This is a genomic window from Pseudomonas sp. NPDC090592, assembly GCF_044769185.1.
Taxonomy (GTDB): Bacteria; Pseudomonadota; Gammaproteobacteria; order Pseudomonadales; family Pseudomonadaceae; genus Aquipseudomonas.
In genome coordinates, this window is sequence record NZ_JBIVXJ010000011.1 from 1 (window position 1) to 57309 (window position 57309).

Annotated in this window: 50 protein-coding genes (1 of these 50 only partly in view); 6 read left to right on the forward strand and 44 right to left on the reverse strand. The window is 61.7% G+C overall.

The window, feature by feature from the left end; translation table 11 throughout:
- Positions 1–109: 109 nt before the first annotated feature.
- The 41 genes from fliJ to ACIQUI_RS12035 all read right to left on the reverse strand — a co-directional run bounded on the left by fliJ (position 110) and on the right by ACIQUI_RS12035 (position 48680).
- A complete protein-coding gene (gene fliJ, locus ACIQUI_RS11835; RefSeq protein WP_403198478.1) occupies positions 110–562 on the reverse strand; it encodes a flagellar export protein FliJ in 453 nt (150 codons plus the stop codon).
- 6 nt (positions 563–568) lie between these two features.
- Complete coding sequence (fliI, locus tag ACIQUI_RS11840; protein ID WP_391132686.1) at positions 569–1924, reverse strand: flagellar protein export ATPase FliI; 1356 nt, start codon at positions 1922–1924, stop codon at positions 569–571.
- Positions 1914–2693: a flagellar assembly protein FliH gene (fliH, locus tag ACIQUI_RS11845; protein WP_403198480.1), complete on the reverse strand. Its 780-nt coding sequence runs from the start codon at positions 2691–2693 to the stop codon at positions 1914–1916. Before fliH ends, fliI begins: the two co-directional genes overlap by 11 nt.
- Before the next feature lie 108 nt (positions 2694–2801).
- Positions 2802–3821: a flagellar motor switch protein FliG gene (gene fliG / locus ACIQUI_RS11850; RefSeq protein WP_391132690.1), complete on the reverse strand. Its 1020-nt coding sequence runs from the start codon at positions 3819–3821 to the stop codon at positions 2802–2804.
- A complete protein-coding gene (gene fliF, locus ACIQUI_RS11855) occupies positions 3814–5592 on the reverse strand; it encodes a flagellar basal-body MS-ring/collar protein FliF (RefSeq protein WP_391132692.1) in 1779 nt (592 codons plus the stop codon). The genes fliG and fliF overlap by 8 nt, the downstream gene beginning before the upstream one ends.
- 15 nt (positions 5593–5607) lie before the next feature.
- Positions 5608–5940 carry a flagellar hook-basal body complex protein FliE gene (gene fliE / locus ACIQUI_RS11860; protein WP_003254438.1) on the reverse strand — a complete coding sequence of 111 codons (333 nt, stop codon included), beginning with the start codon at positions 5938–5940 and terminating at the stop codon, positions 5608–5610.
- Between the two features lie 246 nt (positions 5941–6186).
- The gene (locus ACIQUI_RS11865) at positions 6187–7539 is read right to left on the reverse strand and encodes a sigma-54-dependent transcriptional regulator (RefSeq protein ID WP_403198484.1); all 1353 of its coding nucleotides are present in this window, start codon (positions 7537–7539) and stop codon (positions 6187–6189) included.
- Positions 7539–8756, reverse strand: coding sequence for a sensor histidine kinase (locus ACIQUI_RS11870; protein ID WP_403198487.1), 1218 nt, complete (start codon positions 8754–8756; stop codon positions 7539–7541). The genes ACIQUI_RS11865 and ACIQUI_RS11870 overlap by 1 nt, the downstream gene beginning before the upstream one ends.
- A gap of 212 nt (positions 8757–8968) precedes the next feature.
- Positions 8969–13831 (reverse strand): glycosyltransferase, encoded by a 4863-nt coding sequence (locus ACIQUI_RS11875; protein ID WP_403198489.1) that lies wholly within the window; start codon positions 13829–13831, stop codon positions 8969–8971.
- A 78-nt stretch (positions 13832–13909) separates the two neighbouring features.
- Complete coding sequence (locus tag ACIQUI_RS11880; protein WP_403198492.1) at positions 13910–15316, reverse strand: glycosyltransferase; 1407 nt, start codon at positions 15314–15316, stop codon at positions 13910–13912.
- The gene (locus tag ACIQUI_RS11885) at positions 15316–16260 is read right to left on the reverse strand and encodes an FkbM family methyltransferase (RefSeq protein WP_403198495.1); all 945 of its coding nucleotides are present in this window, start codon (positions 16258–16260) and stop codon (positions 15316–15318) included. Before ACIQUI_RS11885 ends, ACIQUI_RS11880 begins: the two co-directional genes overlap by 1 nt.
- A gap of 119 nt (positions 16261–16379) precedes the next feature.
- On the reverse strand, positions 16380–17714 hold the full coding sequence (locus ACIQUI_RS11890; protein WP_403198498.1) for a polysaccharide pyruvyl transferase family protein: 1335 nt from the start codon (positions 17712–17714) through the stop codon (positions 16380–16382).
- On the reverse strand, positions 17711–18754 hold the full coding sequence (locus tag ACIQUI_RS11895; protein ID WP_403198500.1) for an NAD-dependent epimerase/dehydratase family protein: 1044 nt from the start codon (positions 18752–18754) through the stop codon (positions 17711–17713). The genes ACIQUI_RS11890 and ACIQUI_RS11895 overlap by 4 nt, the downstream gene beginning before the upstream one ends.
- Complete coding sequence (locus tag ACIQUI_RS11900; protein WP_403198503.1) at positions 18741–19667, reverse strand: class I SAM-dependent methyltransferase; 927 nt, start codon at positions 19665–19667, stop codon at positions 18741–18743. Before ACIQUI_RS11900 ends, ACIQUI_RS11895 begins: the two co-directional genes overlap by 14 nt.
- Positions 19668–19771: 104 nt before the next feature.
- Positions 19772–20407: an HAD family hydrolase gene (locus ACIQUI_RS11905; protein ID WP_403198506.1), complete on the reverse strand. Its 636-nt coding sequence runs from the start codon at positions 20405–20407 to the stop codon at positions 19772–19774.
- Positions 20407–22236: a thiamine pyrophosphate-binding protein gene (locus tag ACIQUI_RS11910; RefSeq protein ID WP_403198508.1), complete on the reverse strand. Its 1830-nt coding sequence runs from the start codon at positions 22234–22236 to the stop codon at positions 20407–20409. Before ACIQUI_RS11910 ends, ACIQUI_RS11905 begins: the two co-directional genes overlap by 1 nt.
- 1 nt (position 22237) lies before the next feature.
- Positions 22238–23767 (reverse strand): N-acetylneuraminate synthase family protein, encoded by a 1530-nt coding sequence (locus tag ACIQUI_RS11915; RefSeq protein ID WP_403198511.1) that lies wholly within the window; start codon positions 23765–23767, stop codon positions 22238–22240.
- On the reverse strand, positions 23767–25092 hold the full coding sequence (gene rfbH, locus ACIQUI_RS11920; RefSeq protein ID WP_403198514.1) for a lipopolysaccharide biosynthesis protein RfbH: 1326 nt from the start codon (positions 25090–25092) through the stop codon (positions 23767–23769). The genes ACIQUI_RS11915 and rfbH overlap by 1 nt, the downstream gene beginning before the upstream one ends.
- The gene (rfbG, locus tag ACIQUI_RS11925; protein WP_403198827.1) at positions 25085–26152 is read right to left on the reverse strand and encodes a CDP-glucose 4,6-dehydratase; all 1068 of its coding nucleotides are present in this window, start codon (positions 26150–26152) and stop codon (positions 25085–25087) included. Before rfbG ends, rfbH begins: the two co-directional genes overlap by 8 nt.
- Positions 26143–26913, reverse strand: coding sequence for a glucose-1-phosphate cytidylyltransferase (gene rfbF, locus ACIQUI_RS11930; RefSeq protein ID WP_403198516.1), 771 nt, complete (start codon positions 26911–26913; stop codon positions 26143–26145). Before rfbF ends, rfbG begins: the two co-directional genes overlap by 10 nt.
- Before the next feature lie 251 nt (positions 26914–27164).
- Positions 27165–28640: a transcriptional regulator FleQ gene (fleQ, locus tag ACIQUI_RS11935; protein WP_403198519.1), complete on the reverse strand. Its 1476-nt coding sequence runs from the start codon at positions 28638–28640 to the stop codon at positions 27165–27167.
- Positions 28641–28808: 168 nt separating this feature from the next.
- Positions 28809–29108 carry a flagellar protein FliT gene (locus ACIQUI_RS11940; RefSeq protein WP_403198522.1) on the reverse strand — a complete coding sequence of 100 codons (300 nt, stop codon included), beginning with the start codon at positions 29106–29108 and terminating at the stop codon, positions 28809–28811.
- 10 nt (positions 29109–29118) lie between these two features.
- Positions 29119–29520: a flagellar export chaperone FliS gene (gene fliS / locus ACIQUI_RS11945; protein ID WP_104834216.1), complete on the reverse strand. Its 402-nt coding sequence runs from the start codon at positions 29518–29520 to the stop codon at positions 29119–29121.
- 125 nt (positions 29521–29645) lie between these two features.
- Positions 29646–31034 carry a flagellar filament capping protein FliD gene (gene fliD / locus ACIQUI_RS11950; protein ID WP_403198524.1) on the reverse strand — a complete coding sequence of 463 codons (1389 nt, stop codon included), beginning with the start codon at positions 31032–31034 and terminating at the stop codon, positions 29646–29648.
- Positions 31035–31117: 83 nt separating this feature from the next.
- A complete protein-coding gene (locus ACIQUI_RS11955) occupies positions 31118–31468 on the reverse strand; it encodes a flagellar protein FlaG (RefSeq protein WP_403198526.1) in 351 nt (116 codons plus the stop codon).
- 76 nt (positions 31469–31544) lie between these two features.
- Positions 31545–32987: a flagellin gene (locus tag ACIQUI_RS11960; protein ID WP_403198528.1), complete on the reverse strand. Its 1443-nt coding sequence runs from the start codon at positions 32985–32987 to the stop codon at positions 31545–31547.
- 390 nt (positions 32988–33377) lie between these two features.
- Positions 33378–34307, reverse strand: coding sequence for a ketoacyl-ACP synthase III (locus tag ACIQUI_RS11965; protein WP_403198530.1), 930 nt, complete (start codon positions 34305–34307; stop codon positions 33378–33380).
- Between the two features lie 376 nt (positions 34308–34683).
- Positions 34684–36246: a flagellar hook-associated protein 3 gene (locus ACIQUI_RS11970; RefSeq protein ID WP_403198532.1), complete on the reverse strand. Its 1563-nt coding sequence runs from the start codon at positions 36244–36246 to the stop codon at positions 34684–34686.
- A gap of 13 nt (positions 36247–36259) precedes the next feature.
- Positions 36260–38302: a flagellar hook-associated protein FlgK gene (gene flgK / locus ACIQUI_RS11975; RefSeq protein ID WP_403198534.1), complete on the reverse strand. Its 2043-nt coding sequence runs from the start codon at positions 38300–38302 to the stop codon at positions 36260–36262.
- 12 nt (positions 38303–38314) lie between these two features.
- Entirely contained in the window at positions 38315–39469 is a 1155-nt protein-coding gene (flgJ, locus tag ACIQUI_RS11980; RefSeq protein WP_403198537.1) for a flagellar assembly peptidoglycan hydrolase FlgJ, read from the reverse strand.
- A gap of 11 nt (positions 39470–39480) precedes the next feature.
- Positions 39481–40590 carry a flagellar basal body P-ring protein FlgI gene (locus ACIQUI_RS11985; RefSeq protein WP_403198830.1) on the reverse strand — a complete coding sequence of 370 codons (1110 nt, stop codon included), beginning with the start codon at positions 40588–40590 and terminating at the stop codon, positions 39481–39483.
- 12 nt (positions 40591–40602) lie between these two features.
- On the reverse strand, positions 40603–41298 hold the full coding sequence (gene flgH, locus ACIQUI_RS11990; RefSeq protein WP_172223942.1) for a flagellar basal body L-ring protein FlgH: 696 nt from the start codon (positions 41296–41298) through the stop codon (positions 40603–40605).
- A 36-nt stretch (positions 41299–41334) separates the two neighbouring features.
- Positions 41335–42120: a flagellar basal-body rod protein FlgG gene (gene flgG / locus ACIQUI_RS11995; RefSeq protein ID WP_012273525.1), complete on the reverse strand. Its 786-nt coding sequence runs from the start codon at positions 42118–42120 to the stop codon at positions 41335–41337.
- Positions 42121–42167: 47 nt separating this feature from the next.
- A complete protein-coding gene (locus tag ACIQUI_RS12000; protein WP_403198539.1) occupies positions 42168–42908 on the reverse strand; it encodes a flagellar basal body rod protein FlgF in 741 nt (246 codons plus the stop codon).
- 160 nt (positions 42909–43068) lie between these two features.
- The gene (locus tag ACIQUI_RS12005) at positions 43069–43245 is read right to left on the reverse strand and encodes a hypothetical protein (protein ID WP_403198542.1); all 177 of its coding nucleotides are present in this window, start codon (positions 43243–43245) and stop codon (positions 43069–43071) included.
- 168 nt (positions 43246–43413) lie between these two features.
- Positions 43414–44736 carry a flagellar hook protein FlgE gene (gene flgE, locus ACIQUI_RS12010; RefSeq protein ID WP_403198545.1) on the reverse strand — a complete coding sequence of 441 codons (1323 nt, stop codon included), beginning with the start codon at positions 44734–44736 and terminating at the stop codon, positions 43414–43416.
- Positions 44737–44764: 28 nt separating this feature from the next.
- A complete protein-coding gene (gene flgD / locus ACIQUI_RS12015; RefSeq protein WP_403198547.1) occupies positions 44765–45466 on the reverse strand; it encodes a flagellar hook assembly protein FlgD in 702 nt (233 codons plus the stop codon).
- A 12-nt stretch (positions 45467–45478) separates the two neighbouring features.
- Positions 45479–45922 carry a flagellar basal body rod protein FlgC gene (gene flgC / locus ACIQUI_RS12020; RefSeq protein ID WP_391132756.1) on the reverse strand — a complete coding sequence of 148 codons (444 nt, stop codon included), beginning with the start codon at positions 45920–45922 and terminating at the stop codon, positions 45479–45481.
- A gap of 2 nt (positions 45923–45924) precedes the next feature.
- Positions 45925–46335 carry a flagellar basal body rod protein FlgB gene (gene flgB / locus ACIQUI_RS12025; RefSeq protein ID WP_391132759.1) on the reverse strand — a complete coding sequence of 137 codons (411 nt, stop codon included), beginning with the start codon at positions 46333–46335 and terminating at the stop codon, positions 45925–45927.
- A 538-nt stretch (positions 46336–46873) separates the two neighbouring features.
- Positions 46874–47701 carry a protein-glutamate O-methyltransferase CheR gene (cheR, locus tag ACIQUI_RS12030; protein ID WP_403198549.1) on the reverse strand — a complete coding sequence of 276 codons (828 nt, stop codon included), beginning with the start codon at positions 47699–47701 and terminating at the stop codon, positions 46874–46876.
- 49 nt (positions 47702–47750) lie between these two features.
- Positions 47751–48680 carry a chemotaxis protein CheV gene (locus tag ACIQUI_RS12035; RefSeq protein ID WP_010955104.1) on the reverse strand — a complete coding sequence of 310 codons (930 nt, stop codon included), beginning with the start codon at positions 48678–48680 and terminating at the stop codon, positions 47751–47753.
- Positions 48681–48757: 77 nt separating this feature from the next.
- Here ACIQUI_RS12035 and flgA point away from each other — a divergent pair, with 77 nt between their 5' ends.
- From flgA to ACIQUI_RS12055, 4 genes are all read left to right on the forward strand, one after another.
- Positions 48758–49510, forward strand: a complete 753-nt coding sequence (flgA, locus tag ACIQUI_RS12040) for a flagellar basal body P-ring formation chaperone FlgA (RefSeq protein WP_403198551.1) — start codon at positions 48758–48760, stop codon at positions 49508–49510.
- Between the two features lie 162 nt (positions 49511–49672).
- Positions 49673–49987 carry a flagellar biosynthesis anti-sigma factor FlgM gene (flgM, locus tag ACIQUI_RS12045; RefSeq protein ID WP_403198553.1) on the forward strand — a complete coding sequence of 105 codons (315 nt, stop codon included), beginning with the start codon at positions 49673–49675 and terminating at the stop codon, positions 49985–49987.
- A 49-nt stretch (positions 49988–50036) separates the two neighbouring features.
- Positions 50037–50504, forward strand: a complete 468-nt coding sequence (locus tag ACIQUI_RS12050; protein ID WP_403198556.1) for a flagella synthesis protein FlgN — start codon at positions 50037–50039, stop codon at positions 50502–50504.
- Between the two features lie 80 nt (positions 50505–50584).
- Positions 50585–51328, forward strand: coding sequence for a flagellar brake protein (locus ACIQUI_RS12055; protein WP_403198559.1), 744 nt, complete (start codon positions 50585–50587; stop codon positions 51326–51328).
- A 168-nt stretch (positions 51329–51496) separates the two neighbouring features.
- Here ACIQUI_RS12055 and ACIQUI_RS12060 read toward each other — a convergent pair whose 3' ends face one another.
- From ACIQUI_RS12060 to bkdR, 3 genes are all read right to left on the reverse strand, one after another.
- Positions 51497–52837, reverse strand: coding sequence for an MFS transporter (locus ACIQUI_RS12060; RefSeq protein WP_403198562.1), 1341 nt, complete (start codon positions 52835–52837; stop codon positions 51497–51499).
- Positions 52838–52962: 125 nt separating this feature from the next.
- Entirely contained in the window at positions 52963–54204 is a 1242-nt protein-coding gene (locus tag ACIQUI_RS12065) for a glutamine synthetase family protein (protein WP_403198832.1), read from the reverse strand.
- A 274-nt stretch (positions 54205–54478) separates the two neighbouring features.
- Positions 54479–54964 carry a Bkd operon transcriptional regulator BkdR gene (gene bkdR / locus ACIQUI_RS12070; protein WP_012273540.1) on the reverse strand — a complete coding sequence of 162 codons (486 nt, stop codon included), beginning with the start codon at positions 54962–54964 and terminating at the stop codon, positions 54479–54481.
- 198 nt (positions 54965–55162) lie between these two features.
- On the opposite strand from bkdR, the gene ACIQUI_RS12075 reads away from it, so the two are divergent.
- On the forward strand, positions 55163–56395 hold the full coding sequence (locus ACIQUI_RS12075; protein ID WP_110743639.1) for a 3-methyl-2-oxobutanoate dehydrogenase (2-methylpropanoyl-transferring) subunit alpha: 1233 nt from the start codon (positions 55163–55165) through the stop codon (positions 56393–56395).
- Position 56396: 1 nt separating this feature from the next.
- Positions 56397–57309, forward strand: the 5' portion of a protein-coding gene (locus ACIQUI_RS12080) for an alpha-ketoacid dehydrogenase subunit beta (protein WP_403198565.1). The gene runs 146 nt beyond the window's last position; the window shows 913 of its 1059 coding nt (coding positions 1–913); its start codon is at positions 56397–56399; its stop codon lies off the right edge, out of view.

Genomic DNA, 57309 nt, shown 5'->3' on the forward strand with positions numbered 1-57309 from the left:
TCCCACAGACATGGCCACGTTGCAACAAATGTGGGAGCGGGCTTGCCCCGCGAAGCGCCGCGCGGGCGGCGCTCGATCTCATAGGCGCTGCAAGGCTCAAGGCAAATAGCTAAAAACCATTTGACCGCGGCAGCCGCTGCGACAATTCATCCAGCAACCGCTGCTCACGCTTGTCTTCGGCGCGCCGGGCTTCGTCCATGTAGCGCTGCACCAGCTTGCGCAACCCCTCCACCCGGGCATAGGCCTGCTGCCATACGCCACGGGCATTGTTCAGGTTGTTCTGGTGCCAGACCAGGCTCTGGCGCTGCTGGGTCATGGCCGTTTCCAGCTGCCCGAGAAAGCGCTGGTAGTTGACCAGCCAGCTGCCATTCACGCCCTGCCCGCCACGATTGATCCATTGCAGCTGGTAATCCTCGCGAAAGCGCTCAAGCTCGGCCAGCTTGGCCTGGGACATGGCCACTTGCTGCTGGAAGTGCCCAAGGCGCTGCGCTGCCTTGCGCTCGGCCTCTTCGGCCATGTCCACCACTGGCGCCAGACGAGCGGCGCGGCCGGGTTGCGCCATGGCCTATCAGCCAGCCGGGGGCGTGAAGATCGCCCCTAGCTGTTCGCGGCTCTGGGCCATGCCCTCGTTGTCCTGCAAGCCCTGGCGCAAAAACGCTACCAGCTTCGCCTGCAAGGCAATGGCCAGGTCTGTTTCCGGGTCGCCGCCGGCCACGTAGGCGCCCACGCTGATCAGGTCACGGCTTTGCGACAGGCGCGACCACAACTGCTTGAACTTTTGCGCCTGGCGCAAATGATCAGCATCGACCACCTGGGGCATCACCCGGCTGATCGAGGCTTCGATGTCGATGGCCGGGTAATGACCTTCCTCGGCCAACCGGCGCGACAGCACGAAGTGGCCGTCGAGCACACCCCGCGCCGAGTCGGCAATGGGGTCCTGCTGGTCGTCGCCTTCGGACAGCACGGTGTAAAACGCCGTAATCGAACCACCGCCCGGCTCACCATTGCCCGCCCGCTCCACCAGCTTGGGCAGCTTGGCGAACACCGACGGCGGGTAACCCCGGGTAGCGGGCGGTTCGCCAATGGCCAAGGCAATTTCCCGCTGAGCCTGGGCGAAACGGGTTAGCGAATCCATCAGCAGCAGCACGTTCTTGCCTTTGTCGCGGAAGTACTCGGCAATGCGCGTGCAATACATGGCGGCGCGCAGGCGCATGAGTGGCGCATCGTCGGCAGGCGAAGCCACCACCACCGAGCGTTTCAGGCCCTCCTCACCGAGGATATGCTCGATGAACTCCTTCACCTCCCGGCCCCGCTCGCCGATCAGGCCAACCACGATGATTTCCGCTTCGGTGAAGCGGGTCATCATTCCAAGCAACACCGACTTACCCACGCCGGTACCGGCGAACAGGCCCAGGCGCTGACCGCGACCGACCGTGAGCAGCCCGTTGATACTGCGGATACCCACATCCAGCGGCTTGCTGATGGGGTCGCGGTTGAGCGGGTTGATGACCGGGCCGTCCATCGGCACCCAGTCCTCGGCTTTCATACCGCCCTTGCCATCCAGCGCACGGCCGGCACCGTCCAGCACCCGGCCGAGCATGCTCATGCCCATGGGCAGGCGGCCACCGTCATCCAGCGGCACCACGCGGGCGCCAGGGGCGATGCCGACGATGCTGCCGACCGGCATCAGGAACACCTTTGGCCCGGCAAAGCCCATGACTTCGGCCTCGACCTGTACCGGGTGGTAGCTGTCGTCGTTGATGACCAGGCAACGGCTGCCCACTGCTGCGCGCAGGCCTTCGGCCTCCAGGGTGAGGCCGACCATGCGTAGCAGGCGGCCTTCGACCACGGGCTGGGCCGGCAGCTCGATGGCCTCGGCGTAACTGCCCAGGCGCTTGCCGAAGCTGGTGCGCTCAAGGTGCATCAGGGGCTTCCACCGGCTTGTCCAGGTCGACCGCCACATCCGGCGCTGCCGGGTGCAGCGCGTGGTCATGCAGCTGGTCGAACAGTTGCGCGACAGCCTTTTCAATGCGCGTTTCCATGGTGGCATCGATGCGGCTGTGAAGCGTCTCGATACGGCAGCCACCGGGCAGCAGCGCGCTGTCTTCAAGCAGCCGCCAGCTTTCCTCATGGCGTTCACGCAACGCCTTGGCCAGTTCGAAGTCCTGCGGATTGAGGTGAATACGGATATTGTCCGCGCCCATGGGCAGCAGCTTGAGGGCCTCGCGCAGCACCTGGGTTATCTGGCTGGAATCATTACGCAATTCGCGACCGATGACCTGGCGGGTCATGTGCGCCACCAGGTGCACGAGGGTTTTCTCGATCTGCGTGTCTTGCTCGGCGATCGGTTCCATGAGGTGGCCCATCAGCTGCTCGAGGCTGCCAAGCTTGGCTTTCAGGGCCTCTTCAGCCTCCTGGCGAACCTTGAGCTGGGTGCTGTGAAAGCCCTCGCGCTCACCGGTGGCAAAGCCTTCGTTGTAGGCTTCCTGGCGGATGGCTTCGAGCTCCTCCAGGGTCAGCGGCTGGACTTCTTCCAGCGGCACTTCCTCGACTTCTTCAACGACCTCTGGCTCCGGTTCTGGCTCGGGTTCAGGCTCCGGTTCCGGATCGAAGCTGGGCAGCGCCCACACATCCACGCCCTCGAGGTCGCGGGCGCGGATCAGGTCGCTGGGGTGGTGTTCTTTGCTGGACATTGGCATGCCTGTTTGTGAGAGCCTCTAGCTTCAAGCTACAAGCCTCAAGAACAGGCAGGCTGCATGAAGGCTGCTTTTTCTTGAGGCTTGTAGCTTAAAGCTTGCCGCTTAAATCATTTCCTCGGCACCCTTGCCACCGAGCACGATCTCGCCGGCTTCGGCCATGCGGCGGGCGATGGTGAGGATTTCCTTCTGCGCCGTTTCCACGTCGCTGACCCGCACCGGCCCCTTGGCCTCCAGGTCGTCGCGCAGCAGCTCCGAGGCACGCTTGGACATGTTCTTGAAGATCTTGTCCTTGACCCGCTCGTCGGCGCCCTTGAGCGACACCACCAGCACGTCGGACGACACTTCGCGCAGCAGCGCCTGGATGCCGCGGTCGTCGACGTCGGCCAGGTTGTTGAAGACGAACATCAGGTCTTCGATCTGCTCCGACAGGTCGCTGTCGACTTCGCGAATCGCGTCCATCAGCGCACCTTCCACGGAGCTGTCGAGGAAGTTCATGATGTCGGCAGCACGCTTGATGCCACCCAGGGTGGTGCGCGCCGCGTTGGAGTTGCCCGAGAACTGCTTCTCGAGAATCTGGTTCAGCTCCTTCAACGCTGCCGGCTGTACGGTGTTCAGCGAGGATACGCGCAGGACGATGTCCAGGCGCACCTTGTGGTCGAAGTTGCTCAGCACTTCGCCGGCCTGATCCGGGTCGAGGTAGGCCACCACGATGGCCTGGATCTGCGGGTGCTCGTAGCGGATTACGTCGGCGACGGCACGCGGCTCCATCCATTTCAGGCTGTCCAGGCCGCTGGTGTTGCCACCCAGCAGGATGCGGTCGACCAGGCCGTTGGCCTTGTCCTCGCCCAGCGCCTGGTTGAGCATCTTGCGGATGTAGGCATCGGAGCCCACGCCCAGGCTGGTCTGGTCGCCAACGATGTCGACGAACTCGCTCATAACCTGCACGACCTGGTCACGGTGCACATTGCCCATCTGCGCCATGGCCACGCCCACCCGCTGCACTTCCTTGGGGCCCATGTGCCGCAGCACCTGGGCCGCATCGGTCTCGCCCAGCGAAAGCAGCAGGATCGCCGCCTTGTCGACGCGGCTCAGCTTGGCGGTAACGGCTCGGTTATCACTCATCGGCGTTGATCCAGTCTTTGACGACCTGGGCTACACGGCCCGGGTCTTCGGCCACCAGGCCTTTGATTGCGTTGAGCTGTGCCTCGTAACCCTCGCTCGGGCTAGGCAGCAGAATGCTTGTCGGGCCACCCAGGCTGACGCGGTCGTTGGCCAGTTCGCCATCCAACCCCACCATGCCGCCCAGCTCCATGTCGCTATCCGAGGCAGCCTGCTTGCCGCCCCCTGTGATGTTGTTGAGCACCGGCCGCAACACGCCGAACACCAGCACCAGGATGAACACCACGCCCAGCACCTGCTTGACGATGTCCCAGAACCACGGTTGTTGGTAGAACGCGATTTCGGCAACTTCCTCGCCACGGTCAGCGGCGAACGGCACGTTCATTACCGTCACGCTGTCGCCACGGCTGGCATCGAAGCCGACCGCGTCCTGCACCAGGCGGGTAAAGCGTGCCAGGTCCTCGGCACCCCATGGCGCGCGGGTGGTGTCGCCGGTGGCCGGGTCGACCTTGACCTGGTCGTCCACTACCACCGCCACCGACAGGCGGGTCATGCGCCCCTGCTGCTGACGGGTGTGGCTGATGGAGCGGTCCAGCTCGAAGTTCTTGGTACTCTGCTGGCGCTTGTCCGACGGGTACGGCGCAAGCATCGGCTGACCGGTGGCCGGGTCCATGATTTGCTGGCCGTTGGCGTCCACCAGTGGCTGACCAGGCTGGATGGCGGCAGCCGGAGTGGCCGCGCCACCGGTGGTTTGCGGGGCCGAGGCAGCACCGGGCGGCTGGTTGCTCAGCGCGCCGGGCACGCCTTGCGGGCCTTGGCTGCTGGCACGCTGCTCGTCCACCGACTGCTCGCTGCGCAGCGCGGGCTGGTCGGGGTTGAACTGCTCGGCGGTCGATTCGACGGCGCTGAAGTCCAGGTCGGCAGACACTTCGGCCTTGTAGCGGTCATTGCCCAGCACCGGCTGCAGGATGTTGCGCACGCGCTGGGTAAGCATGCTTTCCACGCGGCGGCTGTAGTCGTACTGCTTGCCGGCTTCGGTCAGGGCAGAGTCCTGTAGCTGCTCGGACAGCAAGTTGCCCTTCTGGTCGACCACGGTGACCTGCGACTTGTCCAGCTCCGGCACGCTGGTGGCAACCAGGTTGACGATGGCCATGACCTGCCCGGCTTCCAGGGCGCGGCCCGGGTACAACTCGACCAGTACCGAGGCACTGGGCTTGCGTTCGTCACGCACGAACACCGAGCTTTTCGGAATCGCCAGGTGCACGCGGGCAGCCTTGACGTTGTTCAGGCTGGAAACGGTACGCGCCAGCTCGCCTTCCAGGCTGCGGCGGTAGCGGGTGGCTTCCATGAACTGGCTGGTGCCAAGGCCCTGCTCCTTGTCGAGCAGTTCAAAACCGACATTGCCGTCGCTGGGTGCTACGCCGGCGGCTGCCAGTTTCAGGCGCGCACGGGAGAGGTCGTCGGCCTTGACCAGCAGAGCGCCTGAGTTGGGCTCCACGTTATAGGGGATATCGGCAGCGGCCAGGGTATCCATGACCTGCTTGGTGTCCATGCCCGACAGGCTGCCGTACAGCGGACGGTAATCGGGTTGTTGCGACCACAGCACCACAGCAAAGCCGATCGCCACGCTGGCCGCCAGGCCAACCATGAGGCCAACCTGACGCAGCATGGGCATCTGCGCGATGTTTTCCAGAAACGCCATGCCCGGCACCGGCGATTTGGACGCAGGCTTGCCGCTTTTGGCAGGGGCGTTTTCGACGACTGCTTCAGCCATGGTTTACGTCCGTCCTCAAACCGGCATCTGCATGATGTCCTGGTACGCCTGGACCAGCTTGTTGCGCACCTGGGTCATGGCCTGCATCGAAACGCTGGCCTTTTGCGAAGCGATCATCACGTCGGTAAGGTCGACGCCGCTCTTGCCGATCTCGAAGGCGTTGGCCAGCTGGGTCGAGGCCTGCTGGGTCTCATGCACCTTGCCGATGGCCTGGCCGAGCATGTCGGCAAAGGTACTCTGGCCGGGTGCCAGCTCGGGGGCAGCCGTGACCTTCGGCAGCGACATGGCATCGGCCTGCATGGCCCGCATGTCCAGCATCAGACGATTGAATTCAACACCTTGGCTCATGACCTTTCTCTCTCCTGCGGCCGCATTTTTTTGACACTCATGCGGCGGATAGCCTACGTAAAGCAACAAAGGTGCCAGCCTTGGCAACTAAAGCGTGTGCCATCACACGGCCCCTGTGGGAGCGGGCATGTCGAGGCGTCGAACCGCCGCGAACACCGGCGCAGCCGGTGCTGGACACCGCGCTGGGTTCTTCGCGGGCACGCCCGCTCCCACAGGGAACCGCGCTGCAGCGGAGTGGTTTGTTCCTCAGCCGAACAGGCTGGCCTCGACGTCAAACCCGGCATCGCGCATCTGCGCCAGTTTGTAACGCAAGGTGCGCGGGCTGATGCCGAGGCGTTCGGCCGCTTCTTTGCGGCGGCCACGCTCGGTGCGCAGGGTGTCGATGATCATCTGGTACTCATGCCGGCGCATGTCATCGCCCAGCCCACCGGCCTCGGCAGGCACTTCAAGTGATGGCTCAATGCCAGCTGACAATGGAATGACGCCGGCCAGACAGAAATCCGCCGCCTCGATCACCCCACCCTGCTGCAGGATCAGCGCCCGCTGCAACGCGTTGTCCAGTTCACGCACGTTGCCAGGCCAGGCATAGGCCTGCAGGCAAGCGCGCGCCTGTGGCGATAGCTGCACCGGGGCGTGCTTCATCTTGGCCACATGGCGCGCCAGCAGGCGCTCGGCCAGTTGCAGGATGTCACCCGGGCGCTCGCGCAGCGGCCGCCACGCCAGGGGGAATACCGAAAGGCGGTAATAAAGGTCTTCACGGAAGCGCCCGGCCGCCACTTCACCCGCCAGGTCACGGTTGGTGGTAGCCAGCACGCGGATATCAAGGCTGATCGGCTTGCGCCCACCTACCCGCTCCACCTCGCGCTCCTGCAACACACGCAGCAGCTTGGCCTGCAAGGCCAACGGCATTTCCGAGATTTCGTCGAGCAGCAAGGTGCCGCCCTGCGCCTGTTCGAATTTGCCGGCCTGGGCGGCGATGGCGCCGGTAAAGGCGCCCTTTTCATGGCCGAACAGGGTGGCCTCAAGCATGTTGTCGGGAATGGCCGCGCAGTTGATGGCCACAAAGGGCTGCGCCGCCCGCGGCGATTGCTGGTGGATGTAGCGCGCCAGCACTTCCTTGCCAGTACCGGACTCACCAGAGATCAACACCGTCGATTCACTGCGCGCCACCCGCGCAGCCAGCTCCAGCAACTGCCGGCTGGCAGGCTCGCAGGCCACGGGCCCTTCATCGTCAGCCACTCGCCCGGCAGCATGCCGCTCGACCAGGCTGAGCAACGCCTTGGGCTCGAACGGCTTGACCAGGTAGTCGACAGCGCCTTGACGCATGGCCTCGACGGCCCGCTCGACGGCGGCGTGCGCAGTCATCAGCAACACCGGCAACTGAGGTTGCTGGCGACGCAGTTGCGCCAACAGTTGGTGGCCGTCCATGCCAGGCATGTTCACGTCACTCACCACCAGGCTGAACGCCTCGTCCAGCACAGCTTCCAGTGCCTCCTCGGCGCTGCCCACCGCCTGGTAGGCGAAGCCGCCGATTTCCAGGGTGTCGCCCAGCGCCTGGCGCAATACGCGGTCGTCCTCGACCAGCAGCACCTTGACCATTACGCGCCCTCCGCCAATAGCCCGTCGATCAACGGTAATTCCACCCGCACACAGGTACCGCGGCCCAGCTTCGAGCGCAGGCTGATCGCGCCCTGGTGCGCACGCACCACCGCCTGGACTACCGCCAGCCCCAGGCCGGTACCGGTCGCCTTGGTGGTGAGGAATGGCTCGCCCAGGCGAGCGAGCAAATCTGCGCCAATGCCACTGCCAGCGTCGCTTACGCACAGGTGCAGGGTGCGCTCGCGGCGGAACAGGTGCACCTTGAGCCGCGCCGGGCCATCGCTGGCCTGCAGGGCGTTTTCGATCAGGTTGAGCATTGCACCTACCAATGTGTCGCGGTTGCACAGCAGCTCACCCAGGTGGCTGTCGCACTGCCAGCGTACGGCGTGCCCCTGCACATGCGACTGGGCCGCCTGTTGCAAGGCCTGGAACAATGCCTTTGGGGTAACCCGGTCATTGAGCGGCAACTCGCCACGGGCAAACACCAGCATGTCGCGCACCTGGTGCTCCAGCTCGTGCAGGCGCTCCTTCAAGGTACCGGCAAAACGCTGGCGGGTTTCCACGCTCAGGTCTTGTTCGCTGTCGGCCAGGTGGCTGGCGTAGAGCATGGCGGCCGACAGCGGCGTGCGGATCTGATGGGCCAGCGAGGCGACCATGCGCCCCAGCGACGACAGCCGCTCGTGGCGGGCCAGCTGGTCTTGCAGGCGACGGGTTTCAGTCAGGTCGTTGAGCAGCACCAATTGGCCGGGCTCGGCGTCCAGCGATCGGGTCGCGATGGACAGGCGGCGGCCATCGCGCAGCGAGACCTCATGGCCATCGTCCTTGCGCGGGGCGAAACTGCGGGCGATTACCTGCCGCCAGAGCTGGCCGATCAGCGGCTCACCGAGCAATTCGCAGGCAGCCGGGTTGGCTTCACGCACCAGCCCCTGGCCATCGATCACGATCACCCCGCCAGGCAGCAGGTCCAGCAGGTTTTGCAGGCGGTTGGCCAGGCGTTCCTTTTCACTGAGTTCGTCGATGCGCTGGGCACTGACCACGGCCAGCTCGCCCTTGAGCTCACTGACCCGGGCCTCAAGCAGGCTGTAGGACTGGCTCAGCTGGCTGGACACCTGATTGAACAGGGCGAAGGCGTGCTCGATACCCTGGTGGCTGTCCTGCGCGACCGGGGTTTGCCCCTGCTGATCGGGGGCTCGGGATACGTGGGCGGCCTGGGGCATCGTGCTCTCTCGCGTGGCTGACCGTCATAAAAACGGTGTGTTGCCAGCGGTAAAGCAATAGCCGTGCCGGAGATGGGGGTTTGGGTTGCCCGTGCCGGCCTCTTCGCGGGCTTGCCCGCTCCCACAAGTACAGCGCAGGCCCTGAGCTTTGCGCAGTCTCTGTGGGAGCGGGCAAGCCCGCGAAGAGGCCGGCACAGGCCTACGGCCATGTATCAGTCCGGCAGCCAGGCCTTGCGCCAGTTAGCCAGGTTGTCGCCTTCCAGCATCCAGCCACCGAGCACCGCATTGCGCAGTGCATCGCCCGACTTTGCCGTGGCATCCAGGTCGGACAGGTGCATGCGAATGGCCTCTACCCAGCTACGGAACCGGTTCTTCACCAGCGTAACCGGCAAGTCGTTGTAGCCCTGGTAGCACCGTACGTCGCTGGCGATCACAGGGAAACCACAGGCACCGTACTCCAGCAGGCGCAGGTTGCTCTTGCACTCGTTGAACAGGTTCTGCTCGACGGGCGCCAGGGCCAGGTCCAGGTTCATCCGGGCCAACATCGCCGGATACTGCTCGAACGAAACACCCTCGTGGAACTCATGCACATAAGGCCGCAGCTTGTCCGGGCACATGCCGAAGAACACCCACTCCACCTCGTTGGCCAATTCCTTGACTACGTCGGCAATCACCTCCAGGTCGCCGGTATGGCTTGCGCCACCCGCCCAGCCGACACGCGGCTTGCGCGACTGCCGGCGCAACGCCTTGAGGTCTTTCCAATAGCGGGTGTCGAGCGTGTTGGGCACCACCCGGATATCGCCATGCAGGCCAGCGAAGGCCTCGGCCAGCGGTTGCGTGGAGACCACGAAGCGGTCCACATACGTCAGGCCACGGCGGATGGAACGCAGAATGTCCTTGGGCATGTGCGCACGGTGCACGCTCTTGAGCGGCAGGTTGGGCAGGTAGTCGTCCAGCTCATAGACCTTGAAGGCCCGCGAGAATGCGTGCATGCGGCGCATGTGTTCAAGCTGCTCGTCGCCAACCTGGCGCTGCAGGATGATGCTGTCTGGCTGGTAACGCTCCAGCTCCGCAGGCGCAAGGTAATTCCACGCCAGCGCCCCCTCGGCCAAGCCCTCGCGGTTGAGCGCATCCAGCGGCTGCATGACCCTGTAGTTGCCACACCCACCACTGTCCGCCACGTGGGCGAGCACAGTCGGCAGCGGCTTCCACGACGACAACGGTCGCCAGCTCAGGCCGGAAGGCGCCAGCCCCAGGCCATTGCTGGAGGACAGCGAGAAATTAGGGTTGTGCAGCGGGTCGCGTGCCAGTGCAGGCAGCCAGCGGTCATACAAGGCATCCTCTTCATCGGTGCTGGCCGGTGTGGCGGCATCCTCGCTGAGCAACAACTGCACACGCGGCGTCCACACGTTCAGGTAGCCGCCACGGTGCAGACGCAGGCACAGGTCGACATCCGCCCAACGCTGCAACTCGGGTGTCTCGTCGAAGCCACCTGCTTCCAGGAACAGGGCCTTGTTCACCAGCATGCACTTGCCGCTTACTGCGACATAGTTCTGGTCAACCTGCAGACGCTGCAAGTAGCCAGAGGCATCCATCGGCTGACCGGCAAAGGCTTCACCAACAGGGCCATTGAGGCCAAGTACGAAACCGGCATGGCTGATGGTAGCGTCCCCCGATACCAGTTTGGCCCCCACCACGCCGACTTCCTGACGCATGCCGTGGTTCAACAGCTGCTGCAACCAGTCGCCCTCGAGTACGGCAGCGCCTTCGTCCAGCCACAGCAGGAAATCACCACGGGCCTGACCGACGGCCTGATTGCGCATTTGCACAGGCGTCATGCCCGCCGGGAAACGCAAGCAACGAAGGGTATCGGTGCCAAGTTGGGCTACGCCGTCGAGCCAGTTCTTCACTGCCGGCCCAGCATCGTCCCGCGCCAGCAGCAGCACTTCATGGTTTCGATGGGTGGTCTTCTGCAGAAGGGTTTCCATGCAACGCAGCACCCGCTCCGTGCTGTTACCCTGCAGCAGGATGAGGATACTCACCGAGGCATCGCCGCTGGTGCCGTAATCAAGGTCATAACGCCCGGGCATACGCGACTCGACGCTGGCTTGGGCAAAACCACGTGCGTGCAGGTGGCGCTGAATGGCCCTGCGCTCGTCAGGGCAGTCACGCAGTGCAGGGGCCTCGCAGATCAGCAAAGGCTCGCTGATATGACCCAGCCCCTCGAAACCGCCAGACTCGATCAGGCGCAGGATGTAATCCAGCTCGAAAGCCTGCCCCGCCTCTGGGCGGAAGCCGTCCATCTCCAGCCACACCTGGCGGTTGAACAGCCAGTGGCGAGACAGGCTCGCCGGCAAGCTGAGCAGCAGGTCCAGGTTCAGGTCAGGGCGCAGCGCAGCCCCCATTTCCGCGCCTTCAGCGCGCAAGCCTTCATCACCATATACGGCCCGGCAGCCAGGCGCCGCCAACAGATCGAGCGCGGTAATCAGCAGGCCGCTCGCCGTGAACTCAGCCCCCGCCTCTACCAGCATGAACCAGTCGAACCCACCGTCCTGCACCACCTGGTTGAGCTGGCTGCCCAGGTTGGCATCGGTCAAGCGCAGGACATGCAGTTTGTCCTGAGCCAAAGTCGTAGGCGCATCCCCTGGCGTCAGCACAACGACTTTCAATGCGCTATACAGGCAGTGATTGCTGGCCAGGCTGCGCAGCGATGCATTCAGTGCATCCGTGCGCCCTTCGGCATCCACCACGATGACCCCGATCACAGGCCCGCCCTGGTGCGCTTGCAGACGCTGCTCGATCAGGCGAGCCTGCATGGCGCCCGGAACGCGTTCGGCTAGCCAGTTCTGCACGGTCAACGCCTTGGGTTTCCCACCCAGATGCTCCAGCATTTGCTGGCGCCCGTGCCTGACTTCTTCACTGCCAAGGTCGGAGTGCCGCGCATACAGTTCGCGATAAAGCGCAGGGTAATCCTTGAGTGCCTGCTCGGAGCGTCGTGCAGGGGCACTGTCATCGCGACGCATGCGGACCTGCACCGTTTCACACTGGATATGGTGAAAGGCACTGCGCGCACTCAAGCGCATGAGCACGTCCCAATCCTCCAGGCCCGCCAACGCTTCGTCGAAGTCGCCCACGGCCAATGCCAGCGCACGCGGGCAGGCAAAGGTGTTGATCGGGATGTAGTTGTTAACCAGCAAGCGCTCCCTTGAGTAGGCCTCGTGGGGGTAGCGTTGCTCACGTGCGACTTCGGTGCGCTTGCCTGCCGTGATCGTTTCCTGGATGAACACTGCGTCCGTGTACACCACGCTGTCAGGGTGGGTATCCAGCGCCTTGGCCAGTACCTCGAGGTGGTCAGGCAGATACAGGTCGTCATCGTCCAGGAAAACGACATACCGACCACGAGCCAGGCGCAACGCTGCATTACGCGCTGCGGCTGGGCCGCCATTACGGCCTTGGCGGATATACGTGACCGGGAAATCGCACTCGGCCAGCAGCGACTCGACCGGGTCGCCATTGTCATTGACCAGGATGACCTCGAAGTCCTTGAAGGATTGCTGGGCAATGCTGCGCAGTGCGTCGCGAAGCAGATCGGGGCGGTTGTAGGTGGTCAGGACAATAGAGAACAACGCCTGCTCTTGCTGGCGCGCCTGCAACTCCAGCCGCTCGCACAGCTGGCGCGCCCGGGCACCCAGCTCGGATGCCTGCTCGTCAGGGTACAACTCCAAGCGCCGCTTGAGGTGCGCCGCGACCTCGCGCTCACTCCCGTGCAGGTGATGCTGTGCATCACGCCCAAACACCCCTTCAAGAATGGCAACGTGCCCCATCAACGGCTCGCTGGAGGCGTAGAACTGACTCGAGTACTGCGCACCGTGCCAGCGATAGCTGACCCCGGGTGCATCGACATAGGCGAAATCTGGATTACTCTCGGCCATCTGCACGACCATTTCCCAATCACCGGCACCGTAGCTGTTGCCAGGAGTCCATACCCGACAGAAAACCTCACGCCGGTAGATCACAGCCGAAGGAGTCATGTAGCTGTCGTAAATCAGCAGGTCGGCGACTTCATTGCGCCCACCGAGATAATCGCCATTGCGGTACCCCGGATGCCGAGGCTGGTTCAGTGCCTGCCCGGCACCATCGACCCAGCGAATGCTGGTATAGCCAACCGCCACTTGGGGGTGGCTTTCCAGCGTAGGCAGCAGGCTCGACAGGTGGCCTGGGTTGAAATAGTCGTCTGCAGACAGGAACGTGAAATAGCGCCCCTGTGCCACGCGCAGGCCATTACGCCAGTTGTAGCCTGGGCCATAATTGTAGCGATTGCGTATGTAACGCACCCGCGGGTTGCCGGCGAATGCCGCCATCACCTGGGTGGTATCATCCGTGGATGCGTTGTCCAGCACCAGTATCTCGAGATTGTCCACGCCCTGGTCGAGCACCGACTGCACGCACTGGACGAGATAGCGCCCGTAGTTGTAGGTGGGGATGACGACGCTCAGCAGCGGCTCGATGCGGCGTACGGCGGCTACATCATCGGCGATGGCGCAGGTTACCTGGTACAGCCAGTAGTCTGCCGAACAATGGTAATTGCGCGAGTGGTCACGGTCTTCCGCTTCCCGAGCGATTGGCCACACCTGCGACTCGACACCATCGACATCAGCAAGACTCAAGCTGCCAATATAGGTCCGCGAATGCGAAGTACGCCCGGACCATGCCTGGACCAACACCTTGCTGAAAGACGCATCTTCCTGCAGCGCGTCCGACTGCCCGGCGTTACGCAGCAGCAGGTACCGTTGCGCCTGCGCTGGCACCTGGAACGGCGGCTGCGCCTGGCGAGGGTGAGCGATCAGCAGAACAGCATCGGTTTCCTCCTCGGCACTGGTAGCGCGCTCGAACAACATTCCGTTGCTGGCGCCATAGACCGCCAGGGGTTGCAGCGGCAATTGTCCCTGCAGTGCTTGCCAATCAGCGTCAGACAGCAGGAATGCCTGCTGATCGCCCAGGCAATAGCCGGCAACCCGTACCCGCCAGGGTTGCCCGATGCAACGCCCACCTGCGATCAAAGCCCAATTCGTCATGCTGTCACTCCCCAAAATTGTTGCTCGCTTGCTGCAGGCGAGACCGCGCCTGTCGGCACGCAGCCGGTATGCCCTGAATCACGCGGATTCGGCCAGTTCTTTCCAGGACACGATGCGCGCCTGCGTCCTGAGGTGCTGGCGAATGATCGCTTCGATGTAATGTTCATGGTCGCCCTCGGAACTGATGATCACGACATCGTCCGGCCCGACCTGTTCGCTCATCCAGGCCAGGGGCTGAATGGGTACGCCAAGCATTTGCTTGCCCTGGCGGTTGAGGTTGGAATCGATGCAGGCAACGACCTGGCTGTTGCTCTTCTCGGCTTCAAGAATCAGCAGTGCAGCGATGAAGGCGCTGCCAAAGATGATGATCCGGCGCGCCTCCAGGCTGGCCAGAATGCTCGATGTTGGATGCTCGATGGCGCTGCGCGTCCAGCCCAGGAGTTTGTGGGAAGCGCTGGCGTGCCCGGCGGCCGACAGCGTGTGCAACTGGCATGCGGGTTCCGCCAACGACAGGTACTGAGCAAGCAGAAACACAGGCAAACCCACCAGAAAGGCGTCAGGGGCTTGCTCCATGTTGCGCTGCAGGCTGGCAGCCGCTTTGCCAACCTTGTTCAGAACGCCTTTGCTGATTGCCCTGCCCGCCTGGGTGGTAATCGCCTCCTGAATCTCGAAACGTGCCGTGCAGGCATCGAAATGCAGCGCCTCTATCTGCAAACCGGGAGTGCGCTTGGCAATGCGCTTGAGACCTTGATAGAGCGCGACACCTGGTCTCGACAGGCTTGCCACATGAGAGAACTGCTTGGTGTGTATCCGACGGCGTAGCAAGGGCTGCTCTAGGTAGCCGATAGCATGCCGGCGATTGATGCGCGCCGGCAGCAGCACGTCCTCGATACCCGCCGCGTCCAGCGTTTTTTTGCGGGCAGCAGTAGTGCCCAGGCATCGGTGCACCGAATAGGATTTAGGCAGTGCGGACCGTTCCAGCATCAGGCCACTGGGCATCGGCCACAGCCGTTCCTTGAGGAAGCTGCCGATGTATTCCCCGGGAGCGAAGATTCGCTCCTGGCCCATCACCGCGCTGCTGTCGATCAGTGCATGACCATCCTGGTCAATATCGCTGACGCGCGTCCACACCATCCTCACGTCAGGGTGGGAGTCCATGAAAAGCATCTGCCGCTCCAGCATGTCACGCTCCATGACGTCATCGTCATGTGTCACGATGACCCGATGCCCCAGAGCCAGGTGGTAGGCCGAAAGGCAGTTGAATTCCACCGTAGAAACTTTGCGGGAATTCCTGACATAACGGATTCGCGGGTCCTGCAAGCTCAGGATGAACTGAGCAGTGCCGTCACTGCTGTTATTGTCGAGAACCAGCAACTCGAAGTCCTCATAGCTCTGCCCGAGCACGGCAGCTATGGATTGCTCCAGATAGTGCAGTCGATTGTAAGTGAGCAGGGCAACGGTCAGCGGCGGAATGGCTGGTTTCATTATAATGCGCGCACCAAATCAGGGATATCACGGTGCTTCTGCCCGTGTAAAAAGACAAAATTGGTTTCCAGGGTTTGCTCATCAATGCCCGGGCATGGACGTAGCCCATGGTTACTCAGGGTGTAGGGCTGATAACCAAGACTGCCAAGCCGCTGTACCACCTCGTTGGGGTGGTAGCCAAACTGCTTGGCCCACTTCCTCAACAACTCGATAAGAATGATTGGTTTGTGTTGAGCGAGCATCGCCTCGCCCCCCTCGACAACCATCAATTCGGCACCCTCTACATCGCATTTGATGACATGAGGTGCCAGTTTATGCTGCGCGCAGAAGCTATCCAACGTGGTGGCCGGGCAGGATATTTTCTGCAGACTGTCCCGGCTGCCCGGTTGCCCGGCCAGCACCTGCGAAGTAGCTCCCGAACTGCTGGGCGTATAGAGAAACTCTAGAGTCGACTCCTTATTGGAGAACGCCAGTCGATGTGCATCAATGTTGACTAACCCATTGTGAACGATATTGCGCTCGAGGATCTCGTAGGTATAGGGAATCGGTTCGAAGGCATAAATCCTTGCCGAGGGGCAGTGCCGAGCGAGCGCCAGGGCATACCAACCGCAATTGGCTCCGATGTCCAGCATGACCCCGTTTTCCTGAGTAACTGCCTTCAGGAACCCGGTTTCCAATCTCTCATACGCACGGAAGTTCATCAGCGTATAGGGTACCAAATGCTGATCCTGGGGATCCAGGAACAGCTCAATCTGCTGGGAGCGAGAGCGGACGAAGATACCCTCCGGAAGAATGCGCAAAGATTCCACGTCTGTACCACCGATGAATTCGGGGTAGTCAAACAAGCTGACATGCCTTGCATGTATGGCTTCGATGTAATCCTGCTTGGCAGTATTACCCGCTTCAAATTCGGCACGGATATTGTTAAGCATGTTGATCGGCATTCACTGGCTCCGATTGCGATACCGAAGGTCCCGCTTGCCAGCCCTTGGCTGGATTGGGTGACTGCGGGCCTTCTGCAAAACATGAATATAGGTGGTAGACACACCCTCGACTGGGCCGCTTATTGACCGATACGGGAAAGATACCACTGTTGTGATATATCACTCACTTGGCCGAGTCTTATAAAGCTCTCATCCGAAACGCCAGCACAAATATCGATTTGCTGCTCTAGGTTTGCGATTTCTTCGGTCAAATAATGCGGCACCTGCTCCTCACTCCTGACGTCATCGTCAGGCACTGGACTCCAACTATCGAGAATTGCATCATCAGCGCCAATATTCCCATTCAACCCATGTGCGCGCAGCGTGCTAACAAAGCCGGAGTACGCATCTTGATAGCGCGAAAATGCTGCAGAGTAGTCACAACGCGACAAAAAAAAGTCGATATCCAACGACGCCGGAAGCTCATGCTCGGCAACAAATGGAAGCGAAAAAAACTCACACATCTCCCGAACCCTAGAATCATGTGCAATGAACATGGCCGGTTTTCCAGCATGCACCGCAGGCGTCAGGCCATGCATTCTGGCACCAAAGACAAAGTCCATGGTGCCTAAGAAATCTTTCCACAGAGTATAGTTGGTAAAGTAACGAACTCGTTTTTTCTTCAGCAACTCTACCACGGGCGCCAAGTCTTTATAGAAACGTCGAGCTGCATAGATATCACCACCCTTTAGCTTCCCGGGATAATAGAGCACCTGCGCAAGCAAGCCAAAGACCTGCTCAACATAATAATAGTTATTTTTATCCGCCAGACGAAGAAAATCGTCAATTCTGCTGTGAAGATTCCCCTGATAATTAGAGTAACATACCGCAACCTTTTCAGGCTTAATCGGCACATCCAGCAAAGATGGCCGAAGTGAGGGGCCATTCAGATAGAGCGAAGGGCACCCTAAAGGAATGGCATTCTTCACCCCCAAATTATTTAGCACTTCCGCTGAATAATAACCCCGCGTGCCCACCACCGGGGACCTATCAGCTACAACTTCCAGATAGCGAACGACCTCTGCAGATAGTGACCGATGGAAATCGGACGTATAATCAAAGTCCGTAGCCTGAATGGATTCACCCAAACTGAAAAATGGAATCTTGAGCTTCTCAATAAACCGAGTTACGTACTCATACGGATAACCATCTCGGTCATACGGCGGAGGTGCAATCCTGCACGGAATGAAAAAAACAACTCTGGAGTATTTTTCATTGACTTCTTCAGCAGTCATCCGAAAATTCCAGATCTCAAAATTACGCCCTGCGGTCAGCATTGCGCCCGCATGAGCGTAAACGATGTCGCCAATATTAATAAATTGAGAATGGTATTGGTAATTAGCCCCTGTTTTCTTGATCCCTCCAGGTGGAGGAAGGTAGCCAATCAGTGTCGGGCGGGAATCAGCAGCGATCATACATAAGCCTGCAGTAGTCTGGACAAGCCTACATCCAGACTGGTTAGTGGTGTCCATCCTAAGGCGCATATCTTGTCGATATTGAAATGCCCGGAGTCTCTTGCCGCAGGTGCCGGGCCACTGCGCGCCTGGCGCCTGACCTCAAGCCGCCCGGCCTTGCCGGCTGCGCCAATCATTTTCTCGGCCAGTTGCAGGATGCTGGTTTCCTGCGTTGCACCGACGTTATAGGCATGGCCCGCCTCCCCGCGCAGCAGGATGTGGAACAGCCCGAGCACGGTATCGGAGACATAGCAGAACGGGCGCGAGGCGCTGCCGTCGGAATCGAGCTGGATATCCCGGTCGTGAAGGATATCGGCAAGCAGATCGCAGATCGCCCGGCCATCGTCCAGGCGCATGCCTGGCCCGTAGCAATGGGAAATCCGCGCGATCCTGGCATCCACGCCGTACTGGCTGTGGTAGGCCCGGCACAAGGTCTCGGCCAGACGCTTGCTCTCGCTGTAGCAGGCCCGCGGAGCTAACGGGTCTTCGCGGCCAAAATCACCTTCGGCAATCGCCTCGGTCTGCCAGGGGTTGTCGCCGTACACCGCCCCGCTACTGAGAAACAGGACCCGTGCCTGCTTCTCCCGGGCCAGTTCCAGCAATGCCCGGGTGCCGTCGGTGTTGGCGCGAATCGTGTCTACCGGGCGTAGCAGGTAGTCCTTGGGGCTGGCAGGGCTGGCGGCATGGATGATGAAGTCCAGCGACGTAGCCAGGCGACAAGGCTCTGCGACATCCTGGATCACCGGCGTAAGTTCGCCAGGGATATCCAGCCAAGGCATGCGCTGGCGCAGTTTCTCCAAGTCGCGGGCAAGCACATGAAGATGGAGTTTTGCCTGTGGTTGGCTGCGATTGAGCCAGGCCAGCGCTTCAACCACATGCCCACCGATAAAACCCGAGGCGCCCGTGACCAGAATATGGCGCCCGTACAAGGCTTCCCATGGCAGCGGGGCGGCGAACATTTCGCTCAAATCCCCTGTAAGTACCGCGTCAGGCGTCTTCATAGATGCTGTCCAGACCAATGATGCGCTGCGGCTCAATGCCAAGGTCGAGCAGGTGCTGACGGATGTCTGCAGCGAAGCGGATGGAGCAGATGACAATGGGCAATTCGGCATGCGTTTGCGCATCGTAGCCTGCGACCACATGGCTGCCGAAGCGCTGGCCCCATTTGGCTTGTGATGAATCCAGCAAGCCACGGATATCCAGCGCCCCCGCCAGCGGTGCCAGGTAATTGAGGTAGTCGCCGCCGATTCCGTACACCAGGAAAGGACCGCCGGTTCTTTCCCTAAAGCGCTGCAACAGAAGCTGCTCACGCTGCTCGACTGTCGGCTGCAGGCGGGCAACCAGCCGCAGCGAGTCCGAATAGACCGGCGATTCGTAATGCCCAACGGACAGCTCGTCACAGGCAAAGCCGCAACGCGCCAACAGCAGGTTCAGCGATGCCGGAGTGAACTGGTGCAGGTGCTCGGCGTTGCGATCACTGGCCAGCAACGGGTGCCCGGCCTGGTTCGGAACCTCGATCAGTACACGCCCGTCGGCACTCAGCAGCCGTGCCCAGGCCGCAAGCTCCTGTTCTGGCCGGGCAATGTGCTCCAGGACATGGAAGGATACGATCAACTGGTACGGCGCGGCCTCTACCTGGCCGGCCGGCGTATGGAACACCTGGTCGAGCTTGTGCCTCGCCAGCGCGCCGTCCTGCGACAGTTCCACGCCATCATAGGTGACCGCAAAGCGCGCCTTGATCTCGCGCCCAAGCTCACCTTCCGCACAGCCGACCTCGAGCACGCGCTCCTGGCCGGTCTTCAACAAACCGGCCAGCGCGGCCACGCGCTCGCGGATCTTGCGCTTGAACCAAGGTGTGCTCAGGTCGTTACGTGCGACCAGCGTCTCGTAATAGCCCGCCTTTTCCAGCGGCATACGCCAACGATGCCCGCACAGTCGGCAAGCCGTGTACTGCGGGCTGGGCAGCAATTCCTCGACAGATCCGCAGCACGGACATGCGCCGGCAAGTGTGACTGGATTCATGCGCGCACCAGGCGTTCCAGCCATTGCTGCGGCGCAAGCAACGGCTGCTCATGGCTGGCGAACTGGCCATAACCCCATGCCACCGGCCAGAACTCGACCCCATTGGCCGCCGCAGCGCGGCCATCTGCTGCGGTGTCACCGATGTAGATCGCCGCTTGGGCGGCAATACCGCCATCCTCCAGCAAGGCCGCGATCATGCCGGCCTTGTCGGTGTAGCGCTCAGGGTACGAGTCACTGGCATACACGGCGCTGAACAGCGCTTGCCAGCCCAAGGCGGCGATGATCCGCTGGGTCGGCAGCAGGCGTTTGTTGGTGGCGATGGCCAGGCTGAAGCCCTGCTCGCGCAGCTGTTCCAGGGCCTGCTGGCAACCCGCATAGGCGGGTGTTTCCAGGCAGGCTTCGGAGTCGTACACGTCCTTGAAGGTGGCAACCAGGGCATCCAGCAACGCGCCATCGTCGCTGCCGCTAAGGGTCGCCAGCGTTTGCCGCAAGGGCGGCCCGATCAGGCTGGCGACTATCGGGGTCCTGGCCTGCAGGCCGTGAACCTCAAGCGCACGGGAAAAGCACGAAAGAATGACCGGTGCAGAGTCAACCAGGGTGCCGTCGAAGTCGAACAGGATGTGTTGTTTCATCACTTGACCTGCTGCCGAACCTGGCGCGATACCGGGGCAATAGTGCCAGCCATTTCTTCCTCCAGCACTGCCAGCGGCAGCAAAGGGCTCATGTCTTCCAGCGGCATGGAAGTCATCGAGCCATCCGCCTGCGGAATCGCCGCGACCTTGGGGCTCAGTGCCTCATCCTTCATCAACAGGACTTCCACGATCATCGGCCGCGGCATGCGCATGGCCTCGGCCAGACCTTGCTCCAGTTCGCTGGCATCACTGATGCGCATGAATGGCAAATGGTAGGCCCGGGCCAGTTCTTCCAGGTCCGGCATCCACAAGCCAGCCTCTGGGCCGGTACCGACGTAACGGCTTTCGAAGTAGTTGCGCTGGGTATTGCGGATCGAGGCATAGCCGCCGTTGTTCATCACCACCAGGCAGATCGGCAGGTTGAAACCGCGCAACGTGGCCAGCTCCTGGATGTTCAGTTGCAGGCTGCCATCGCTCTCCACCGCTACCATCGGCTTGCTGCCGTTGGCGAAGCAGGCACCAATCGCAGCCGGCAGGCCATAACCCATCGCACCCAGGCCAGAGGTGAGGAACACCCGCTGGCCAGGGCGGTTACGGAACACGGTATAGAACACTTCGACCGCCAGCCCGGAGCTGCCAGTGCTGACCAGGGTGTTTTCCGGCACAGCGTTGGAAAGCGCATCAGCAAACTGGAAATGGCTGATCGGCCCGCTGGCCGGGAAAGGCTTGCCGTCATTGACGCCATAGCGTGCTTTCCAGTCGCGGCAACGCGCCAGCCATTGCGGACGGTTGAACGAGGAACCCTGCAGCGACGACGCCAGGGTGTCGATGAAGCTGGCGGCATCGCTGGTAACCGCGACATCGATGTCCATGTCGAGCTTGGCAATCTCGTTGGCATCCACATCCACCACGATCTTGCGTGCGTGGCGCGCAAAGTCGCGTGGTGCATAGGCGGTGATGATGTTGTCGAGGCGGCAGCCGATTGTGATCAGCAGGTCGGCATTCTGTACCGCGAAGTTCGGTGCGCGCAGCGCCACCACGCCTGGGCGGCCCACATACAGCGGGTGCTCATGGGGCAGCAAGTCCATGGCATTCCAGGTCGTGACCAACGGCACGCCCATGCTTTCGATCAAGTCACGGAATGCGGTTGCTGCGCCGCTCAGGCGAACACCATGGCCGGCAAGGATCAGCGGCCGCTGGGCACCGTCAAGCAAGCTGCGGACTTGCTCCAGCATGGTCGGTTCCAGCGCGGCAACGGGTGCCGCCTCCCCGTCCCAGCCTACCAGGCTGGCGGCATCGATCGGCGCGCCCTGCACGTCCAGCGGTACATCGATCCATACCGGGCCGGCACGCCCGTCACGCGCCACGAAGACCGCGCGCTCCAGTTCACGGCGAATATCTTCCGGCTGCTGGACAGTGATCGCGTACTTGGTGATCGGCTCGACCACGCTGACGATGTCCACTTCCTGCACGCCCTTCTGCCGCAGTGGCGCGCCACGCAGCAGGTCGGCACGCTTGACCTGGCCGGAAATGACCAGCAACGGCACCGATTCGATCCACGCACCGGCAACGGCGGTGACCGCATTGGTCGCCCCCGGCCCGGTAGTGACCATCGCCACGCCGATATTCTCGTTGATCCGGCAGTAGGCTTCGGCGGCAATCGCGGCAGCCTGCTCGTGATGGCAGGCCACTACATCCAGGCCAGGGTGCTTGCCAACGGCGTCGTTGAGGTGCATGGCACCTCCGCCCGGCAACAGGAAGACGTGCTCCACCCCCAGATCGGCGATGAAGTCAGCAATGTAGTCAGCAACACGATAGGGGCTAGGCACGTCAGTCCATCCAATAGCTCAAGAGGGTTTTACGGTCGCGATTGGCATTGATCGCTTCGTCGGTATAGAACGAGTCATTGCTGAAATGCGTGGAAGACAGCTCTTCGATAATGGCCCCGCCCTCGCTGTGGAAGGCATGTCGAACGCCTGGCTCGACGGTGACCACATCCCCCGGGCAGCAGACACGCTTGACCCCGTCCAGTTGCAGCGTCAGCTCGCCCTGCAGGACGTGGAAGGTTTCTTCCTTGCGCTGGTGATATTGCTCTGGGTGCTGTTGGCCCGGCAGCAACATCAGCAGCTTCTTGCAATAGCCGCGGTTGACCACCGTGAGCATGGTCAGACCGATTTCGTCGAAATGCTCCAGGCCATAGTGGTGGGATATCTCCAGATCGACACGCCCCGGCACCACTACATGGCTGCTGGCAAGTTGTACGCGTACACGCTGGACAATCTCCCAGACCTTGTCACGTACATCCCGCCGCGTGCTGTTCTGCGTGGTCAATGCGCCATTTTCGGGAATATCCACCTGGGCAGTGAACGTGGCGTATTTCGACCAGTCGTTGGCCGTGACCTGCCCGTCTTGTGGCGGAAAGGCAAAATACACGTCGTCTGCCTGCACCACCTCTCCCGCAGCAATGGCCCTGCGCATGAATACACCCCGACGCAGGGAGCGCAAGCTGGCGACTTCGCTTTCGTTCACCGGCAGGCGCTGCTCGCCTTCACCACACAGCAGCAAGGCATACTGCGCAGCTTCCAGCCAGCGCCGAACCTGCTCGGGGCTTGCCGAATAGGCGTTGAGCGGGAACTGCTCGGTGGGTAGGCCGACATGCTTTTCGAAGATGCGCGCGCCCTTGGCCAGCGCGATCTTGACGATGTCGGTGTTGTCCGGGTTTTCATGCGTGGAAAAGCCCACGCGCACGCCCGGATAGCGCCGAAGCAGGAAGTCCACCTGTGACAGATGCATGTTGGCGTCGGCGGTCGGGTACTCCCCCACGCAATGCAGAATGGCGAAGTTCTTTTCCCTGTGGCCAAGGAAGCTGACCAGGCGATCGAGCTCTTCCAGGGTCGAACCGGCCGTGGAGACGATCAGCGGGTGACGGGTCTGTACCACGCGCTCCAGCAGCGGCCAGTCGCTCATCGAGCAACTGGCGATCTTGATTGCATCCAGTTGCTGCTCCTCGATCACCCCCACCGACGCCTCATCGAACGGCGTTGACAGGCAGAGGAAACCGTTGGCGCGGATTTCTGCCACCAAGGTGTCGAACTGCTCACGGGACAGGCGCGTCTCGCTGAAGCGCTTGATGTACTTTACATCGTCACGGCCACGCATCGACGGGTGAATGAACGTGTCCAGGTCGCGGTATTGCAGCTTGAAGGCAAAGCGGAACGGGAAGTCCTTGCACACCTCGGCAAAGGCGCGAATCAGCGCCACGCCATGCGCCACATCGCCCATGTGGTTGTTGGCCATTTCCAGGATGAACAGCGGTTTGTCGAACAACGCACCGGCGCTGGCGGTAGGAGCTGTGTTCATCAGTGGGATCCTCGGTTGAGCCAGGCTTCGATGTGACTGGCCGCGTGTTCCAGATGGTCATCGCTCAGGCCCGGCCACAGGCCGATCCAGAACGTGTCGTTCATGATCTTGTCGGTGACCGGCAGCTCGCCGGAAACCCGGTAGTTCAGCCCCTGCATGTAGGGCTGGCGGGTCAGGTTACCGGCGAACAGCAAGCGTGTACCCACGCCTTGTTGATCCAGGTAGCGCAAAAGCTCCAGGCGCTTCCCGCCGCTGCCGTCGCGCAGGGTGATCGGGTAGCCGAACCAGGAAGGGTCACTGTCGCGGGTGGCCTGCGGCAGGATCAGTTGGTCCGTACAACCGGCCAGGCGCTCGCTGAGCCAGGTGAAGTTGCGTTTGCGCGCGGCAACAAAGCCATCCACCCGGTCCATCTGCGCCAATGCGCAGGCAGCCTGCATGTCGGTGATCTTCAGGTTGTAGCCCAGGTGCGAGTAGGTGTACTTATGGTCGTAGCCTTGCGGCAGGTCACCCATTTGCCAGCAGAAGCGCTTGCTGCACGTGTTGTCCTCGCCTGGCGCGCAGTAGCAATCGCGGCCCCAATCGCGGTACGACTCGATGATGCGCTTGAGCAACGGCGACTCGGTAAACACCGCCCCGCCCTCGCCCATGGTGATGTGGTGCGCCGGGTAGAAGCTGAGGGTACCGATGTCGCCGAAGGTGCCGACCATGCGCCCTTGGTAGGTGGAGCCCAGGGCATCGCAGCAGTCTTCGATCAGCCACAGGCCGTACTTGTCGCACAGGGCGCGGACCACGCTCAGATCGAAAGGGTTGCCCAGCGTGTGGGCGAGCATGATGGCCTTGGTTTTCGGCCCGATGGCCGCTTCGATCAGCGCCGGGTCGATGTTGTAGGTGCCCAGTTCGATGTCGACGAACACCGGTACCGCGCCGAATTGCAAGATCGGGTTGACGGTAGTCGGGAAGCCGGCAGCGACGCCAATTACTTCGTCGCCCGGCTTGATCGCGCGGTCGCCGAGGCGTGGCGAGGTCAGCGCGGAAAACGCCAGCAGGTTGGCCGACGACCCGGAGTTGGTGGTGAGCACGCAGCGGCGCCCCAGGTACTTGGCCAGGCGCTTTTCGAACGCCTCGTTGAAGCGCCCGGTCGTCAACCAGCCATCCAGCACGGCTTCGGTCATCGTCTGCAGCTCGCCAGCGCCGATCACCTTGCCGGAAGGCGGAACGTTGCTCTGCCCTGCCACGAAAGGCTTCGGTGCCATCTGCAGCTCGGCATAACGCCCGACCAGTTCGGCAATCTGTTGGCGCAACTGCTGCGCCGTACTGTCACTCATGGGTTCCGCCTTGGTGAGCCGCGATCAGCTCGCGGGTAACGATGTTCATGTCACTCCCTGCGCGCCAGGCCAGATGCCAGTCCAGGGTATGTTTCAGGGTGTCATCCAGCGACCAGCGCGGCAGCCAGCCAAGCTGTTGACGTGCTTTGCTGGAGTCGAGCGCCAGCAGGCCGGCTTCGTGCGGCTGGGCATCGCCGGCAATCGACCAGCGCGCCTCGCCGGGCCAGCGCTCGGCAAGCCGCTGGACGATGTCGCCGACAGTGGCCAGCCCTGCGCTGTCAGGGCCGAAGTTCCAAGCGGTTGCGTGCGCCTCGGCATCCGTGAGCAAGCCCTGCGCCAGTTGCAGGTAGCCCATAAGCGGGTCGAGCACGTGCTGCCAGGGGCGTGTGGCATGGGGATAACGCAGGACCACTTCTTCACCGCCCTGCCAGGCGCGGAAAATGTCCGGCAGCAAGCGCTCGGCAGACCAGTCCCCGCCACCCAACACATTGCCGGCGCGCGCCGTTGCCAAAGCCACACCGGCGGAACGCAGGAACGAATCGCGGTAGCTCGCGCACAGCAGTTCGACACAGGCTTTGCTGCTGCTATAGGGGTCGAAGCCGCCCAGGGCATCTTGCTCGCGATAAGGCCATGGCCACTCACGGTTGTCGTAGCACTTGTCGGTGGTCACCACCAGCACAGCACGCACCGAAGGCGTGGCGCGCACGGCCTCCAGCAGGTTGAGCGTGCCCATGACGTTGGTTGCGTAGGTGTCGGCTGGCGCCCGGTACGATTCGCGCACCAGCGGTTGCGCCGCCAAGTGCAGCACCAGCTCGGGCTGGAAATTCTTCAAGGCACGGGCAAGCGCCGAGGCATCGCGGATATCGGCGAGGTCGCCGGCAACCTGCTGTTGCAGTTGCGCCACCTGCCACAACGAGGGCGTGCTTGCAGCAGGCAAGGCGAAGCCGCGCAGCTCGGCGCCAAGCTGGCGCAGCCATACGGCCAGCCAGCCGCCCTTGAAACCGGTATGTCCGGTCAGCAGCACACGGCGCCCGGCCCAGAATGCAGGGTTCAGCGCCATAGCTGCCATGCTGCGTCGCCGTTTTTCCAATGGGTTTCAAGCAGCGTGCGATCACGCAGGGTGTCCATCGGTTGCCAGAAGCCGCGGTGCAGGTGGCTCATGAGCTGGCCGTCCTCGGCTAGCCGACGCATGGGCTCGTCTTCCCAAGTGGTGGCATCGCCTTCGATGTATTCGAGCACGGCCGGCTCAAGCACGAAGAAGCCACCATTGATCCAGCCACCGTCGCCCGCCGGCTTTTCCTGAAAGCCGCGTACCTGTTGGCCGTGCACGTCCAGCGCGCCATAACGCCCCGGCGGCTGTACGGCGGTAACCGTAGCCATCTTGCCGTGCTGGCGATGGAAGTCGATCAGGCGCGGAATATCGATGTCGGACACACCGTCGCCGTAAGTCAGGCAGAAGGTTTCATTGCCAACATACTCGCGGACACGCTTCAGGCGGCCACCCGTGGCGGTATTTTCTCCGGTGTCCACCAGCGTCACCCGCCAAGGTTCGGCATGGCGGTTGTGGATGTCCATGCGGTTTTCCGCCATGTCGAAGGTGACGTCGGACATGTGCAGGAAGTAGTTGGCGAAGTACTCCTTGATCACGTAGCCCTTGTAGCCCAGGCAAATGACGAAGTCATTGATTCCGTAATGGGAGTAGATCTTCATGATGTGCCAGATGATCGGCTTTCCGCCTATCTCGATCATCGGCTTGGGGCGCAGGTGGGATTCTTCGCTGATGCGTGTGCCCAGCCCACCGGCCAGAATGACTGCTTTCATTGTGCTCTTCGTCCGCGTTGGTCGGAGGGGCGACAGAAAACTGACCCCAAGCCCTATGCGCTAGGCAAAGCAAAACGCATGCCTGCTTTATGAAAGCTTTTTAATGGATGGGTTTTGATTCAGGGTATTTGCGTGGCCCCATTCGCAGGTAAACCCGCCCCCACAGGTACACCACTGCCCTCAGGCAATGTGCTGTCTCTGTGGGAGCGGGTTTACCCGCGAAAGGGCCGGGACAGGCTAACCAGCAGGCGTCAATCCTCCGCCTGATCCTCGCCAGCCTGGCGGCTCATGCCGTACTTGCGCATCTTCTCGACCAGGGTGGTACGGCGAATACGCAAACGTTCAGCCGCGCGCGCAACGATGCCGTTGGCATCGTCAAGCGCCTGCTGGATCAGGCCCTGCTCGAGGCTGCCGAGGTAGTCCTTCAGGTCCAGGCCTTCGGGCGGCAGCATGGCGTGATTGCTGAAGTTAGGCGCATGGCCGTTGATGGCCACGCGCTCTTCCAGATCGCTGCGCAGGCTGTCGACCATCTGCTCGTCTTCGTCATCGACATAGCGGAATTTCTTCGGCAGCTCCGACACGCCAATGACCCCGTACGGGTGCATGATCGCCATGCGCTCGACCAGGTTGGCCAGCTCGCGCACGTTGCCCGGCCAGCCGTGGCGGCACAGCGACATGATCGAGGCGGAGTTGAAGCGGATGGAACCGCGCTTCTCGTGCTCCATGCGCGAGATCAGCTCGTTCATCAGCAACGGGATGTCTTCCACCCGCTCACGCAGCGGCGCCATCTCGATAGGGAACACGTTCAGCCGGTAGTACAAATCTTCGCGGAAGGTGCCGTCCTCGATCATGGTTTCGAGGTTCTTGTGCGTCGCGGCAATGATGCGCACGTCGATGCTTTGGGTCTTGTTGCTACCCACGCGCTCGAAGGTGCGCTCCTGCAGCACGCGCAACAGCTTGACCTGCATCGGCAACGGCATGTCGCCGATTTCATCGAGGAACAGGGTACCGCCATTGGCCAGCTCGAAACGCCCGGCACGGCTGGTGATCGCCCCCGTGAAGGCGCCCTTCTCATGGCCGAACAGCTCGCTTTCCAGCAACTCGGCCGGGATGGCGCCACAGTTGACCGGCACAAACGGCGCTTCGCGGCGCTTGGAGTGGTAGTGCAGGTTACGCGCCACCACTTCCTTGCCGGTGCCCGACTCACCCAGGATCAGCACGCTGGCGTCGGTATCGGCCACTTGCTGCATCATCTGCCGCACATGCTGGATGGCACGGCTGGTGCCGACCAGGCTGCGGAACAGGTTGGGTTCGCGCTGGCGGCCACGCTCGCGCGCCTGGTCGTACATCTCGCGGTAGACCTGGGCGCGGTGCAGCGAATCCAGCAGCTGGCTGTAGCTTGGCGGCATTTCCAGGTTGGAAAGCACTCGGCGGCGAAGGTCTTCCGGGAAGTCCGCAGAAGAAATTTCACCTAAAAGCATGACCGGAAGGAACTCATCCCACCCCGCCACTGTCTTAACAAGCCCAAGGAGATTGCCCGGAGCATTCACGCTGCCGATAAGCACGCACAGTATTTCGCGGCTCGACGCCAACGGCTCGACTGCCTGCTGCCAGTCATGGCTTGAGCAAGCGAGGTTTTCTTCGCCCAGGAAGTTCAGCACCACCGCAAGGTCGCGGCGGCGTGCGCTGTCGTCATCGATCAGCAGGATCTTGGTTTCACGCCACATGCAATAGCAACTTCCCTAGTCATATCGGCGCCCTGCAAGGGCATGCTCGACATCATTCCGACTGAATGGTCAGTGTTCGGACGTCTGAAATTCGAAAACAGCCACTAGTAAAGTCAAAAAGGCCCACACAGTCAAATTTATGGCGCCTTTTGTTAAGTTGTGCGCATCTTAACTGAACAAATGGTAAACCTTCGAAGCATTTTTCGCTTGGTTGATCTGCATCATTTCTTCAGCAATTGCCTGGCGTTCGCCGGTTGTCACGTCGATCAGGTTGCGGTAGACCCGTAGCACCCCTTCCAGCTTCTCGCGCAGCAACGCCTGGTCCATCGCGTGGGTTTCCAGCACCTCGTCGATGCACACGCGGCACGCCACATCCAGCTTGGCAATGGCATCCCAGTCACGCTCACCCAGCGCGCCGATCAGGGCATCACAGGTGTCATCGAGGCGTTGCAGTGCGGTCACGGTCATCTCCTTGCCATCAGCTGGCGGGCTGGGCGTCGGCAATGCCGTCCCAACCACTTTTCACGGTAATCAGCAGCTGGGCAACTTCGTCGATAATGCCGGCATCATTATCGATATTGGCCTGCATCAGGCGGTTGGTCATGTAGACGTAAAGCGCGTCGAGCTTCTCGACAGACTCTGGATTTTCGCTTTTTTCAGGCTGCAGGCCGTCGCGCAGACCGATGATGATGTCGATCGCCTTGCCGAGCATCAGGCCCTTTTCCGCGATGTCACCGCGCGCCATGGCGCCCTTGGCCTGGGCCATGCGATCGAGGCCGCCTTCCATTAGCATCTGCACCAGGCGATGGGGCGTGGCTTCGGAAATCTGGGCATGGGAATTGACCTTCTGGTACTGACGAAGGGCTCTCATGGGATTCATCTTGCGACCTCGTGACGGGCAGGCTTAGGGGAGATATTCCTTGTATCGGGCAGGCGGCGAAAAACTTTACCGGCCGATGACATGAAGCCCGACATCATGCCCGGACTTCATGCAATGCTCACGGATTAATCGTCGCTGTTCGACTTGTTCAGCGCGTTGAGCGTGCTCAGCACCGAACTCTGCTGCTGACGCAGCTGGGTGACCAGGGTATCCATGTTGTTGTACTTGTCCTGCAGGCTCTTCTGCAGGGCCTCCATGCGCGCGTCCAAGGTGTCCTGCTCGGTCTTGAGCTTGGTCAGGCTTTCGCTCAGCACTTTGGAGCGCTCGGCGAGGGTACCGGTGCTGGCCTTGGCGAACGGCTCGGTCACCTTTTGCAGGCGCGCCAGCAGGCCGTCCTTGCCATTGAAGATGCTGGTAAGGTCCGCCGCGTTGGTAGAGGCGGCCTTGTCCCACTTCTTGTCGTCCAGGCTCAATGCACCGCCATCTTGCGCGGAGGTTACACCAAAGGCAGCCAGCGACTTCAGGGTACCGTTGCCCGATACCGCATTGAGCTCCTCCCGAATCGAGGACATCAACGTGCGCATCGTAGCATCACCGGTCAGCGCCGCAGAGGTCATGGTGCCGTCGGCATTCTTGGTGACCTTGGTTTCAGCGTTCATTACATTGAGCAAGGCGTTGTAAGTATCGATGAACCCCTTCAAACCCGACTTCAACGTAGTGGAACTGGTCGTCAGCGACAGGACTGTCGCCGTAACTTCGCCACTGGTAGCGTTTTTCGGCGAAGTACCCACCAACTTGATGTTCAGACCACTGACGGCATCGGTGATGTCGTTGGTCTTGGATTTCATGGCAATACCGTCCAGCGTGTACTGGGCGTCTGCCGGCTCATCAACAACGGTATAGCCTGTATCAATGCCCGAATTACCCGAAAGGGTGATATCGGAGCCTTCACCCATCTTGGTCGATGTGATGATCAAGCGCGAGCCAGTGGCGTCTGTCAGCACGTTGGCACTCAGGCCAGCAGTACTGAACTGGCTGTTGATGCTATCGCGCACCTGCTGCAGTGTTGCCCCCGCAGGAACGCTCAGATCGTAGGCCTTGCCATTCTGGGTCATGGTCAACGTAGTCGGGCTGCCGGTGGCATTGACCACAGAGCCCGCGCCATTGGTATAAACCTTGGTCGAGACCTTGGAGGCTGTCGCCAGTTTATCGACAATCAACTTGAACGAACCATTGGCAGCACCGGTGCCCATGGTCACGGTCGCGACCTTCTCATCCGAAGACTTCAGGCTCAGGCCACCAAAGCTGTTGGTGTCGACCATATTGGTCAAGGCGCCACGGAAGGCGTCCAGTGCCGACTGGATCTTGCCGATAGAGGACAACGTGGTGGTTGCCTTCAGCGTTTGGGTATTGATCTGCGCCTGCTTCGGCGCCTTCTGCGCGGCCACCAGGGATTCGACGATCGCCTGGGTATCGATGCCCGAGCCAATACCGCTGACTGTTGTACCTGCCATCATTGCTCTCCTTGTTCAGTAGCTGCCGGATCCTTGGCGGATAAATCCATCAAGGGATCGACAGCAACAAAAATCATGCCAGCCTATGCCTGATCATCAAACAGCAGGCTGCTGGCTTCACTGAGGCTTTGCGCCAGCTTCAGCGCAAGCTCCGACGGAAGCTGCCGGATCACCTCACCGGACTGAGTGGCAATCACTTTGACCACGACCCGACCGGTTGAATCATCAATGGAAAAGTCCAGCTGACGCTGGCTCGACTGGACGAAATCACGAATCTCGCCAACCGCCTTTTCCAGGTCTTCGCGCGAGTGCGGCTGGTTGTCGGGGGCAGCAGCCTCCTGCACTTTGGCAGGCACCACCGGGTCCCGATCAGCGACTGGCGCCTGGGGTAACACAGACGTATACACCTGGCTCAGCTTGACACTCATGTCCATGTTTCGAACTCCTCATGTCAAAAAGGGCGAAAGGGCACGTAAACGCGCCCTTTCACCCTTTACTCAGGCGCCTGAATTACTGGAGCAGTTTCAGGACCGAGGAAGGCAGCTGGTTAGCCTGCGACAGAATCGCGGTGGAAGCCTGTTGCAGAGTCTGCTGCTTGGTCAGCTCGGCAGTTTCCGAAGCGAAGTCCACGTCCTGCACGGTGGAGCGGGCAGCGGTGGAGTTCTTCTGGATGTTCTGCAGGTTGTCGACGGTGGTTTGCAGACGGTTCTGGGTAGCACCCAGGCCCGAACGGACGCTGTCGATCGAACCGATGGCCTTGTCGATAACGGCCAGAGCGTTCTGGGCGTTGGTGGCGTCGGTAACATCGGTATCGGCGATGGTGGTCTTGGCCGAAGACTTGGAAGCTGCACCGAACAGGTCGGTAGCGCCAGTACCGACTGTACCATCGGCTACCGAATAGCCTTTGGCAGAGTCCAGGGAAATCTGGCCAGTTACAACCGATGTGGCATCGGCAGTAGCGGAAAGCGAGGTCAGAGTGGTTGGGAATTCACCACTGCCATCCCGCGCACCTACCGAGATGGCATCAGCGCCGGCCTTCGAGGTGAATTTCAGGTTCTCGCCAGTATCCGACTTCACCGACAGGCTCTTGGTCGATTCGTCGTAGTTAACACTGATACCCAGCTTGGCAGCGTTGGATTTCAACTGGTCTGCCAGGCTTGCAGTGTCAGTAACACCGATGAAGCTGACATTTTTGCCACCTACACTCAGTTCGAAGTTGGCCGGGGTGGCAGCAGCACCACTCGAAACGGCCAGTTTCACTTCAGTGCTGGCAGAGGCAGTCAGACCGCCGATTGCGCCATTGAGTTTGGCAGCAATGTCTTTGGCCGAAGCGCCTGCATCGTAGCTGACAGTCTTGGATTGGCCGTTGCCGGTTACAACCAGATCTGCTGCTGCCACGCCGCTCGCGCTCGGCGCGATAGTGCCCGACTTGACCTGCTGCGAGCCGATACTCTTGGCCGAAACGTTGTCCAGCGCCAGGTTGATGGTTTCGTTGGCGTTGGCACCCACTTGGATTGCCTTGGTACCGTACGAACCATCCAGCAACTTCTGGCCACCGAAGGTGGTGGTATCCGAAATACGGTTCAGCTCAGCAGTCAGAGCCTGGTATTCGTCGTTGTTCGACTTACGGTCGTCGGCGCTCAGGGAGCCAGTAGCCGAGGACAGTGCCAGGGTACGCATTTTCTGCAGGATGTCGGTCGAAGCCTGCATTGCACCTTCAGCGGTCTGGGCAATGGAGATACCGTCGTTGGCGTTCTTCACTGCCTGGCCCAGGCCGTTGATCTGGCTGGTCAGACGGTTGGCGATCTGCAGGCCTGCAGCGTCGTCTTTAGCGCTGTTGATACGCAGACCCGAGGACAGACGCTGCATCGAAGTGGTCTGAGCGTTGCTAGCCTTGGTCAGGTTGCCCTGAGTGGTGATCGACGCAATGTTGGTGTTTACAGTTAAAGCCATGACGAAATCCTCGTTGGATGGGTACTGCGGCTTCCGGCCTTGGCAACCGCCGGACTGGCCTAGAGAACCTTCGTAATAGTTATCGTCGGGTGCGCGGGTTGCTTGAGGGCTTTTTCGAAAAAAAAATGCTGGCAGCGGGCCAGCCTCGAGAAATCAAGGGGTTAAGGGCGGTTTATTGGCGTCAAAAAGCAACTCCAGGCTCCGCCGCCACCCTTGTGGGAGCGGGCATGCCCGCGAAGAAGGCGCCTCAGTGGATGGCACCGGCTTTGCCGGTGTTCGCGGGCAAGCCCGCTCCCACAGGGATCGCACACGGATCTGCGAATATTTTTACAGGCATGAAAAAAGCGCCGGGCGGTGGCCGCCGGGCGCTTTTTGTGAAGCTGCTGAAGATCAGTCGCGATAGAGAATGGCCGAACCCCACGACAGGCCCACGCCAAAGCCGCTGATAGCCACGCGCTTCCAGCTGCCGTCGAGCATGTGCTTCTGCAACAGCAGCGGCACGCTGGAAGACACGGTATTACCGGTTTCCAGCATGTCCTTCACGAACTTCTCGGGGTGCTGCTCTTCAAAGCGACGGGCCACGGCGTCAACAATCGCAGCACTGCCCTGGTGGATGCAGAAGGCGTCGATGTCCGAGGACTTCAGGCCGCTGGCATCCAGCAACTCGTGCAGGTGCGCCGGCACCTTGACCAAGGCAAAGTTGAACACCTGGCGGCCGTTCATGAAGAACTTGCCGTCCGTCACCTTCAGGTGCTCGGCACCGGAACCGTCAGTGCCGAAACGCGCCTGACCCAGGTTCCATACCGCGTTTTCACCCATCCAGGTAGCCGTGGCGGCGTCGCCGAACAGCATGGTGGTGTTGCGGTCTTCCGGGTCGACGATCTTCGAATACGGGTCGGCAGTGATCAGCAGGCCGTTCTTCAGCCCTGCCGCCTCCATGAAGCCCTTGATCGCGTACAGGCCATACACGTAGCCGGAGCAACCCAGCGACACGTCGAACGCCGCCACGCGGGTAGACAGGCCGAGCTTGCTCTGAACGATGGCAGCGGTGTGTGGCAGCCCTTCCTCGTCACCGTTCTGGGTGACCACGATCAACGCATCGATCGACTGCGGGTCAAGGTCCGGGTTGCTGGCGAACAGGGCCCGGGCGGCTTCTACGCACAGGTCGGAGGTTTCCTGCTCTTCGGCCTTGCGCGGCAGGAACGACGCGCCGATCTTGCCGAACATGAACTCTTCGTCCTTGCCAAACTTCGCACCCTGAACGTAGTTGTCCAGGCCAGCGGTGGGCACGTAACTCGCGATGCTTTTGATGCCAATCATTCTGGCTTCCCAATGAAAACAGCCAAAGACCACCACTCGATGAATTGAGGGCGCCAAATACCGGGGCATGACTGCCAGGGGTTGAAGGCAGCGCTCACCTGCCCACCGGTAACAAAATGCTGCAACAGCTGCTGCATAGAATACAGGGAAGATGACCGTTTTGACTCATTGGTCACATTGAAATGCTGCGAAAGCCTTGCAGAGGGTGTGGGGAGCGGAATTTTCGCAGGCTTGAAAACGCTGGGGCCGCTTTGCGCCCCTTCGCGGGCTTGCCCGCTCCCACAGGGAATGCGCAGCTTCAAGCGCACGCAAAACCTGTGGGAGCGGGCAAGCCCGCGAAGGGGCGCAAAGCGGCCCCAGTGATCGAAAAGTCAGCTTAGAGCTTGTTGAACAGGCTCAGCTGCGAAATGCGCGAGAAGGCCAGCTGCGAGGCCTCAAGCATCGCCTGCTGCAAGGTCAGGGTGATGGCTGCCTGCGACATGTCGGTGTTGCCGATGGCGTTCTGGGTGGTCTTGTTGGCCAGGCCCAGGCTGGTGTTCTCCTGGCGCTGGATCTCCAGCGAGTTGCCACGGGCACCGATCGAGCCACGGGTAATATCTACCTGCTCACGGGCACTGGCCAGGTTGGCAATTGCCGAAGCCGCCGCATCCTTCATTGCATTGGCCGCGCCAGCACCGGTCACTGGCGTATCCAGCGCTGCGCGCAGCTGGCTGATGGTTTCCAGCACATTCTGGTTCTGGTGGGTGTTGGCGGTAACCGCAAACTGGTCACCCGCCTCTGGCGAACCCGACACCTGGTAGGTCACGCCAGCCACCGTCAACGACGGCGCAGTAAAGGTACCACTGGCCACCGGTTTGCTGTCAGCCGTCAGCGGCTGGGCGTAGAACTCATAAGCGCCCGGGCCGGTGAACTTGATCACCCCGCCATTGCTGGGGAAGGTGCTGCGATAGGCCGCTTCGTCGGTCACGCTGCTGCTGGTGACCTGGGCAGTGGACGTGTTGGCGCCGTTACGGGTGGTATTGAACGAGTCCGGGCGCGCCTCCAGGGAAAATGCGCGGCCTGCCACTGCGGCGTCGGCATCGGCGCCCTCTTCCAGCGTGACGGTGATCTCGAACTCCACGCCGCGCAATGCAATGCGGTTGGCACCCTCGGTCTTGCTGTCGAAGGTACCGTTGGTGGCAGTTTCAGAGGTGACGTCGTTGCCGTTGGCGTCAGTGATGGTGTATTGGGTCGCGCTGGTGAAGGTCAGCTTGTAGGGCTGGCCGGCCGTGAAGCTGTTGTTGTAGCTGGTGCTGGAGGTCATCAGCCCTGGCGAAACACCTACCACGCCATCGTCGGTGGCCGGCACCAGCAGGGTCGACTGGGTACGGCTCTTGTTGCTGGCCGAGTCGAAAATACTGAAACCGCTGTCGTTGGTGGCCAGGTTCAGGGTATCGGAGACCTGCAGGCTCAGCTGGGTCTGGTCGCCCTGATAGCTGTAGGTACCATCGGAGTTGCGCACATAGGGCTGCGTCGTGCTCTTGGAGCCGCCGAACATGTAGTCGCCGTTGGCATCCCGCGAGTTGAGCAGGCCGAAGATGTTCGCCTCGATCTCCTTCAGCTCGGTGCTGATGGCCACGCGGTCAGAATCGGTCACCCCCGCGCCACCGGCGCGGATCGCCAGTTCGCTGGCGCGCTGCATGGCATCGTTGATGGTGGAGAGCACGCTCTCCTGCTGCAACAGGGCGTTGCTCACGGTGTTGATGTTGCCGCTGTACTGGTCCAGCAGCGACTGCTGCTGTTGCAGCAGCAACAGGCGCGCCGCGCCGACCGGGTCGTCGGCGGCAGTCTGGATGCGAATGCCCGACGTGACCTGATCGTTGGTCTTGTTCATGCTGGAGAAGTTCTTGGAGTAGCTACTGGCGCTGGCCTCATAGAACTGGGCAGTGGAAATACGCACGATCGTCTACTCCTTACAAGGCATTGATCAGGGTGCTGAAGGTTTCTTGCGCCGCCTTGATGATCTGCGACGACGCCGTGTAGTAGTGCTGGAACTTCACCAGGCTGGCCGCCTCGTCATCGAGGTTGACGCCCGACACCGCGCTACGGCTTTCGCTGGCGGACTTGAGCACCGCCTCGGTTGCCGTGGTGTCGATGGACGCCTGATTGGCCTTGGCACCCACGCGCTCGACCAGCGAGGCATAGGCCGAGGTGAAGCTGGTACCACCACCGGAACCGGTATTCACCGTCGACTTGGTCTGCAGGCCCAGCAGCGCCGTGGCGTTGCGGTTGTCGGCCTTGCCGTCGGCATTGAACGCCAGGGTGAAGCTGTCGTTGGTGGCCGGGCTGCCGCCAATGGTGGTCTCCACCGCAAAGCTACGCGGGTTACCGCTGCCATCGAGGATCGGGTTGCCACTGCTGTCGCGCATCGGCACGGAAATGGACAGCTTGTTGTCCTGGCCGGGCACCACGCTGCCGGTACCAATCTGCGTACCTTTGGAATCGTACAGCTTGTAGCCCTGCGAGCCACCACTGGCCGCATCGAACACCACGCGCACCGGCATCGAGTCGCGAATCGACTGCTGGATCAGCGCGGTGTCGGCACCGCCGTAGATATCCAGCGATTCGCTCAGGGTAGGCTGGGTGATGGTGCCAGTGCCGCTGTTGCCACTGCCCGAGGTCGCGCTGATCGGCCCGGCAAAGGCCAGTTTGTTGGCATCGGTCAGGGTGGTGGTGATGCTGCCAGCCGCTGCACGGGTGGGGATCACCTTGAAGCTGTCGCCTGCCGACAGGCCGCCACCGTTCAGCGACAGGCTGAAGCCGTCGATCACCGGTGCCGGGTCGGCGCTGAGGTCGAAGCTGCCCATGTCGGTGCCGTCGGAACGGCGCACGCTGTACTGGTTGGCGCTGGTGAACTTCACCTCGTAGTCGTAGGTGGTCAGCGCACCACTGTTGGCGATGGTCACATCCAGGTTGCCGGAGCCTGAGCTGTTGTTCGACGAGGCCAGGCTGCGCTGGGCAACGGCGGTGGCGCTGTTGATGCTGGAGAACAGCGAGCTGCCGAACTGGCCATTGGCATCCAGGCCCTGCCCCAGCTGGCTGTTGATGCTGTCAGACACCACCAGGGCCACACGGCCCAGCTCGTTCATCGACGGCGTCAGCACATCCTGGCGATAGCGCAGCAGGCCGCCGATCGAGCCACCGGTCACCACCGAGGTCACGTCGGAGCTGAACGACTCGTAGTTGATGCGCAAGCTGGCCTGGCTCTTGTCGGCCGTACCCGGCTGCACCGACAGGGTGTTGGCCTTGTTGCCGGTGACCAGCGACTGGCCACTGCCCAGGTACACATCGTAGTTGCCGTCGCGCTCCTGCACGGTCACGCCAACCAGCTCGTTAAGCTGGCGCACCGCTTCGCTGCGCGCATCCAGCAGGCTGTTGGGGGTATTGCCAGTGCCCGAAGCCGCGGCGATCTGCTTGTTGTACTCGGCAATGTTGGCAGTGAGTTTGTTGACCTGCCCCGCCATGGTGTCGAGCTGCGAGTTGATCGTGTCGTTCTGCTGCGACAGCTGCGTGCTCACCGCGTTGAAACGGTTGCTCAAGGTTTGCGCCTGGGTCAGCAGCAGCTGCCGCGAGGCAACATCGCCCGGCTTGGCCGCAGCGGTCTGCAGGGCCGAGAAGAACGCGGTAAGCACCGAGCTGATACCGGTGTCGCGGTCGGCCAGCAACTTGTCGATGCTGGTGATCTGGTCCTGGAAGGTGGCCGAGTCTGCCTGCAGCGAGGTGGCAGTCTGCAGCTGGTTGTCCAGGTACGAGCTGTAGATGCGGCGCACGTCCGCCAGCGTGGTACCGGTACCCAGGAACCCCGCGCCGATATTGTGCGAAGGCCCCGCAGCCTGAATCGTCTGCTGGCGCGAATAGCCACTGGTCGCGGCGTTGGCGATGTTGTTACTGGTTACCGACAATGCCGCCTGGCTGGCACTCAGGCCACTCAGGCCGATCGAAATCAGGCTCGACATGATTTAGTCCTTTTATAGATTCGTGGTTCTGCCAGCCATGGCGTATTGCGGGGTTGACTGCATTTGCTGGGCGATGCTGATGATCTTCTTCGCATAGCCCGGGTCGGTCGCATAACCTGCCTTTTGCAGCTCTCTTGCAAACTGTTCAGGGTTATCGGCCGAATCCAGCGCATCTTGATAGCGGGAATTGCTCTGTAGCAGGCTGACCAGGTCGTGGAAGCTGTCCTGGTACGAGTCGTAACTGCGGAATGCAGCCGTTTCCTTGACGAACTGGCCATCGCGGAACTCGCTGGTAATCGCCCGCGCCTGCTCGCCCTGCCAGCTGCTGCTGGCCTTGATGCCAAACAGGTTGTGGCTGCTGCTGCCATCGGTATTACGCATTACCGATTTACCCCAGCCGGTTTCCAGCGCGGCCTGGGCCACCAGGTAACGCGGGTCGATACCAATGCGCTTGGCAGCCTGCTCGGCCATCGGCAGCATGGTCGCAATGAATTCGTCGCTGTCGGCAAAGGCCTTGTTCGGCGCCAGCGGCGGCTGGGCCACGGCGCGGCCGACAATGCGCAAGCCGTTGTCCGGTACGGCAAAGGCCTTGGCCACTTGCTGCCCGTCACGGGCAGGCACGGCCGCAGTATTGGCGGTGTCCGCCGATGGCACGATGCCGGCCAGCAGGCGGTCGGTGAGCTTGCTCGGCAAAGCCAGGCGCCGCGAGTTGAGCGCAGCAACGTCGTTGCGAGTGGCGGACGACTGCGTGGCATGCACCGGCTCCGCCACCTTGTTGCCCCATAGCGCCGGGCCACTGCCATCGGCACGCGGGAACGGGCTGGTATTTATCGACGCACTGCGGCCCTTGGTCAACTGGCGCACCAGTACGTCCTGCAGGCCAATACCGCCACCCTCGCGGGACATGCTCACAGCCAGTTGCTGGTCGTACATGTCGCGGTACTGCTTGACCGTTTCGGTGTTCATCGGGTTGTCATCGGCCAGCACGTCGCTGGCCTTGCGCGAAGCCTTGAGCATTTCGCTGATGAACAGCGATTCGAACTCCTGGGCCACTTTGCGCACGTTGGCCTCGCTGTCGCGGTCACCGTGCTTGAGCGCGCTCAGGCGGTTGAGGTCGGTATAGGCACCGCTGTCGGCACTGCCGGAGACCTGGCTTTTGATATTCATCCGCGCCGTCCTCAGATCACGATCAGGTCGGCCTGCAAGGCGCCGGCCTGTTTCAGGGCTTCGAGGATGGCCATCAGGTCGCCCGGCGCTGCGCCTACCTGGTTCACCGCCCGGACGATCTCATCCAGGGTGGTGCCCGGGCCGAACTTGAACATCGGCTTGGCTTCCTGCTCGGCGTTCACCCGCGAACGTGGCACCACGGCTGTCTGGCCATTGGAGAAGGCCCCCGGCTGACTGACAATCGGGTCTTCGGTAATGGTCACGGTCAGGCTGCCGTGGGTCACCGCGGCCGGCGACACCTTGACGTTCTGGCCGATGACGATGGTGCCGGTACGCGAGTTGATGATCACCTTGGCCACTGCCTGGCCCGGATCGATTTCGAGGTTTTCGAGGATCGACAGGTAGTCCACCCGCTGGCTCGGGTCCATCGGTGCACTGACCCGCACCGAACCACCATCTACCGCCTGGGCCACGCCCGGACCAAGCAGCTCGTTGACCTTGTCGACGACGCGCTTGGCAGTGGTGAAGTCGGGGCGGTTCAGGTTCAGGGTCAGGGTATTGCCCTGGTTGAAGCCGCTCGGCACAGCCCGCTCTACGCTGGCACCACCGGGGATGCGACCGGCCGACGGAACGTTGACGGTGATCTTCGAACCGTCACGGCCTTCTGCATCAAAGCCCCCCACCACCAGGTTGCCCTGGGCAATGGCGTAGACGTTGCCGTCGATACCCTTGAGCGGGGTCATCAGCAGGCTGCCGCCGCGCAGGCTCTTGGAGTTACCGATCGACGACACGGTAATGTCCACCACCTGACCGGGCTTGGCGAACGCCGGCAGGTCGGCATGCACCGATACGGCCGCAACGTTCTTCAGCTGCACGTTGCCGGACCCGGCGGGTACCTTGATGCCGAACTGCGACAGCATGTTGTTGAAGGTTTGCAGGGTGAACGGCGTCTGGGTGGTCTGGTCACCCGTACCATTAAGCCCTACCACCAGGCCGTAACCGATCAACTGGTTGGAACGCACGCCAGAGATGCTGGCAATGTCCTTCAGGCGCTCTGCCTGCGCACCGAAGGCACAGGACAGGAGCAGGGTTGCGGCAATCAGCTGCCTCACGTTGAACATGGTCATCCGTACTCAGAAAGGCCAAAGCGGGCTGATGAAGAAGCGGTCCAGCCAACCGGGCTGGCTGGCATCGGCAAACGAGCCGGTACCGGAATAGGTGATGCGCGCATCGGCCACACGGGTGGACGGCACGGTGTTGTCGGTGGCGATATCGTCGGCGCGGACCATGCCGGCAATGCGCACCAGCTCTTCACCGGTGTTCAGGGTCAGCCACTTCTCGCCGCGCACCGCGATGATGCCGTTGGGCAGTACTTCGGCCACGGTGACAGTAATCGAGCCGGTCAGGGTATTACCTTGGGTGGCCTTGCTGTCGCCCTTGGTCGCACGATCACCGCTGTAACCCGCCTCCAGCGAAAGGTCACCGCCGCCGAACGGGTTGTTGGTGTTGGGCGTGCTGCCAAACAACGAGGTCAGGCCAATATCAGTCTTGCTGGTCTTGGCAATTTGCGAACCTGCGTTCTTGCTGGCCGAGGTTTTCTCGTTGAGGGTGATGGTGATGATGTCACCTACCCTGAACGCCTTGCGGTCGCTGTACAGGTTCTGCTCGAAGCCGGCCTGGTAGATCGAACCGTTGTTGGCCGCTGCCGGCAACGGGGTGCGCGGCAATACCGGCGCGTAGTACGGGTCGTTGGGCTTGGGCGTCGGGCCGACGCAACCTGCCAGCAACACCGCCCCCCCCAGGGCGAACACGGACAACAGACGATTCATGGTGCATACCTCACGGGTGTAACGAAGCGACAGGGCTTAGAGCTGCTGGGTCACGAACGACAGCATCTGGTCGGCGGTGGAGATGACCTTGGAGTTCATCTCGTAGGCGCGCTGGGTGGTGATCATGTTCACCAACTCCTCCACCGTGCTGACGTTGGAGTTTTCCAGGGTTTGCTGCTGGGTGGTGCCGAAACCGTTCAGGCCCGGGGTGCCGACTTGCGGCGCGCCACTGGCGGCAGTCTCCAGGAACAGGTTGTCGCCGATGGCCTGCAGGCCGGCCGGGTTGATGAAGTCGGCGGTCTGGATGTTGCCGATCACCTGCGCCGCCGGGTTGCCGGCCGTGGTGATCGACACGGTGCCGTCCTGGCCAACGGTGAAGGTTTGCGCGTCGTTCGGCACGACCACGGCAGGCTCCAGTGCATAGCCGTTGGCGGTAACGATCTGGCCGTCGGAGTTCAGGTGGAAGGTGCCGTCACGGGTGTACGACACGGTGCCGTCCGGCTGCAGGATCTGGAAGAAGCCACGGCCGTTGACCGCCATGTCCAACGGGTTTTCGGTGGTTTGCAGGCTGCCGGCAACGAAGCTTTTCTGGGTACCGACAATGCGCACACCGGTACCGACCTGCAGGCCCGAAGGCAGCTCGCTGTCCTGGGTCGACTGGGCGCCTGGCTGGCGCTTGATCTGGTACAGCAGGTCCGCAAACTCGGCGCGATCACGCTTGAAGCCAGTGGTGGAGACGTTGGCCAGGTTGTTGGAAATGACCGTCAGGTTAGTGTCCTGGGCGGACAGGCCGGTTTTAGCGACCCAAAGAGCCGGAAGCATGTAAGTTCTCCTCGTGCGCCTGTTTTACGGCACCCGTTCAAAAGTGATTAGCCGATTTGCAAAACCCGAGCCATGGCTTCGTCGCCTTCCTTGGCCGTGTTCATCATCTTGACGTGCAGTTCGAACTGGCGGGACAGCGCCAGCACCGAGGTCATTTCCTCGACAGCGTTGACGTTGCTGCCCTCCAGGAAGCCCGACACCACGCGCACATTGACGTCGGCATCGGCCGGCTGGCCAGTGGTGGTATGGATCAGGCCGTCCAGGCCCTTTGTCAGGCCTTTGGTATCCGGGTTGACCAGCTTTATGCGGTCGACCTCGGCCATTACCCGCGGGCCTTCACCCATGGAGCGGATGCTGAGGGTGCCGTCGGCGCCCACTTCCACCTTCTGCTCTGGCGGGATGGCGATCGGGCCACCGTTGCCGATCACCGGCATGCCATTGCCGGCACGCAGCACGCCGAGGGCGTCGATGTTCAGGCTACCGGTGCGCACATAGGCTTCGCTGCCGTCCGGTGCCTGCACGGCAATGAAACCTTTACCGGTCACGGCAACATCCAGGTCACGACCGGTCTCGACCAACGGGCCTTCACTGAAGTCGGTGGCCGGGCGCTCGGTCATGGCAAAGGCACGCGCCGGAAAGCTGTCGCCGAACACCGGCATCGAGCGGGCCTGTTCCAGATCACGTTGAAAACCGTTGGTGGAAATGTTCGCCAGGTTGTTGGCGTGGGCCTTTTGCGCCAGCGCGTTCTGGCTGGCGCCGGTCATGGCCACATAAAGCAACTTGTCCACAGTATCTCCTCTGCGCGTCGCTGCCGCGCTGTCACTGGGCAGGTTCGAAGCAATAATCGAACCAAGTCTGAAAGCGCCTGTTTTCGGGGTTTTCAGGACAGCGAGGGGCAACAAACGTCAGTTTGTCGGCGGATGTTTGCCGCCTGCGGCAATGGTCGGTTCAGAAGGTGCGGCACGCGGCGTTGTTGTAGGGGCCGGAATGGCGTACCCAGCCTTCGCCTGGATTGTTGGCCGAGCACATGTAACGGCCGGTGGCCAGGCTTTGCCATTGGTAGAACGGTGCGGGGGCGGCCGAGAGCGGCGAAGTGATAGCCATGGCCAGGAGGGCTGTGAGCATTAGCCGTTTCATGGGTGTGAACCTTTCAGATTTTGGGGCCGCTTCGCGGCCCATCGCGACGCAAGGCCGCTCCTACAGGGAACGCGATCTCCTGTAGGAGCGGCCTTGCGTCGCGATGGGCTGCAAAGCAGCCCCAATTACACACGACACCAGATCAACAAACGACCATCAGGTCATCTGGATGATGGTCTGCATGATGGTGCTTTCAGTGGAAATGGTCTTGGCGTTTGCCTGGTAGTTGCTCTGCGCCTTGATCAGGTTGACCAGCTCACCGGTCAGGTCGACGTTGGAGTCTTCCAGCGAGCCGCCAGTAATCTGGCCCAGGGTACCTGTGTCAGGTGCGCCGATCACCGGCACGCCGGAGGCGTAGGACTCTTTCCAGGCAGTGCCGCCAATCGGGGTCAGGCCCTGCAGGTTGGCAAAGTTGGCAATCGCCACCTGGCCGATGATCTTGTCCTGGCCGTTGGTGAAGTTGGCGAACATGTTACCGCTCTGGTCGATGGTCAGGCCCGACAGCTCGCCGGTGGCGAAGCCATCCTGGCTCTTGGCGGTGGTGGCGGATGCGGCGTTGTACTGGGTGGTGCCCAGCATGTCCAGGTTGACCCCCGCCACGTTGGCGACGGCACCGTTGGCACCCCACACGCCGGCGGCGTTCTTCTGCGCCGGGATCCAGTTGTTGAGGCTGAACGTCTTGTTGGCGTCGATGGTAAGGCCACCGGCAACCGGGCCCGCAGTCATCGCCGCAGTATCCAGGGTGCCGTCAGACTTGAACGGCAGCTTGTTGGCCAGCGGCGTGGTCGAGGTCGGGTCGGCCGGGTTGCGGCCGTCGATGGTGGTGTACATGGTCCACGAGTTGCTGCCGGCATCCTTGACGAAATACTGGTTCAACTGGTGCGCGTTACCCTGGCTGTCGTACACGTCGGTGTTGAACGTGTAGTTGTAGGTACCGGTATTGGTCGGGTCGAACGGCGAAACTGTCGGCGCGGTAGCACTGGAGTTCAGGTTGACGTTCTCGGAAATTTTCCCGGTCGGGTTCGGCGTCAGGTTCGAGGTATCGATCTGCAGGTTGGTCAGCACACCCTGGATGATCTTGCCGTTGGCATCCACGGCATAACCTTGCAGGTTGGCGCCCGAGGAATTGACCACATAGCCGTCCTTGTCGCTGTAGAAAGCGCCGGCACGGGTATAGATTTTCGAGCCATTGTCGTTCAAGGCAAAAAAGCCGTTGCCATCGATAGCCATGTCCAGCGCCTGGCCGGTGCCATTGATGTTGCCCGCGGTGAACATCTGCGACACGGCGGCAGTCTTGACGCCGGTGCCGACGATGTTCTTGCCGGCGCTGGTGCCGCGAATGGAGTTGGAGTACTGGTCGGCGAACTCGGCGCGCGACGACTTGAAGCCGGTGGTGGCAACGTTGGCAATGTTGTTGCCGGTAACGTTCAGGGCCTTGTTTGCTGCATAGAGGCCGCTAAGGCCGATATTGAAAGACATGTGTAACTCCTGTCGTTTTGCTCAGGCCCTAGATGCCGATGCTTTGGATTTTGGAAAGCGCAACACTGCCCAGCCCGGCCAGGTTGAGGGTCATTTCCGAACCGTTGGTGCCCATGGTCACACTGGTGACCGAGGCCGGCAGGTTGGTAGTCATGGCCGTAGCCTTGCCATCGATCGATGCAGTGGCCTTGAAGGTAAAGGTACCCGCTGCCACGGCTTCACCGTCGTCGTCCAGGCCATCCCAGGTGAAGTCGACCTTGCCGGCCTTCTGCGTCCCCAGGTCGAGGGTGCGGACCAGCTTGTCGTCCTTGTCGTAGATACCCACCGAAGTGGCGGTACTGGACGAGGTCAGGTTGACCGAACCCTTCATGTCCTTGCTGGTGTCGACGACGGCCTTGTCGGTCTGGACGATCACATTGCGCCCGACCAGTGACGACGCCTGCAGGGCCTGGGAAGACTGCAGCCCTGCGGCGATATAGGTCACCGAATCATTCAGCGACTGCATGCTTTCGAGGCTGCTGAACTGCGCCAACTGCGCCACGAACTCGCCGTTTTCCTGCGGATCGAGCGGGTTTTGGTTCTTCATCTGGGTAACCAGCAGCTGCAGGAACGCATCCTTGCCCAGCGCACTGCCGGCGGCGCCGGTGTTGCTGTTGGTCTTCGACGTCTGCTTTTGCAGCGATGTCAGGTAAGCGCTACTGACGTCGCTGGTGGAGTTGGTAGTGGTCATATCGGCTTCCTATCACTGCCCCAGGGTCAGGACTTTCTGCATCATGCTCTTGGCCGTGTTCATCAGCTCGGCGTTGGTCTGGAACGCACGGCTGGCGGAGATCATGTCGGCCATCTCCTCGACCACGTTGACATTCGGGTAGTAGACGTAGCCGTCCTTGTTCGCTGCCGGGTGGTTTGGCTCGTAGCGCGCCTCCAGCGTGCTCTGGTCCTCGACGATACCTTTTACCTGCACACCCTGCCCTGCCTCGCCCTGGTCTTCGAACAGCGACTGGCTGACGCCGGCCTGGGCATCCTGGAAGGTGGTGGCGAACACCGGGTGACGGGCGCGATAGGTCTGGTCGATGCTCGAAGAGACGGTCTCGGCGTTGGCAATGTTGGAAGCAACGGTGTTCAGGCGCGTGTTCTGCGCGCTCATGCCGCTACCGGCAATGTTGAAAACACTGGAAAGGGACATGGTCATTCTCCGCGCAGGGCAGAAACCAGCCCTTTGAATTTACTGTTGAGCAAGGTGAAGCTGGCCTGGAAGCCAATGGCGTTTTCGGTGTAGTTCGATTGCTCGATCTGCGCGTCCACGGTGTTCTGGTCGATCGACGGCTGCAGTGGCGTGCGGTACTTGAGCGTGTCATCCGCTGCAATGGCAAGGCCTTCGGCTTCGATGTGCCGGCTGTTGGTCCGGTCCATGGCGAAGCGGCCGCTTTGCTGCTTGCTGGTCTCGGCAGCGAGCACCGAAGAAAAGTCCATGTCACGCGCCTTGTAGTTGGGCGTGTCGGCGTTGGCAATGTTGTTGGCCAGCACTTCGGCGCGCTGGGCGCGGAAACTCATGGCCTTTTCGTGGATACCAAGCGCCTTGTCGAAGCTGATGCTCATGTCGGGGAAACCTTCAGAGGTTGACCGGAATTTCGTTGAGCAAGGTATAGCAAGGGCTGTGCCAACCCATGAAAAGCCCGGATTTGCAGGGCTGCGGGGTGTGGTGCTGTCAGGGTGATGCCAGAAAAGCGGCAAAGGCCTTCCGCCTTGGGCGGCGAAAGCGGCAATTGCCGGGCGGCAAAAGCGGCAAACCAAAAAATTGACGTCAGGATTTGGAGCTTCGCGGCGTTCGCCTTGACACTTTCTGCGCTTGTGAGATCGAGCGCCGCCCGCGCGGCGCTTCGCGGGGCAAGCCCGCTCCCACATTTGCTGCAACGTGGCCATGTCTGTGAAAGAGGCGTTGTCAGCCTTGGTGCATGGCTTGAGACAAGTGGGGCGGCAGCAATGCCAACTCAGAAATCCAGCCAACCCAACAAGACTGACAACCATGGCCTGTCAGGTTCGGCACGTTGCAACAAATGTGGGAGCGGGCTTGCCCCGCGAAGCGCCGCGCGGGCGGCGCTCGATCTCACAGCCACCACAACCCTAAAGGCAAACCCTACTTGGCCTGGTAAATGATCCCCGGGCTGCACTGCACCATCTGGTAATGGTCCGGCAACCCGTTCAGCGCCTCCGAGGCGCCGAGGAACAGGTAGCCACCCGGCTTCAGTGTGCTGTGAATACGCAGCAGAATGTCGCGCTTCACCTGCGCCGAGAAGTAGATCAGCACGTTGCGGCAGAACACGATATCGAACTTGCCCAGGCTGGCATAACTGTCGAGCAGGTTGAACGAGCGGAACTCGACGCGGCTGCGAATGGCCGGCTTGACCGCCCAGCGCCCCGGCCCCTTGGGGTCGAAGTAGCGCTGCAGGCGCTCCTGGGACAGGCCGCGGGCAATCGCCAGGCTGTCGTATTCGCCGGTCTTGCAGTTGGTCAGCATGGTGCCGGACAGGTCGGTGGCCACAATCTGCGCGCCCATCTTCAACTGCCCAAGGTTGCTGCGCTCGAACTCATCGATGGCCATGGAAATGGAGTAAGGCTCCTGCCCCGACGAACAGGCCGCCGACCACATGCGCAGGCGCTGGCCCGGGTTGTTGCGGATGAACTCGGGGATCACCTTGTTCTTCAGCACCTCGAACGGGTAAGTGTCGCGAAACCACAGGGTCTCGTTGGTGGTCATCGCATCCACCACCTGCTCGCGCAAACCGGCGCGCGGCTGGGCCTGGATGCGCTGCACCAGCTCGCCCAGGCTCTTGATACCCTGTTGCTCCATCAGCTTGTTGAGACGGCTGGAAACCAGGTACTGCTTATTCTCGCCCAGCAGGATGCCACAGGCTTTCTCCAGGAATACCCGGAACTGTTCGAAATCCAAATTACCCGTAGACACTACTGCCGCCTCTTTTCAATCACTGGTGCCGGGGCTAGCCCCGGCTGCTTCAATGCGCTGCCTTGATCCGGTCGACCACCCGCTGGGCCAGGTCGTCCGGCTTGAACTTGGCCAGGAAGTCATCGGCGCCGACCTTCTTGACCATTGCCTGGTTGAATACCCCGGAAAGCGAAGTATGCAGGCAGATGTGCAATTTTTGCATGCGCGGGTCGCTACGGATCTCTGCCGTTAGCGTATAGCCGTCCATTTCCGGCATTTCAATGTCCGAGATCATCATCAGGAACTCTTCTTCCGGCTTTTTGCCCTCATCCACCAGCTGGCGCAGGTAGTTCAGGGCCTGACGGCCGTCATTGAGCGCCACCACTTCCACCCCTACGGTCTGCAGGCAGCGGCTGACCTGCTTGCGCGCCACCGACGAATCGTCGACGGTGAGCACGCGCATCAGCACGGCCTTGTCCTGCACCTCGGCATCGATCACCCCGGCCGACACCGACTCGGAAGACGGCGACACTTCGGCCAGCACCTTCTCCACGTCGATGATCTCGACCATGCGGTTGTCCACCCGGGTGACCGCTGTCAGGTAGTGATCGCGGCCCGTCCCCTTGGGTGGCGGATGGATCTCCTCCCAGTTCATGTTGACGATGCGCTCCACCGAGTGCACCAGAAAGCCCTGGGTCTTGGTGTTGTACTCGGTGATGATCACGAAACTGTTGCGCGTGTCTTCCTGCAGCGGCCGCAACCCGGTAGCCATCGACAAGTCGAGGATCGGGATGGTCGCCCCGCGAATGTTGGCAACACCGCGCACCACCGGGTGCGCCTTGGGCAGCAGGGTCAGCGCAGGGCATTGCAGCACTTCCCTGACCTTGAACACGTTGATGCCGTAAAGCTGTTCGCCATTGAGGCGGAACAGCAGCAACTCCAGGCGATTCTGCCCCACCAGCTGCGTGCGCTGGTTGACCGAATCCATAACACCCGCCATGCCAGACTCCTTAATCTTTCAGCCTTTCGTTGCAACTCAGGTTACGAGTCGGCACGGGCTTTGCTTTTTTGAGCGTCATGCACACGAAAACGACATTTTTCCGACGATTGACGCGCCTGCTGACTGGCTCGCTGGCCACGCTGTGCCTGCTGGCGCCCGGCGTTCGCACGGTAGCGGACGCGTTCACCTTGCCTGAACAGCTTATCGGTGTCACCCAAGGGTTTCTTGAATTCACCGTCGAAGATTACCTGGCCACCACCCAGACAGCCGGCCGTTATGAAATCCAGGTCAACTCGCTGGACCCACGCCTGCGCATGCCATTGTGCAGCCAGCAGCTGGACGCGTCGCTGGAAAGCCCGGCCCAGCCGCTGGGCCGGGTGACGGTGCGGGTACGCTGCGACGGTGCGGCGCCATGGACCGTGTTCGTACCGGCCACCGTGCGGCTGTTCCGCGATGTGGTGGTGGTAACCCGCCCGCTCAAGCGCGACAACACGGTGGGCGAAGGCGACGTGGCCCTGCGCGAGCGCGATGTCGGCACCCTTGGCCAGGGCTTTCTCACCGAACTGGACCAGGCAGTGGGCATGAAGATGCTACGCCCCACGGTGATCGACCAGGTACTCACGCCACAACACCTGGAACAGGCCGAGGTAGTGCGCAAGGGTGACCAGGTGGTAATCGTCGCCCGCAGTGGCAGCCTCAGCGTGCGCATGCCAGGCGAAGCCCTGAGCAAGGGCGGCCTGAGCGAACAGATACGGGTACGCAACCTCAATTCCAAACGGGTGGTCAAGGCCAGGGTGACCGGGCCGGGCCAGGTCGAGGTCAGTATGTAGCCAGCCACAGATTACGCTGGCAGTGAGGAACCGCATTTCCTAAACTGTGTCAGAAAACGGGTTCGCGAGCTTGCTGACAGGCGGCTATGCATTTGTGCCTAAAGTTTCTTTCGGGTTGGCCGAAAACAAGGCAAGCGTCCAAATACCCAGAGGTTTCTGATCATGGTCATCGACTTCAGTCGTTTGAATAACTCTCCGTCCGTCACGGGCGGCGTGCGCGGCAACAGCGCAGCCGGCAGCGCCGAAAAACCGGCAGCCAGCCAGGAAGCGGCCAGCGGCACCAGCGCCAGCGGAGAAGCGGTACACCTCAGCCAAGAGGCACAGCAGTTGCAGAAGATCAACGACAAGCTGCGCGACGAGCCAGTGGTCAACAGTGCCCGCGTGGCCGAGTTGAAACAGGCGATCGCCGATGGCAGCTATCAGGTCGATGCCGGCCGGGTCGCCAGCAAACTGCTCGATTTCGAAGCCCAGCGCTGACCGTTCGGCGCGCTGACTTCACGGACGCTAGAAAAGCCAAGAGTTAGCCATGCACGACACCACCTTGCTGCAACTGATCGAAGATGACATTGCCCCGCTGCAGGAACTGCTCGACCTTCTGCAAAAAGAAGCGATCGCCCTGCATGGCCGCGACATGCCGCTGCTGGAACAGATCCTGGCGCGCAAGCAATCGCTGATCATCCTGGTCGAGCAGCATGGCCAGCGCCGCAGCCAGTTGCTCGGCAGCCTGGGCCTGAGTGCCGATCGTGCCGGCGTGCAAGCGGTGGCCGCGCAGTCGCCCCATGGCGAGGTGATGCTCCAGCGGCTCGACATGCTGTCGCAGCTGATGGACGAGTGCCAGCAGGTCAACCAGACCAATGGCCGGATCATCCAGGTCCAGCAACACGTCACCAACAACCAGATCAGGATCCTCATGGGCGGCGACTCGCCGTCGCTCTACGACAGCCGCGGCAGCACCTCGCCGCTGGCCAAGCCACGGGCCCTCAGCCAAGTGTGATTTTTTCTATCAAGGCACGGAACATACTGGCAAAATGCCGTTACTTGCGTGTGTCGCTTTTGCCTGGAGAACGATAAGCCGTGTTCAATGAAACCGAAGCACCGCAACCGCCAAAGGTGCTGGACACCCCCTTGGAGATTGCGGCCAACTTGCGGCAACTGCAGGAAAGCCACGACCCGCTGATCATCACCTTCCATGACCGCAGCCAGCGTTTCCAGAGCTACGTGGTACACGTGGACCGTGAAAAGAACACCCTGGCACTGGACGAGATGATCCCCCGCGACGGTGAGAAATTCATCGAGAACGGCGAGCACTTCCGCGTCGAAGGCTTCCATGATGGCGTGCGTATTGCCTGGGAATGCAACCACGAACTGAAGATTACCGAAGTCGACGGCCACCGCTGCTACAGCGGCCCCATGCCGCAAGAGATGACCTACCACCAGCGCCGCAATGCCTTCCGCGCCGCGCTGAAGCTGTCGCAACTGGTCGATATCATTCTCGATGGCGCCCACCTCAAAGGCAATGGCGCCCTGCGTGGCAAGCTGCTGGACATTTCGGCCACAGGTTGCAAGCTGCGCTTTGAAGGCAATGTCGAAGACCGTCTGCAACTGGGCCAGGTGTATGAGCGCTTCAAGGCGGGCAACCCGCTGGGCCTGGTGGACACCATGGTCGAGCTGCGTCACCTGCACTATGAAGAACGCATCAATACCACTTTTGCCGGTGTGCGCTTCCACAACCTGAGTGGGCAGGCACAACGCAAGATCGAGAGCTTTGTGTACCAGCTGCAGCGTGAGGCGCGGCGGTTCGACAAGGACGATTATTGATCGTCGGCTGAATGCAAAAACGCCACCTGATGAGGTGGCGTTTTCATTTGTGTTCTTCCTATACCGGCCTCTTCGCGGGCACGCCCGCTCCCACAGGGACCGCGCCAAGCCTGAGGCCAACGCTATACCTGTGGGAGCGGGCGCGCCCGCGAAGAGGCCGGTACAGGCTTACACCGACTTGCTGACCTCTTCAGGCTCTGCGGCCTGTGGCTCAGCCCCCTTCCCTTCATCCTCGGTATCCTCAGCCGCCACCGGTGCCTGCATCACCTCCTGCACGGTCTGCTCATCCACCCGTGGGTCCAGCGCCGCCGACAATGGCGAGCCGGCCGCCGGCATGGCCACGTGGCCCAGCGGCGCATCCTGCACCTGATGCAACCCGGTAACCGCTTTCGGCCGAATGCGCCATACCAGCACCAGGGCGAAGAACACGAAGAACGCATACAGCATCTGCGCACCCAGCACCTTCATCAGCACGCCCGCCGCCAACGGCCCGATACACGCGCCCACGCCATAGGTCACCAACAGCATGGCCGTCAGCGACACCCGCCGCTCGCTTTCCACATGGTCATTGGAAAACGCCACCGCCAGAGGGTACAAACAGAACTGCAGCAAGGAAATCAGGAACCCGATGCCAAACAGCAACTCCAGCGGCACACTGGGCAATATCGCCAGCGGCGCAGCGGCCAGCGCCAGGCCCACTGCCACGCTGCGGATCAGCACCGCCCGGTCGTAACGGTCAGACAACCAGCCCAGCGGCCACTGCACCAGCAGGCCGGCAAAAATACAGCTACCCATGAACAGACCGATCTGCTCGGTGGTCATGCCTTGGCTGGAGGCGTACAAGGGTGCCAGGCCGTAGAACGAGCCGACGATCAACCCCGAACCCAACACCGTACTGAGCGACTGCGGCACGCGCTTGATGAAGAACTTGGGCTCCATCGGTGCCGGGCGCAAAGGTGCCGGGTGAATGCGCCGGGTCATCGCCACTGGCACCAGGCACAGGGCAAAGCACATCGCCACCAACATCAGCAGCCCCGGGCCAAGCTCAGGGTGAACCACCAGGATCAGCTGGCCGAGCACCAGCCCCAGGTAAGAGGCAATCATGTAGCCGCTGAATACCGCGCCGCGGTGCTTCACATCGGCCTGCTCATTGAGCCAGCTCTCGATGACCATGTATTGGCACATCATCCCCAAGCCGACGATCATCCGCAGCCCGACCCAGGCCGGCAGCCAGCTGGTCAGGCCATGGCCAAGCACCGCCGCGCCAACGATGCCGGCGCAGGTGGCATAGGCGCGAATGTGCCCGACCCGGCCGATCAACCGGTGGCCGACCTTGCCGCCAACTGCCAGGCCAAAGTAGTTGGCGGCCATCAGCGCACCCACCCACAGGCTGTCGACATGGTCGGCCGCCAGGCGCAGGGCCAGGTAGGTACTGAGCAGGCCCGAGCCGATCAGCATCATCAGCGCGGCGAAATACAACGACTGAAACGGCTTCCATACATTTCGCATAGGTCCCGTAAAGCTCCCTTGATCAGGTGGCGGGTGCTAGCAGCATAAGGGCAAAAACCGTATGGCGCAGGCCCCCAGCGGCGATTTAACGCTATGGGGCGTGTCCGGTGCAGGTCGTGTCGCGATCAGGCTTGTGCCGCCAGCACCCGGCGCTCCCACGGGGTGATCTCGTCGAAGAAATCGGTCAGTTCCAGGGTCTTGCTGGCGATGTAGCCTTCGATGAACTCGCTGCCGAACAGTTCCCGCGCCAGCGCGCTGCGCTTGAGCCGCTCCAGCGCTGCATGCAGGGTACACGGCAGGCTCAGGTGCTCGGGCACCTCGAACTCGCCCTGGATGGGCGGCGAAGGTTGCAGGCGCTGCTCGATGCCATGCAGCCCCGCAGCCAGGCTGGCGGCGATGGCCAGGTAGGGGTTGGCGTCGGCACCGGGCAAGCGGTTTTCAACACGCCGCGCTACCGGCGCACTGGCCGGAATGCGCAGGCCGGCGGCGCGGTTGTCCTCGGACCAGCAGGCGTTGTTTGGCGAGGCATAGGGGTGGCACAGGCGCTGGTAGGAATTGACGTTGGGCGCAAACAGCGCAGTGAAGTCGGCCATGCACGCCTGCAGGCCGCCAATGAAATGGTGGAAGGTGTCGGTCGGCAGGCCTTGCTCATCGCTGAACACATTACGGCCGCTGCCCACCTCGATCAGGCTTTGGTGAATGTGCATGGAACTGCCCGGCGTGCGTGCCAGCGGCTTGGCCATGCACACCACGCTCAGCCCATGCTTGAGCGCCACTTCCTTGAGCAGGTGCTTGAACAGGAAGGTCTGGTCGGCCAGCAGCAGCGGGTCGCCGTGCAACAGGTTGATCTCGAACTGGCTGACGCCCATCTCGTGCATGAAGGTGTCGCGCGGCAGACCAAGCGCGGCCATGCACTGGTACACCTCCTTGAAGAACGGGCGCAGGCCATTGTTGGAACTGACACTGAACGCCGAATGGCCAAGCTCACGGCGGCCATCGATGCCTACTGGCGGCTGAAACGGCTGCTGCGGGTCGCTGTTGGGGGCAAAGACGAAGAATTCGAGCTCGGTGGCTACCACGGGTGCCAACCCCAGCGCCGCATAGCGGGCGATCACTGCCTTGAGCTGGCCACGGGTGGACAGCGCCGAAGGCCGGCCATCCAGTTCATTGGCGTCGCAAATGGCCAGGGCGCGGCCGTCGCTGCTCCAGGGCAGGCGGTGGACCTGACTGGGTTCGGCGACCAGCGCCAGGTCGCCGTCGTCACTGCCGTAGAACCTTGCCGGCGGGTAACCGCCCATGATGCATTGCAGCAACACCCCCCGGGCCATTTGCAGGCGGCGGCCTTCGAGGAAGCCTTCGGCAGTCATCACCTTGCCGCGTGGGACGCCATTGAGGTCGGGGGTGACGCATTCGATTTCATCGATGCCCTGGAGCTGAGCGGTGCTCATGACGCTTGTCCTTGTTGTTGTACGCTGACAACAACATAGGCTGGCGGTGTTTAAAATATCAAGCAGCCTCTTTGTTGCCTGTGCTGGCCTCTTCGCGGGCTTGCCCGCTCCCACAGGGATGGCGCCGCATTCGGAACCTGCGCAGTACCTGTGGGAGCGGGCGAGCCCGCGAAGAGGCCGGCACAAGCAACCACTATTCCCGCAAAGTCATGCCATTGGCCGGCAACGGCAAGGCGGTCTTGTAGCGCACCTGCTTCAAGGCAAAACTCGACCGTATGTTGGCCACTCCCGGCAACCGCGTCAGGTAATCAAGAAACCGCTCCAGCGCCTGGATGCTGGGCAGCAGCACCCGTAGCAGGTAATCCGGGTCGCCTGTCATCAGGTAGCACTCCATCACCTCGGGCCGCTCGGCAATTTCTTCTTCAAAGCGGTGCAACGACTGCTCCACCTGCTTTTCAAGGCTGACATGGATGAACACGTTCACATCCAGCCCCAGCGCTTCGGGCGACAGCAAGGTCACCTGCTGGCGGATGACCCCCAGTTCTTCCATGGCCCGCACCCGGTTGAAACAGGGCGTGGGCGACAGGTTCACCGAGCGTGCCAGCTCGGCGTTGGTGATGCGGGCGTTCTCCTGCAGGCTGTTGAGAATGCCGATATCGGTACGATCGAGTTTGCGCATGAGACAAAATCACCGGTTTTTTGTGTTTATGCGGAATGTTTATCTGCCCCGCTCGGCAAAGGCAATCAACTTGAGAGAAAAATTCTCCTGCCGGGCCACTAAGATGTAGGTGACGCTGACCTACCAGTCACAAGCCGGTATTCAGCGGCGGCCGCTTCAGAGCTCACAAAAACAATTACCCGAGCGAGCGTAAAAAGCATGAACGAGTACGCCCCCCTGCGTTTGCATGTGCCCGAGCCTACCGGCCGGCCAGGCTGCCAGACCGATTTTTCCTACCTGCGCCTGAACGACGCAGGTCAGGCCCGTAAGCCCCCTGTCGATGTCGATGCTGCCGACACCGCCGACCTGTCCTACAGCCTGGTCCGCGTGCTCGACGAGCAGGGCAACGCGCAAGGCCCATGGGCCGAAGACATCGACCCGCAAATCCTCCGCCAGGGCATGCGCGCCATGCTCAAGACGCGGATTTTCGACAGCCGCATGGTGGTTGCCCAGCGCCAGAAGAAGATGTCCTTCTACATGCAGAGCCTGGGCGAAGAAGCCATCGGCAGCGGCCAGGCGCTGGCGCTGAACCGCACCGACATGTGCTTCCCCACCTACCGCCAGCAAAGCATCCTGATGGCCCGCGACGTGTCGCTGGTCGAGATGATCTGCCAGTTGCTGTCCAACGAGCGCGACCCGCTCAAGGGCCGCCAGCTGCCGATCATGTACTCGGTGCGCGAAGCCGGCTTCTTCACCATCAGTGGCAACCTGGCGACCCAGTTCGTTCAGGCGGTCGGCTGGGCCATGGCCTCGGCGATCAAGGGTGATACCAAGATCGCTTCGGCGTGGATCGGCGACGGCGCCACCGCCGAATCGGACTTCCACACTGCCCTTACCTTCGCCCATGTGTACCGCGCCCCGGTGATCCTCAACGTGGTCAACAACCAGTGGGCCATTTCTACCTTCCAGGCCATTGCCGGTGGCGAGTCGACCACCTTCGCCGGCCGTGGCGTAGGTTGTGGCATCGCCTCGCTGCGGGTTGACGGCAACGACTTCGTCGCCGTGTATGCCGCCTCGCGCTGGGCTGCCGAGCGCGCCCGCCGCGGCCTGGGCCCCAGCCTGATCGAATGGGTCACCTACCGGGCCGGCCCGCACTCGACCTCGGACGACCCGTCCAAGTACCGCCCGGCTGACGACTGGAGCCACTTCCCGCTGGGCGACCCGATTGCCCGCCTGAAGCAGCACCTGATCAAGATCGGCCATTGGTCGGAAGAAGAACACCAGGCCACCACGGCCGAGTTCGAAGCCGCCGTGATTGCCGCACAGAAAGAAGCCGAGCAGTACGGCACCCTGGCCAATGGTCACATCCCGAGCGCCGCCTCGATGTTCGAGGACGTGTACAAGGAAATGCCCGACCACCTGCGCCGCCAACGCCAGGAACTGGGAGTTTGAGATGAACGACCACAACAACAGCATCAACCCGGAAACCGCCATGGCCACTACTACCATGACCATGATCCAGGCCCTGCGCTCGGCCATGGACGTCATGCTTGAGCGCGACGACAACGTGGTGGTGTACGGCCAGGACGTCGGCTACTTCGGCGGCGTGTTCCGCTGCACCGAGGGCCTGCAGACCAAATACGGCAAGTCGCGCGTGTTCGATGCGCCGATCTCCGAAAGCGGCATCGTCGGCACCGCCGTTGGCATGGGGGCCTACGGCCTGCGCCCGGTGGTGGAGATTCAGTTCGCCGACTACTTCTACCCGGCCTCCGACCAGATCGTCTCTGAAATGGCCCGCCTGCGTTACCGTTCGGCCGGCGAGTTCATCGCCCCGCTGACCCTGCGCATGCCCTGCGGCGGCGGCATCTATGGCGGCCAGACCCACAGCCAGAGCCCGGAAGCGATGTTCACCCAGGTGTGCGGCCTGCGTACCGTCATGCCGTCCAACCCGTATGACGCCAAGGGTTTGTTGATTGCCTCGATCGAATGCGACGACCCGGTGATTTTCCTGGAGCCCAAGCGCCTGTACAACGGCCCGTTCGACGGCCACCACGACCGCCCGGTAACGCCGTGGGCGAAGCACCCGCACAGTGCCGTGCCCGACGGCTACTACACCGTACCACTGGACAAGGCCGCCATCACCCGCCCGGGTAATGACGTGACCGTGCTCACCTATGGCACCACCGTGTACGTGGCCCAGGTGGCCGCCGAAGAAAGCGGTGTGGACGCCGAAGTGATCGACCTGCGCAGCCTTTGGCCGCTGGACCTGGACACCATCGTCGAGTCGGTGAAAAAGACCGGCCGCTGCGTGGTGGTACACGAGGCCACCCGTACCTGCGGCTTCGGTGCCGAACTGGTGTCGCTGG

What these genes read in the sequence shown, in the direction of transcription:
- ACIQUI_RS12075 (WP_110743639.1), top strand. Translation starts at nt 55,163, where the DNA reads ATGAACGAGTACGCCCCCCTGCGTTTGCATGTGCCCGAGCCTACCGGC.
- flgG (WP_012273525.1), bottom strand. Translation starts at nt 42,120, where the DNA reads ATGCTTCCGGCTCTTTGGGTCGCTAAAACCGGCCTGTCCGCCCAGGAC.
- ACIQUI_RS11900 (WP_403198503.1), bottom strand. Translation starts at nt 19,667, where the DNA reads ATGCCGCTGGAAAAGGCGGGCTATTACGAGACGCTGGTCGCACGTAAC.
- ACIQUI_RS11960 (WP_403198528.1), bottom strand. Translation starts at nt 32,987, where the DNA reads ATGGCTTTAACTGTAAACACCAACATTGCGTCGATCACCACTCAGGGC.
- ACIQUI_RS12005 (WP_403198542.1), bottom strand. Translation starts at nt 43,245, where the DNA reads ATGCTCACAGCCCTCCTGGCCATGGCTATCACTTCGCCGCTCTCGGCC.
- flgK (WP_403198534.1), bottom strand. Translation starts at nt 38,302, where the DNA reads ATGTCGAGCCTGATTTCGATCGGCCTGAGTGGCCTGAGTGCCAGCCAG.
- rfbF (WP_403198516.1), bottom strand. Translation starts at nt 26,913, where the DNA reads ATGAAAGCAGTCATTCTGGCCGGTGGGCTGGGCACACGCATCAGCGAA.
- ACIQUI_RS11885 (WP_403198495.1), bottom strand. Translation starts at nt 16,260, where the DNA reads ATGCCGATCAACATGCTTAACAATATCCGTGCCGAATTTGAAGCGGGT.
- flgD (WP_403198547.1), bottom strand. Translation starts at nt 45,466, where the DNA reads ATGACCACTACCAACTCCACCAGCGACGTCAGTAGCGCTTACCTGACA.
- fliD (WP_403198524.1), bottom strand. Translation starts at nt 31,034, where the DNA reads ATGGCAGGTACAACAGTCAGCGGTATTGGCTCGGGCATCGATACCCAG.
- rfbG (WP_403198827.1), bottom strand. Translation starts at nt 26,152, where the DNA reads ATGGCGCTGAACCCTGCATTCTGGGCCGGGCGCCGTGTGCTGCTGACC.
- flgC (WP_391132756.1), bottom strand. Translation starts at nt 45,922, where the DNA reads ATGTCCCTTTCCAGTGTTTTCAACATTGCCGGTAGCGGCATGAGCGCG.
- fliI (WP_391132686.1), bottom strand. Translation starts at nt 1,924, where the DNA reads ATGCACCTTGAGCGCACCAGCTTCGGCAAGCGCCTGGGCAGTTACGCC.
- ACIQUI_RS12050 (WP_403198556.1), top strand. Translation starts at nt 50,037, where the DNA reads ATGCACGACACCACCTTGCTGCAACTGATCGAAGATGACATTGCCCCG.
- ACIQUI_RS11915 (WP_403198511.1), bottom strand. Translation starts at nt 23,767, where the DNA reads ATGAACACAGCTCCTACCGCCAGCGCCGGTGCGTTGTTCGACAAACCG.
- flgB (WP_391132759.1), bottom strand. Translation starts at nt 46,335, where the DNA reads ATGAGCATCAGCTTCGACAAGGCGCTTGGTATCCACGAAAAGGCCATG.
- bkdR (WP_012273540.1), bottom strand. Translation starts at nt 54,964, where the DNA reads ATGCGCAAACTCGATCGTACCGATATCGGCATTCTCAACAGCCTGCAG.
- ACIQUI_RS12035 (WP_010955104.1), bottom strand. Translation starts at nt 48,680, where the DNA reads ATGGCGGGTGTTATGGATTCGGTCAACCAGCGCACGCAGCTGGTGGGG.
- flgE (WP_403198545.1), bottom strand. Translation starts at nt 44,736, where the DNA reads ATGTCTTTCAATATCGGCCTTAGCGGCCTCTATGCAGCAAACAAGGCC.
- fliG (WP_391132690.1), bottom strand. Translation starts at nt 3,821, where the DNA reads ATGAGTGATAACCGAGCCGTTACCGCCAAGCTGAGCCGCGTCGACAAG.
- fliH (WP_403198480.1), bottom strand. Translation starts at nt 2,693, where the DNA reads ATGTCCAGCAAAGAACACCACCCCAGCGACCTGATCCGCGCCCGCGAC.
- flgM (WP_403198553.1), top strand. Translation starts at nt 49,673, where the DNA reads ATGGTCATCGACTTCAGTCGTTTGAATAACTCTCCGTCCGTCACGGGC.
- flgA (WP_403198551.1), top strand. Translation starts at nt 48,758, where the DNA reads ATGCACACGAAAACGACATTTTTCCGACGATTGACGCGCCTGCTGACT.
- fliS (WP_104834216.1), bottom strand. Translation starts at nt 29,520, where the DNA reads ATGAATCCCATGAGAGCCCTTCGTCAGTACCAGAAGGTCAATTCCCAT.
- ACIQUI_RS11870 (WP_403198487.1), bottom strand. Translation starts at nt 8,756, where the DNA reads ATGCCCCAGGCCGCCCACGTATCCCGAGCCCCCGATCAGCAGGGGCAA.
- ACIQUI_RS11895 (WP_403198500.1), bottom strand. Translation starts at nt 18,754, where the DNA reads ATGAAGACGCCTGACGCGGTACTTACAGGGGATTTGAGCGAAATGTTC.
- ACIQUI_RS11905 (WP_403198506.1), bottom strand. Translation starts at nt 20,407, where the DNA reads ATGAAACAACACATCCTGTTCGACTTCGACGGCACCCTGGTTGACTCT.
- flgH (WP_172223942.1), bottom strand. Translation starts at nt 41,298, where the DNA reads ATGAATCGTCTGTTGTCCGTGTTCGCCCTGGGGGGGGCGGTGTTGCTG.
- rfbH (WP_403198514.1), bottom strand. Translation starts at nt 25,092, where the DNA reads ATGAGTGACAGTACGGCGCAGCAGTTGCGCCAACAGATTGCCGAACTG.
- ACIQUI_RS11940 (WP_403198522.1), bottom strand. Translation starts at nt 29,108, where the DNA reads ATGACCGTGACCGCACTGCAACGCCTCGATGACACCTGTGATGCCCTG.
- ACIQUI_RS12065 (WP_403198832.1), bottom strand. Translation starts at nt 54,204, where the DNA reads ATGACTGCCGAAGGCTTCCTCGAAGGCCGCCGCCTGCAAATGGCCCGG.
- flgJ (WP_403198537.1), bottom strand. Translation starts at nt 39,469, where the DNA reads ATGAATATCAAAAGCCAGGTCTCCGGCAGTGCCGACAGCGGTGCCTAT.
- ACIQUI_RS11880 (WP_403198492.1), bottom strand. Translation starts at nt 15,316, where the DNA reads ATGAAACCAGCCATTCCGCCGCTGACCGTTGCCCTGCTCACTTACAAT.
- fliE (WP_003254438.1), bottom strand. Translation starts at nt 5,940, where the DNA reads ATGAGCCAAGGTGTTGAATTCAATCGTCTGATGCTGGACATGCGGGCC.
- fleQ (WP_403198519.1), bottom strand. Translation starts at nt 28,640, where the DNA reads ATGTGGCGTGAAACCAAGATCCTGCTGATCGATGACGACAGCGCACGC.
- ACIQUI_RS11875 (WP_403198489.1), bottom strand. Translation starts at nt 13,831, where the DNA reads ATGACGAATTGGGCTTTGATCGCAGGTGGGCGTTGCATCGGGCAACCC.
- ACIQUI_RS12060 (WP_403198562.1), bottom strand. Translation starts at nt 52,837, where the DNA reads ATGCGAAATGTATGGAAGCCGTTTCAGTCGTTGTATTTCGCCGCGCTG.
- ACIQUI_RS11965 (WP_403198530.1), bottom strand. Translation starts at nt 34,307, where the DNA reads ATGATTGGCATCAAAAGCATCGCGAGTTACGTGCCCACCGCTGGCCTG.
- fliJ (WP_403198478.1), bottom strand. Translation starts at nt 562, where the DNA reads ATGGCGCAACCCGGCCGCGCCGCTCGTCTGGCGCCAGTGGTGGACATG.
- ACIQUI_RS11865 (WP_403198484.1), bottom strand. Translation starts at nt 7,539, where the DNA reads ATGGTCAAGGTGCTGCTGGTCGAGGACGACCGCGTATTGCGCCAGGCG.
- fliF (WP_391132692.1), bottom strand. Translation starts at nt 5,592, where the DNA reads ATGGCTGAAGCAGTCGTCGAAAACGCCCCTGCCAAAAGCGGCAAGCCT.
- ACIQUI_RS11985 (WP_403198830.1), bottom strand. Translation starts at nt 40,590, where the DNA reads ATGTTCAACGTGAGGCAGCTGATTGCCGCAACCCTGCTCCTGTCCTGT.
- ACIQUI_RS11890 (WP_403198498.1), bottom strand. Translation starts at nt 17,714, where the DNA reads ATGATCGCTGCTGATTCCCGCCCGACACTGATTGGCTACCTTCCTCCA.
- ACIQUI_RS11955 (WP_403198526.1), bottom strand. Translation starts at nt 31,468, where the DNA reads ATGGACATGAGTGTCAAGCTGAGCCAGGTGTATACGTCTGTGTTACCC.